Below are 57,671 nucleotides of genomic sequence, written 5' to 3' on the forward strand. Positions count from 1 at the left end.
ATCGCGACGCCCAGCACGCCGAGAGCACGCACCGAACGCCGCTCCTTCTTCCGCGCTGATCCGTCAGAAGCCCCCTAGGACCCGGTCTGGCCGGCTTGCTCCGGACGCGGCGCCTTGAGGCCGTGCACGCGCGCGTACTCCTCGGCGAGCCACGGGCCGAGGTCGTCGACGTAGGAGCGGAGCACGGCCGGGTCGCCCGTCGGCTCGTGGCCGAGGACGGCCGCCTCGCGCAGCTGTACGGCCCGCTGCGGGTAGTACGTGCCGAACGCCTCGGCCATCTCCCCCAGGTCGCTCGTCCAGCCGTTCCAGCGGGGCATGACGAGGGTGAAGCCGGTGCGGACGAGATGGCGGGACATGAAGCGCACCAGCGGGCGGCGGGCCTCGGGCGTGTCGTCCGCCGCGGCGATCCGCTCGCGCCAGCGCGGCAGGAACAGCGCCAGGTCGCCGTTCGTCTCGCGGGCGAGGAGGGAGTCGGGGCGGTAGCGGGGCAGGAACTCGGCCAGATCCTCGCCGAGGAGGGGCGTACAGAGGCACGCGACGAACCAGCCGAGGTCGTACGTCTCCAGGTCGCTCAGCAGCCGCGTACGGCTGAACAAGAGCGTCCCGACCCCGTCGATCTCCGGGAACTCCTTGTCGAGCGCCTCACCGAGCCGCACGGCGTCGGCGCGGTCGCTCTCGGTCGGCTCCTCGTGCAGGACGAGCAGCAGATCGAGGTCGGAGCGGCCCACGCGCGCGGTGCCGCGCGGAATCGACCCGTAGAGGTAGGCGCCCGTCATCCCCGCCCCGAAGACCTCCAGCACCTGATCGCGCGCCGCGGCGACCACGGGCCGGAACGCGGGCGGGATCCGCCCGAGGGACCCTTCGCGCTCGATGTATCCCTGGGCGTCGAGCCCGATCCGCTGCCCTCTTGGGTGCTCCGTTTCGGCCATGCGCCCACTGTGCCTCGGCAGCGGCGCCGGGGCAGTTCGTTTTCCGCGTGCCCGGCCTCGGCGCACGGCTACGGGGCCCCGCCTCATGGAGAGGCGGGACCCCGTAGTCGTACGACAAAAGAAGCGGGCGGCTAGCGCGACCGCTTCGCGAGGCGCTCCACGTCCAGCAGGATCACGGCGCGGGCCTCCAGGCGCAGCCAGCCGCGGCCCGCGAAGTCGGCGAGCGCCTTGTTGACCGTCTCGCGGGAGGCGCCGACCAGCTGGGCCAGCTCTTCCTGCGTGAGGTCGTGCACGACGTGGATGCCCTCTTCGGACTGCACGCCGAAGCGGCGGGAGAGGTCCAGGAGCGCGCGGGCGACGCGGCCCGGGACGTCCGAGAAGACCAGGTCGGACATCTGGTCGTTGGTCTTGCGCAGGCGTCGGGCGACAGCGCGCAGCAGGGCGGCGGCCACCTCGGGGCGTGCGTTCAGCCAGGGCTGGAGGTCGCCGTGGCCGAGGCCGAGCAGCTTGACCTCGGTCAGCGCGGTGGCGGTCGCCGTGCGCGGGCCCGGGTCGAAGAGCGACAGCTCGCCGATCAGCTCGCCGGGGCCGAGGACGGCGAGCATGTTCTCGCGGCCGTCGGGGGAGGTGCGGTGGAGCTTCACCTTGCCCTCGGTGACCACGTAAAGGCGGTCCCCGGGGTCGCCCTCGTGGAACAGGGCGTCGCCGCGCGCGAGGGTCACCTCACTCATGGAGGCGCGGAGCTCCGCGGCCTGCTCGTCATCGAGCGCCGCGAAGAGCGGGGCGCGCCGCAGAACGTCGTCCACGAGTTCTCTCCTTGTCGACCTGCTCAGGGGATCTCTCCCTGGTGTACCAGGGGACCGTGCTCCCCATCTTGCCGGACGGTCCAAACAGTGTGATCAGTCACAAGTCTGCCGTACTGGCGTGCCGGGCAGTGCGGCAGGGGGCCAATTGGGCGCCGATCTTCAGGGTCCAGGGCGGATGTCGGTGCCGGGCTTTAGGCTGGCCGGGTGTCCAAATCGCCGGTGAGAGCACAGGCCAAGGGGGCTGGGCGGGTGGTTGTACGTCGTGATTCCGCTGTGGGCGAACAGGACCCGAGCGGACCGAAGAAAACGACAAAAGAGACAAAATCGATGTCTGAAAAACAGCCGGAGCACCAGCCCGGGAAGCAGCCCGCGAAAGCAACGGTGAAGAAGACCGCCGCGACGAAGGCGAAGAAGACCACGGCGGCCAAGAAGACCGCGGCGGTCAAGAAGGCCACAGGGGTCAAGAAAGCCACCGTCGCCCCGAAAAAGGCCACCGCCGCCGTGAAGCAGCCCGCGCCCGTCAAAACCGTCGCCAAGAAGTCACTCCCGGGCGAGTCGCCCACCGCGCTCGTGCGCCGCGCCCGCCGCATCAACCGCGAGCTCGGCGAGGTGTACCCGTACGCGCACCCCGAACTGGACTTCGAGAACCCCTTCCAGCTCGTGATCGCCACCGTGCTGTCGGCGCAGACGACCGACCTGCGGGTGAACCAGACGACCCCGGCGCTCTTCGCCAAGTACCCCACGCCCGAGGACCTCGCCGCCGCCAACCCGGAGGAGGTCGAGGAGATCCTCCGCCCGACCGGGTTCTTCCGGGCCAAGACCAGGTCGGTGATGGGGCTGTCCAAGGCCCTGGTGGCGGACTTCGGGGGCGAGGTCCCCGGGCGCCTCGAAGACCTCGTCAAGCTCCCCGGCGTGGGCCGCAAGACCGCCTTCGTGGTCCTGGGCAACGCCTTCGGGCGGCCGGGGATCACCGTGGACACCCATTTCGGGCGGCTGGTACGGCGCTGGCAGTGGACCGACGAGACCGACCCGGACAAGGTCGAGGCGATCGTCGGCGCGCTGTTCCCCAAGGGCGACTGGACGATGCTCTCGCACCACGTGATCTTCCACGGCCGCCGTATCTGCCACGCCCGCAAGCCCGCCTGCGGCGCCTGCCCCATCGCCCCGCTGTGCCCGGCGTACGGCGAGGGCGAGACCGACCCGGAGAAGGCGAAGAAGCTCCTGAAGTACGAGAAGGGCGGCTTCCCCGGCCAGCGGCTCAGGCCCCCGCAGGCCTACCTGGACGCGGGCGGCATCCCCGCGCCGCCGCTGGGGGCCGGATGACGGGCCGGACAGCCGGGCGCAGGCGGGGCCGGACGACGGAACGAAAGACCGACCCGCAGGCGTTGAAGGCAGTACGGGGGTGGCGATGACGCACGCGAGCGAAACGCAGGGCGGCAGGGTGGAGCTGAGCAAGGACGGCCTGCCCGGCTGGCTGGACCCGGTGGTGCACGCCGTCGAGACGGTGGAGCCGCTCCAGCTGAGCCGCTTCCTGCCCCCGAAGGACGGCGCGGGCCGGCAGTCCGCCGTGCTGGTCCTGTTCGGCGAGGGCGCCCGCGGCCCGGAGCTGCTGCTCATGGAGCGGGCGAGCTCGCTGAGATCGCACGCCGGGCAGCCGTCCTTCCCCGGCGGCGCCCTCGACCCCGAGGACGGCGATCCGCAGGGCGACGGGCCGCTGCGGGCCGCGCTGCGGGAGGCCGAGGAGGAGACCGGGCTCGACCCGGACGGCGTCCAGCTCTTCGGCATGCTGCCGCGGCTGTACATCCCGGTGAGCGGCTTCGTCGTCGCGCCCGTGCTGGGCTGGTGGCGCCGCCCGACGCCGGTCGGCGTGGTCGATCCGAACGAGACGGCCCGCGTCTTCACGGTCCCCGTGGCGGATCTCACGGACCCCGCCAACCGCGTGACCACCGCCCACCCCAGCGGCCACAAAGGTCCGGCATTCCTGGTCGAATCCGCCCTTGTCTGGGGTTTCACGGCGGGAATCATCGACCGGCTGCTGCACTACGCGGGCTGGGAGCTGCCCTGGGACCGGGACAAGCAGGTCCCGCTCGACTGGCGCGCATGACAGGGTGGCCTCCGTGCTGTGTCCTCCCGGAGGGCGCAGCGTCCTATTGCCGCCTGCGCGGCGGGCCGGACCCCCGGCCGGGACGAGCGACCGCAGAGTGATGAGGCGAGGCTTGAAGCAGTGAACGTGCTGGACATCCTTCTGCTGGTCGCCGCCGTGTGGTTCGCGATCGTGGGCTATCGCCAGGGCTTCGTCGTCGGCATCCTGTCGGTGATCGGCTTCCTGGGCGGCGGCCTCGTCGCGGTCTATCTGCTCCCCGTCATCTGGGGTGCCGCGACGGACGACTCCGAGGTGAGTACGACGGCCGCCGTCGTCGCCGTGGTCGTCGTGATCGTCTGTGCCTCCGTGGGGCAGGCTCTGACCACCCACCTCGGCAACAAGCTGCGCCGGTACATCACCTGGTCCCCGGCCCGCGCCCTGGACGCCACGGGCGGCGCCCTCGTCAACGTCGTCGCGATGCTTCTGGTCGCCTGGCTGATCGGCTCTGCCCTCGCCGGTACGACACTGCCGACGCTCGGCAAGGAAGTCCGCAACTCCAAGGTGCTGCTGGGCGTTTCACGGGCCCTGCCCGACCAGGCCAACACGTGGTTCGCGGACTTCTCCTCGGTCCTCGCGCAGAACGGTTTCCCGCAGGTCTTCAGCCCGTTCGCCAACGAGCCCATCACGGACGTAAAGCCGCCGGACCCGGCCCTCGCGAAGAGCGCGGTCGCCGTCCGCGCCCAGAACTCCATCGTCAAGGTCATGGGCACCGCCCAGAGTTGCGGCAAGGTCCTCGAAGGCTCCGGTTTCGTCTTCGGCGACCGCCGTGTGATGACCAACGCGCACGTGGTCGGCGGAGTCGACGAGCCCACCGTCCAGATAGGCGGAGAGGGCCGCAAGTACGACGCAACGGTGGTCCTGTACGACTGGGAGCGCGACATCGCCGTACTCGACGTACCGAACCTGAACGCGCCCGCGCTGCAGTTCGCTTCGACGGACGCGACCAGCGGTGACAACGCGATCGTGGCCGGCTTCCCGGAGAACGGCTCGTACAACGTGCAGCCCGCGCGCGTGCGCGGCCGCATCACGGCCAACGGCCCGGACATCTACCACCGCGGCACCGTACGCCGCGATGTGTACTCGCTGTACGCGACGGTGCGTCAGGGCAACTCCGGCGGCCCGCTGCTCACGCCCGACGGCAAGGTGTACGGCGTGGTCTTCGCGAAGTCCCTCGACAACGACGACACCGGGTACGCGCTCACGGCGGACGAGGTGCAGGAGGACATCGCCAAGGGTCGCACCGCCAACGAGCAGGTGGACAGCGACAGCTGCGCGCTCTGAGGAAGGGCCGGCTGCTCAGCCCCGGGGATGGCGCAGCCGTACCGAGACCCAGCGGGCCCGGCGGCGCAGAATGTGCGGGATCCCCACGCGGGGGTCCGCGCCCGGCATGTACGGGGCGCCCCTCTGATGGGAGCTCAGACCCGAGGCCGAGCGTCGGTTGCGTGCCGCGTCACTGTAGTCGTGCGTCCAGCCCATACCCCGACGTGTGCCCGTGCCTCAAGGTCGGTAATCGCCCCCACGGCCCCCAATCGGCCTATGCGCCGGGCAATTGGCCGTTCGTAGGACAAGCGTTCCCCTGTGGGGGCGGCCGGACCGCAGAGTGAGGGAAACTCCCTGCTCAGAGCGTTATTCGCCGTATTCGTGGAGTTACCGGTCGGGCTCGGGGTCCTTCAGCCAGTTGACCAGTTCCGTCGAGAACGTCACCGGGTCCTCCTCGTGCGGGAAGTGCCCGAGGCCGTCGAACAGCCGCCAGCGGTACGGCGCCTCGACGTACTGCCCGGAGCCCGCGGCGCTCCGCGTCCGCATCACCGGGTCCAGCGAGCCGTGCAGATGCAGCGTCGGGACGCGCACCGGCCGCTTCATCCGGCGGTTGAACTGGATACCGTCCGGGCGGGCCATCGAGCGGACCATCCAGCGGTACGGCTCGATCGAGCAGTGCGCCGTCGAGGGGATGCACATGGCGCGCTGGTACGTCTCCACGGCCTCGTCGTCCGGTTGCAGCGGCCCGGACCAGTCCCGGACCAGTCGGCCCACCAGAGCGCCGTCGTCCGCGACGAGTTGGCGCTCCGGGATCCAGGGCCGCTGGAACCCCCAGATGTATGAACCCGCGGCCGTCTGCTTGACGTCCGAGAGCATCGCCGAGCGCCAGCGGCGGGGGTGCGGCATCGAGGACACCGCGAGCCGGCGCACCAGCTTGGGGCGCATCACGGCCGCCGTCCAGGCCAGGTATCCGCCCAGGTCGTGCCCGACCAGCGCGGCGTCCGGCTCGCCGAGCGACCGTACGACGCCCGTGATGTCGAGCGCGAGGTTGGCGGGGTCGTAACCGCGCGGGGTGCGGTCGCTGCCGCCGACGCCGCGCAGGTCCATGGCCACGGCGCGGAACCCCGCGTCGGCGAGCGCACCCAGCTGGTAGCGCCAGGTCCACCAGAACTGCGGGAAGCCGTGCAGCAGCAGGACCAGCGGCCCGTCACCCGTTTCGGCGATGTGGAAGCGCGCGCCGTTGGCCGCGACATCCCGGTGGATCACCTCTCGTCCACCGGGAACGTCGAGCCGTACGAGCGAAGTGGGTTGCGCCGAAGGTGGTTGCCCCGCAGGGATGGAGGAGCCCGTCATGAGGACGAGCGTGCCACAGCCTCGATGGCCTCGGGCACCCGGTCCTCGGACGTCACCTCACGGGTGTGCGGCTTGGCGTTCTGCAGCACACCCGCCGACTCCTTCATGGAGGCCGCCGTCTTCTGCGCGCCCTTGCCGTTCTTCGCCTTCTTCGCGAAGACCACGCCGATCAGCGCGAGCACCCCTGCGACCAGCACGTTCGCAGCGAAGGAGAGCAGGAAGCAGACCGCCAGGTTCCAGTCGCTCCAGGTGCGGATGCCGTAGGCCAGGGCGAAGCTCAGCATCGGCAGGGAGAAGATCAGCACCGCCCCCGCGACCGAGAACGCGCCGCCGCTGACCGCACCGCGCTTGACGTCCTGCTTGAGCTGCGCCTTCGCCAGGGCGATCTCGTCGTGCACCAGCGCGGACATCTCGGTCGTCGCCGAGGCGAACAGCTGGCCGATGCTGCGTTCGGTGCCGACCGGGCTGCCGTCGGGTGCGCTCATCGCGGACTCCCTCTTCTGCATGTCTTCTGCATGTGTGTGGACCGTCTGGCTTCTGCTTCTGTCGGTACTGCTTCTGTTTGTACCGTCGCGTCAGATCATGCCGGACCGCGGTCCTCGACGCCTGCCCCGCCCGTCACTTCGGCAAGCCTGCGGTGTTCGGCGGCCTTCCGCTCGTAGATCTCGGCCATCCGCAGGTGGTACGCCGGGTTCTCCTGCTCGTAGATGTCGGGGATGCCGTCGAGGTCCTCGTCGCGCTCCTCCGCCTCGCACAGGGCGCGGTACTTGGCGTTGCGGATCTTCAGCAGGGTGCCCGCGACGACGGCGGCGATCAGGGAGCCGACCAGGACCGCCGCCTTGACCTCGGCGGTGAGCGTCGGATCGTCCGCGAAGGCGAGTTCGCCGATCAGCAGCGAGACGGTGAAGCCGATGCCCGCGAGGGAGGAGACGGCGAGGACGTCCGGCCAGGCGAGGTCCTCGCTCAGGGAGGCCCTGGTGAAGCGGGCCGTCAGCCAGGTGCCGCCGAAGACGCCGATGGCCTTGCCGAGGACCAGTCCGAGGACGACACCGAGGGTCTCGGGCCGCGTGAACACCTCTCCCAGCGCCCCGCCGGAGACGGCGACTCCCGCGCTGAACAGCGCGAACACGGGTACGGCGAGCCCTGCCGACAGCGGGCGCACGAGGTGCTCGATGTGTTCGCCGGGGGAGTGCGCCTCGCCTTCGTGGCGGTGGCAGCGCAGCATCAGTCCCATCGCGACGCCGGCGATGGTGGCGTGGACGCCGCTGTTGTACATCAGGCCCCAGATGACGAGGGCCAGCGGCACGTAGACGTACCAGCCGCGTACGCCCTTGCGCAGCAGCACCCAGAAGACGGCGAGGCCGGCCACCGCGCCGCCGAGGGCCGCGAAGTTCAGCTGGTCGGTGAAGAAGACCGCGATGATCAGGATCGCGAAGAGGTCGTCGACGACGGCGAGCGTGAGCAGGAAGGCGCGCAGCGCGGACGGCAGCGATGTGCCGAGCACCGCGAGCACGGCGAGCGCGAAGGCGATGTCGGTCGCGGTGGGTACCGCCCAGCCGCCGAGGGAGCCTTGGCCGAGGACGTTGGTGAGGGTGTAGACGAGCGCGGGCGCGGCCATCCCGCAGAGCGCTGCGGCGACCGGCAGCAGCGCGGCCTTCGGGTCCCGCAGCTCGCCGGCCACCAGTTCGCGCTTGAGTTCGATACCGGCGACGAAGAAGAAGACGGCGAGGAGGCCGTCGGCGGCCCAGTGCTGCACGGAGAGGTTCAGGCCGAGGAACTCGGGCCCGACGTGGAAGTGGGAGACGCTCTCGTAGCTGTCCCGGAGCGGGCTGTTCGCCCAGATCAGCGCGGCGATCGCGGCGAACAGCAGGAAGATTCCGCCGACGGTCTCGGTGCGCAGCGCGTCCGCCACGAAGTTCCGCTCGGGCAGCGACAGACGGCCGAGGAACTTGCGGTTGCTGGGGCTGGGGGGCGCGGCCACGGGGGAGACCTCCGGTCGGGTGGGCAGGACAGAGCACTTGCCGACCAGACTTCCCGGCACACCTCAAAACCTTCTTGTCACGCTGTTGACGCGTTCCTTAGCTTACCTAAGGTTGGCGCGGGGGCGCCTGCCCGGCCGGAGGGCGCCCGCCCGGCACCGCGCACAAAGGTGCCCGGGGTCTGTTGCTCACCCCGGGCACCTCTGTGTGCGTGAGCCCTCAGTCCTCGCTGGGCGCCGCGGGCAGCTTCGCCTGGATGAGGTCCATCACCGTGGAGTCCGTGAGCGTCGTGACGTCCCCGAGCTCCCGGTTCTCGGCGACGTCGCGCAGCAGCCGCCGCATGATCTTCCCGGACCGGGTCTTGGGCAGCTCCGCCACCGGCAGCACCCGCTTGGGCTTGGCGATCGGCCCCAGTGTCGTACCGACGTGGTTGCGCAGGTCGGCGACCAGCCCCTCGTCGTCGGCGGAAGCCGTCCCGCGCAGGATGACGAAGGCGACGATGGCCTGCCCGGTCGTCTCGTCGGCGGCCCCGACCACGGCGGCCTCGGCGACCGACGGATGCGAGACGAGCGCCGACTCGACCTCGGTCGTCGAGATGTTGTGCCCGGACACCAGCATCACGTCGTCGACGCGCCCGAGGAGCCAGATGTCACCGTCCTCGTCCTTCTTGGCCCCGTCCCCGGCGAAGTACTTGCCTTCGAACCGCGACCAGTACGTGTCGAGGAACCGCTGGTCGTCGCCCCAGATCGTGCGCAGCATCGACGGCCACGGCTCGGTCAGCACGAGGTAACCGCCACCGCCGTCGGGCACTTCGCGTGCCTCGTCGTCGACGACGGTCGCGGAGATGCCCGGCAGCGCCCGCTGCGCGGAGCCCGGCTTGGTCTCCGTCACGCCCGGCAGCGGCGAGATCATCATCGCGCCGGTCTCGGTCTGCCACCACGTGTCGACGATCGGCGTACGGTCCGCGCCGATGTGCTTGCGGTACCAGATCCACGCCTCGGGGTTGATCGGCTCGCCCACGGACCCGAGCACCCTGAGGCTGCTGAGGTCGAACTTCGCGGGGATGTCGTCGCCCCACTTCATGAACGTACGGATCGCGGTCGGCGCCGTGTACAGGATGGTGACCCCGTACTTCTGCACGATCTCCCAGAACCGCCCCTGGTGCGGGGTGTCCGGTGTGCCCTCGTACATGACCTGCGTGGCGCCGTTCGCGAGCGGCCCGTACGTGATGTACGAGTGCCCGGTCACCCAGCCGATGTCGGCCGTGCACCAGTAGACGTCGGTCTCCGGCTTGAGGTCGAAGACGGCGTGGTGGGTGTACGCGGCCTGTGTCAGGTAGCCGCCCGAGGTGTGCAGGATGCCCTTCGGCTTGCCCGTCGTCCCGGACGTGTAGAGGATGAACAGCGGCTGCTCGGCGTCGAACGCCTGCGGCGTGTGCTCGGCCGGCTGCCGCTCGGTGATCTCGTGCCACCACACGTCGCGGCCGTCGGTCCAGGCGACCTCCTGCCCGGTCCGGCGTACGACGAGGACGTGCTCGACCCGGTCGACCCGGTTCAGCGCGTCGTCGACGGCGGGCTTGAGCGCGGCGGGCTTGCCGCGCCGGTAGCCGCCGTCCGCGGTGATGACGACCTTGGCGTCGGCGTCCTCGATGCGGGTCGCGATCGCGTCCGCGGAGAACCCGCCGAAGACGACGGAGTGCGCGGCGCCGATACGGGCGCACGCGAGCATCGCGACGACCGCCTCGGGGATCATCGGCAGGTATACGGCGACGCGGTCGCCCTGCTGCACGCCCAGCTCGGTCAGGGCGTTGGCTGCCCTGGAGACCTCGTCCTTGAGCTCGGCGTAGGTGATGGCCCGGCTGTCGCCCGGCTCACCCTCGAAGTGGATCGCGACCCGGTCGCCGTTGCCGGCTTCCACATGGCGGTCCACGCAGTTGTACGCGACGTTCAGCTTCCCGTCGGCGAACCACTTGGCGAACGGCGGGTTCGACCAGTCCAGCGTCTCGGTCGGCTCGGTGGCCCAGGTCAGCCGGCGGGCCTGCTCGGCCCAGAAGCCGAGCCTGTCAGCCTTGGCCTGCTCATACGCCTCCGCGGTGACATTGGCGTCTGCGGCCACGTCGGCGGGCGGCGCGAACCTGCGCTCTTCCTTCAGCAGGTTGGCCAGGCTTTCGTTGCTCACGACATCTCCCTTTCCCAGGGTGTCCGTTGTGTCCCAGGCCACAGCTCATCAGACCGGAGGGTCCGGTGACAAGGGCCGACCTGAAATTGGTTTAGACCTATGAGACTCGATGATGACTCCACAAGTCTCCACGGGGCCGTGGTGCCCCTCCGAGACAACTGCAGAGGTACGTACACAGCCACGTGCCGTCGGTCCGCCGGGTTCACCCGGTAACGCTTCCCGGGTCCCGGCCCAAGTACTGGCGAAGTACCCCTGAAGCGAAGGAGACACCGAGGGGAACGGATACGGGCGGGCCCGCCGCCGCGGCACGTGATCCACAGCTCTTCGAACAGTTCTACCGGCGCCATGTCGACGCCGTGACACGTTTAGTCGCCCGGCGTGTCGACGACCCGCACACCGCCGCCGACCTGACCGCCGAGATCTTCCTCGCGGTCCTGGACTCCGGCGACACCAACGGCCGGCCGCCGCGCATGCGCGGCCCTCGTCCGCCTCCCGGACGGCGAACGAGCCCTGCTGGAACTGATCACGGTCGACCAGCTCACGCTCACGGAGGCGGCCCCCGCGCTCGGCATCCGCCAGGTCACCGCCCGGGTCCGACTGCACCGGGCCCGCAAGGCACTGTGCGCGGACGCCGACTCGTCGACCGCGCACACGCCGGACGCACCACTGTCGTACGCCACCGGGGAGAGGCATGAACACGAAGACCACGTTCGAGGACCGACTGCCGGCCGAGCTTCAGGACGAGATCGAGCTGCGCGAGACCAGCCGGGCCGAGGGGGCCGAACCTGCGGCGCAGCCCGCTGCGAGGCGCCGCCTGGTCACGCCGCCCAGGGCACGCGCCGGCCGCGGGGGCCTGCGCCGAGGTCGCGCTCGCTGTGGTGCTCGTGCCGGGTTCACCGGCCGACTCAAGTGACCCGGAACGTAGCCCGTCCGGGCCCCCTGCGGTGGGGCCCCGTACCTAGGGGCCGCACACCCGACACCGCGATCACGCGGACAGGTCCGCCGCCCCCACGTGGTCGAACACACCGTCTCCGCCCGTCTCGGCCAGCAGATACGCCTGCGCCTCACCCACGTGGAAGTACATCCCGTGCAGCTCCAGCGCCCCCTCCCGCAGGGCCCGCGCCACGGACTGGTGTGCCCGCAGATGCTCCAACTGCTGCACCACGTTGGTCAGACAGAGCTGCTCCACCGCGTCGGCGGGCGCCCGTCCGGCCAGCCGTGCCCAGGGCCGGTCCTCGGCGGCCATCCGCTCCAGGCTCGGCAGCCCGTGCCGCAGCCACCGCTTGAGCGGCGTCTGCGCCCCGCCGGGTTCCGTGTTCAGCAGGGCCTGCATCGCCCCGCACCCGGAGTGCCCGCACACCGTGATGGACCGCACCTGCAGCACGTCCACCGCGTACTCGATCGCCGCCGCCACCGAGTCGTCCCCGCTCTCCTCGCCGGGCTGGGGGCAGCACGTCCCGGCGTTGGTCGGGGGAGGGACGAGATTGCCCACATTGCGTACGACGAAGAGGTCGCCCGGACCACTGGAGGTGATCATCGAGGTGACGAGCCGGGAGTCGGCGCAGGTCAGGAAGAGCTGCGACGGCCGCTGTCCCTCCCGCGCGAGCCGGGCCAGCTCACCGCGGACCAGGGGAGCGGTGTTGCGCTGGAACGCGCTGATGCCGCGCGCCAGTTGATGCCCACTCGGCCCACTCGGCCCGCTCAGCCCACTCGGTCCGGAGGAGGAGGCGGCGGGCGTCCGGCCGGGCTCGTCCGAAGAGTCGCCGAAGCCGGTCGGCGCGGACTGCGGGCCCTCGCAGTGGTGGTTGCGCCAGGGTGTCCATGGCCGGCAGCGGCAGTGGGACGAACCCGCCGGTTCGGCGATCCGCGATCCGGCACGCCCGGCCACCTCGACCGCGCCACCCTGCGCGAGGTGGGCGCTCTGCCAGTCCTGCAGCGATTCGTACGCGGCGTGATCCATGAACGAGCCGTCCAACTCCACGACAGCGTCGACCCCTTGGGGCACCTGGTGCAGTACACGGCTGAGCCGTGGCACCGCGAGGAACGTCAACTGCCCTCGTACACGTACGTAATGGACTCCATCTCTCTCCTCGTGCGTGATGCGCGTATGGGCCAGGCGGTTCAGGGCGACGCCGACGGCCACGGCGACTCCCAGTGCCACACCCTCGAGAACTCCGAGGAACACGACGCCGAGTGTGGTGACGGCGTAGACCAGGACCTCGCGGTGGCGGGTGACCGTGCGGATGTGGTGCAGGGACACCATCTGGATACCGACGGCCATCACCAGGGCGGCGAGCGAGGCGAGCGGGATCAGCTCCAGGGCGGGGACCATCAGCAGCGCGGCAACTACTACCCAAACGCCGTGCAGCATCGTGGAGTTCCGGCTCACCGCACCGGCCCGCACATTCGCGGAACTCCGTACGGCGACCCCGGCGACCGGCAGCCCGCCCAGCGCCCCGGAGACGATGTTGGCGGCGCCCTGGCCGAGCAGCTCCCGGTCGAGGTTCGAACGGCTGACCCGGCCCTGCAGTTCCGGCCGCTTGGCCGCCAGCTTGTCCACGGCGACGGCGCCGAGCAGCGACTGCACGCTGCACACCAGGGTGATGGTCAGGACGGCGGCGGCGATCCCGAGCACGGGTCCCTCGGGCATACCGGCCAGGGCGTGACTGCTCCAGGACGGCAGGTCGACCCTGGGCAGAGTCAGCCCGGCGAGCGAGGCGGTCGCCGTGGCCCCGGCGACGGCGACGAGCGCGGCCGGCACCTTGCGCAGCACCCGCCCCACGCGTCCGGGGATCCGCGGCCAGACGAGCAGCAGAGTCAGGGTCAGCGCGCTCATCGCCGCCGCGGCGGGATGCAGGTGAGCCAACTGGGCGGGCAGCGCGCGGAGGTTGTCGAGAACGGAACTCTGCGGGGTGCCGCCCAGCACGATGTGCAGCTGGGCGACGGCGATGGTCACACCGATGCCGGCGAGCATGCCGTGCACGATCGCGGGACTGACGGCGAGCGCCGTACGGGCCACGCGCAGGCAGCCCAGACCCAGCTGGGCGAACCCGGCGAGGACGGTGATGGCGCACGTCGCACGCCATCCGTAGTGGTGGATGAGCTCGGCGGTGACGACCGTGAGGCCAGCGGCAGGGCCGCTCACCTGGAGCGGTGAGCCGCCGAGCCGTCCGGCGACGAGTCCGCCGACGGCGGCGGCGACGAGCCCCGCCTGGAGCGGTGCGCCGGTGGCGAGGGCGATGCCGAGGGACAGCGGCAGGGCGATCAGGAAGACCGCGATCGAGGCCGACAGATCTGCGCCCGCGACACGGAATCGGCGGGGCGGAGCCGGCGGGGGGCTGTGGGGCTGGTGGATGCGCTCCTGCCGACTCGGGTCGGTGGCGCGGGTGGGGACGCAGGCGGACATGGTTCCCGTCTCCTCCGGGGCAGCGCGGTCGCGGAACAGGGGCTCCCCGTCGATGGCGGGGGGTCGGGTCGCGGCCGTGGGTCACGGCGTGCAGCGGCGGGATATCTCAACGCTCGGTAAACGGATCGTAATGCAGAGTAAAGGCCCTGTGTGGAGATTTGTGGCAAATGGGGCAGTAAATCACTCTCCGGGGTGAAGTGAGCTTTTGATCGGCTTGTCGTATTTGTTCCTTCTCGGTCCCGTGTCACCTTGGCGGCGCTGTCGACACATCGCTGCACATCACCCCAGAACGCCCTCATCAGCGTTGCCCGGACCGAAGGAAGAAGGTGGGCGGAAGATGGCCGCCACCCAGAGGATCGCCGCGGGCGTAGCACTCGCCGCGGCCTGTGCCACGGCGCTCGCCGGTTGCGCGTCGGGAACCACTGGCTCCCATGAGTCCAGTGGTTCCACCGGTACCAAGCAAGGTGCGCACGGCGCGAAGAAGGCGCCGGGGGCCGCGGCGCCCAAGAGCGCGGTCCGCCTGATCGGCGACGGCTCCACCTCGTACACCGGGGCGCAGCCGCACCTGCCCAGGCCCGTACGGCTGAAGCCCGGCCAAAAGCCCCCGCAGTTCGTGGTCTTCTCCTGGGACGGCGCCGGCGAGGACAGCCAGAAGCTCTTCTCGCACTTCCGGGAGGTCGCCAAGGCCAACCGGGCGACCATGACGTACTTCCTGAGCGGCGTGTACATGCTGCCGGAGGAGAAGCGCGATCTGTACCGGCCGCCGGAGCACTCGCCCGGCCGCTCCGACATCGGCTTCAACGACGAGCAGGGCATCGGCGACACCGTGAAGCAGCTGCGCGGCGCGTGGCTGGAGGGCAACGAGGTCGGCACGCACTTCAACGGTCACTTCTGCGGCAGCGGAGGCGGCGTCGGTGAGTGGTCGGTCGCGGAGTGGAAGAGCGAGATCGCCCAGGCGAAGGGGTTCGTGAAGTCCTGGAAGACGAACGCGGCCATGAAGAAGGCCTCCCCGCTGCCCTTCGACTACGAGAAGGAACTCATCGGCGCCCGCACGCCCTGTCTGGAGGGCCAGAAGAACTTCATGAAGGCGGCCCGCCAACTGGGCTTCCGCTACGACTCCAGCGGCGTCAACAACCAGATCTGGCCCAACAAGAAGGAGGGCCTGTGGGATCTGTCGATGCAGCTCGTACCGGTCCCCGGCCGCGCCTTCGAGACGCTCACCATGGACTACAACTTCATGGTGAACCAGTCCGGCACCGCGACCCAGGGCGACCCCGGCAAGCAGGAGTACTGGGGCGACCAGATGCGTGACGGCCTGCTCAAGGGCTTCCAGCGCGCCTACGACGGCAACCGCGCGCCCCTGATCATCGGCAACCACTTCGAGTCCTGGAACGGCGGCAACTACATGCGCGCCGTCCAGGAGGTCATCGAGCGCGTCTGCACCAAGTCCGAGGTGCGCTGCGTCTCCTTCCACCAGCTCGCCGACTGGCTGGACGCCCAGGACCCGGCGACCCTGGAGAAGCTGCGCACGTTGAACGTCGGTGAGGCCCCGAAGACGGGCTGGGCGTCGTTCCTCTCGGGCCGTCCCGCCCCGGCGCCGAAGGGCGTCCCGGGAGCTCCGGCCGCAAAGCCGTAACCGGGACGCACACCGCGACCGGGCACCGCCGTCGCTCACGCGGCGGCGGTCACCCGCTCGCCGAGGACGGGGTCAGGCAGGCAGCGGCAGCTGCTCGCCGAGGACGAAACCGGGGTCGACCTGCGCGGCCAGGTCGGCACCGGTCTTCTCGTTGCCCCAACTGCTCGCGTTCTTCAGGTGGAAGTGCACCATCTGGCGCGTGTAGCGCTCCCAGTCGCGCAGCTCGTACGTCGCGTCGGCGGCCGTTCGCAGCAGACGCAGGGCGCGGCGGTTGGTGTCCTCCAGGAGCTCGAACCGGGGCGGCCGGCCCTTCTCCATGGCGCGCACCCAGTCCGAGTGCCCGACCGTCACGAGCAGGTCGTCCCCGACTTCGGCGCGGAGGAAGTCGAGGTCGTCCTGGCCCTGCACCTTGTTGCCGACGACCTTCAGGACGACGCCGAAGTCGCGGGCGTACTCCTTGTACTGGCGATAGACGGAGACCCCCTTCCGGGTCGGCTCGGCGACGAGGAACGTGATGTCGAAGCGGGTGAACATGCCGGAGGCGAAGGAGTCGGAGCCCGCCGTCATGTCGACCACCACGTACTCACCGGGGCCGTCGACCAGGTGGTTCAGGCACAGCTCCACCGCTCCCGTCTTGGAGTGGTAGCAGGCGACCCCGAGGTCCGCGTCGGTGAAAGGGCCGGTGACCATCAAACGGACGGCGCCGCCGTCGAGTTCCACCGGCCGCGCGCAGGCGTCGTACACCGGATTGGACTCGGACACCCGCAGCAGCCGTGAACCCTCGCCGGGCGGGGTGGTCTTGATCATCGTCTCGGCGGAGGCGATACGCGGGTTGGAGCCGCGCAGGTAGTCCTTGATCAGCGGCAGCCGTGCGCCCATGGCGGGCAGTGCGGCGGCCTCCGTCTCGTCGAGGCCGAGCGCGGCCCCCAAGTGCTGGTTGATGTCGGCGTCCACCGCGACGACCGGCGATCCGGTGGCCGCCAGATGGCGGACGAAGAGCGAGGACAGGGTGGTCTTGCCGCTGCCGCCCTTCCCAACGAAAGCAATTTTCATGTTCAGTAAGATAGTGCGCGAGGGGCGCCCACGCGCGCGTGGACGTGAAGAACACCACTCCTTCGGGGAGGGCGGCGCCGGTGTGCGTAATGTCGTACTCATGAGTACGACAGGTGCGTCCGCCGATCCGCTCGCGGCCCTGGGCTCGCTGCCCGGGGTGGCCGATTCCGTGGAGTCCGTGCGCAAGGCCGTGGACCGCGTCTACGGGCACCGGATCATGCGGCGCCGCAGCAACGAGATCACCTCCGAGGCGGCGCTGCGCGGTGCCCGCGGCTCCGCGGCGTTGTCCGGTGCCGACTGGGCCCTGGAAGAGGTGCGCCGACGCACCGACTTCAGCGGTGACGACGAGTCCCGCGTCGTCGGCGCCTCCCTCAGGCTGGCCGCCGAGGCGGGCCAACTGCTCTCGATCTGGCGGCAGTCGCCCCTGCGTGTGCTGGCCCGGCTGCATCTGGTGGCCGCCGCGGACAACGGGGACACGGTCGGCCGCCCGCGCCGGCACGGCGAGCCGGTCGACGAGCCGCTCGTGGAGCTGCCGCTGCCCGACGCGACCGAGGTCGCCGGGCGCCTCGAAGGCCTCTCCCAGCTGATCATCGCCGGAGGGTCGGCGCCCGCTCTGGTGACGGCGGCCGTGGTCCACGGCGAGCTGCTCGCGCTGCGTCCCTTCGGCGCGCACAACGGCCTGGTCGCCCGTGCGGCCGAGCGAATCGTCCTGGTCGGCAGCGGCCTCGACCCGAAGTCGGTGTGCCCGGCGGAGGTCGGCCACGCGGAACTCGGTCGCGCCGCCTATGCGGCCGCACTGGAGGGCTATGCCTCCGGCACTCCGGAGGGAATGGCCGCCTGGATCGCCCACTGCGGCAGGGCGGTTGAACTGGGTGCCCGAGAATCCACGGCCGTGTGCGAGGCGCTTCAGCGCGGGGCGGCGTAAAATCGCCTGCCAGTGAATCAAGGGCCGGAAAAGGGTTGCGGCGGTACGAATTCTCGTACCGCCGCTGGCATGTTCACCGGGTTACCAAGCGTCCTCGAAATATTGCCCATCAGGTCGGGAACTGCTGCCCGTTACCTGGTGCGGCTGGCCCGTAATCGACGGGTCGACGTCGCGTGGGTGCCTGGTGTTCATGCTCGGTCCGTGGGGCCTTGGTTGCGTTTAAAGGTGATCCTCTCGGATGTCCTTGGTCTCGCGGGCCGTTAACCCCTTTGTACTCCAGCTTCGGAGGAAGTGGAACCCCTGGCCGCAGTTCTTTACTTTTAGGTTCAAATGGGCTTGATTCGGGCGTATCTGCGGTGTGGCCAGTTCACAGGGCAGATCAAGTAACGATTGCCCGACGCCGACTCGCGTACCAGACGAGCCCCGCGGTGGCCGCCGCCGCTCCGACGGCCGCCGCCGCGACGAGCGCCGGACGGGGCGGCACGGACAGCGTGGGAATCCGTTGCTTCAGCCGGACCGGACGGTGGAAGTCCAGAATCGGCCATGAGCGGGCGATGGCCTCGCGCCGCAGCGCCCGGTCCGGATTGACCGCGTGGGGATGGCCGACGGACGCCAGCATCGGGATGTCGGTCGCGGAGTCGCTGTAGGCATAGCAGCGCGAGAGGTCGTATCCCTCCGACGCCGCCAGCTCCTTGACCGCCTCGGCCTTCGTCGGTCCGTACGCGTAGTACTCCACCTCCCCGGTGAAGCAGCCGTCGTCGCCCACGATCATCCGCGTCGCCACCACGCGGTCCGCGCCGAGCAGTTCACCGATCGGCTCGACGACCTCGGCCCCGGACGTGGACACGATCACGACGTCCCGTCCGGCGATGTGGTGCTCCTCGATGAGGGACGCCGCCTCGTCGTAGATGATCGGGTCGATCAGGTCGTGCAGCGTCTCGGCGACGATCTCCTTGACCTGCTGGACGTTCCAGCCGCGGCACAGTGCGGACAGGTACTTGCGCATCCGCTCCATCTGGTCGTGGTCGGCGCCGCCCGCGAGGAACACGAACTGGGCATATGCGGTACGCAAGGCCGCCCTGCGGTTGATCAGCCCGCCTTGGTAGAACGACTTGCTGAACGTGAGCGTGCTCGACTTCGCAATGACCGTCTTGTCCAGGTCAAAGAAGGCTGCTGTGCGAGGCAAGGAGTGGTTTTCCACGAGCCGAGCATAGGCGCCCACCATTCGGCGTAGTGTGTGGCGCGTGGGTTTGCCTGAGAGGGCTCTCGGGTACACCATGGAAGTCACGGATCGTTCGCGACCGTGCTAACCCGGTCTGGCTCCTCCCCCCCGAGTCGGACCGTGGGGACGACCCCCGCTCTCCCCCCCGGCGGGGGTCGTCGCATGTCCGGATGGGTTTTTCCCCTCTTCTGCGCGGCCCCGGAGCCGCATCGCCAGCGCCTCGACCTGGTCCTCCCCTGCACATGACTCGTCACTGTGGGTAGCCATCCCGCCGCTCTGCGGAAGTCGCACAGAGGTCACCGGTATGAGTGAGGGCGATATTCACAGCCGCTGAGTTGTCCACAGTTATCGACCAAGATCCACACGATTTCCGCGATCGCTGCACCGTGATTCCAGCGCGTCCGGCTCACGGCGACTTCATGACCGGTTCCGTTTGTCGGCGCGTATGGCCGGTTCGTATCGGCCGTTCATATGGAGGCCGGTTGCCGGTTCTTCACACGAGCGGGAATCGCGGGGTCCCAGGGGGCTTCGCGCAAGAAGCAGCGAAGGGGGCTGGAGATCATGGCGGGAGCCATCACACACGGCCGGCCGACCGCCGCCGAAGGGCGGCAGGGCGGACCGTTGATCGTCACGGAGGACGCCGAACTCCTCGATGACCTGCTCCGCCTGTGCGCGGCGGCGGGCGCCAGGCCGGAGGTCCACCACGGGATTCCGGAACGCAGAGGGAGCTGGGAGTCGGCGCCCCTCGTCCTGGTCGGTGACGACGCCGCCCGACGTGTGCGCGGTGCGACGCGCCGCCGCGGGGTGGTGCTGGTCGGGCGGGATCAGGACGATTCCGGTGTCTGGCGGCGGGCCGTCGAGATCGGCGCGGACCATGTCCTGATGCTTCCGGACGGCGAGCAGTGGCTGGTCGACCGGATCGCGGACGTGGCCGAAGGCGTCGGCAGGCCCGCGCTCACCGTCGGAGTGATCGGCGGCCGCGGCGGCGCCGGAGCCTCCACGCTCGCCTGCGCGCTCGCCGTCACCTCCGCGCGCGAGGGACGTCGCACCCTGCTCGTGGACGCGGATCCGCTGGGCGGCGGACTCGACGTACTGCTGGGCGGAGAGGCCGCCGAAGGTCTGCGCTGGCCGGCCTTCGCCGCCTCACGAGGGCGGGTCGGCGGCGGAGCCCTGGAGGAGTCCCTGCCCGAGTTGCACGCGCTGCGGGTGCTGAGCTGGGACCGCGGCGACAGCGTGACCGTCCCGCCCCAGGCCGTACGCGCGGTCCTGGCCGCCGCCAGACGACGCGGCGGAGCCGTGGTCGTCGACCTGCCGCGCCGGATCGACGAAGGCGTCGCTGAGGCCCTCGCCCAACTGGACGTCGGTTTGTTGGTGGTCCCCGCCGAGCTGCGCGCGGTCGCGGCGGCCAAACGGGTGGCGTCCGCGGTCGGCATGGTCCTGCGCGACCTGCGGGTCGTGGTGCGCGGCCCCGGCACGCCGGGTCTGGACGACCGAGAGGTGGGACGGCTGCTCGGGCTGCCGCTGGTCGGCGAAGTGCCCGTCGAACCACCGATGCCGGACGGCGGCGTGCCACCCGGGGGAGCGGCGCGGGGACCGCTCGGACGGTTCTGCGCGGCCTTCTGGGAGCGGGCGCTGACCGAGGCGGGTGGCGTATGACCGGGCGGTGGGACACCGCGGCGGGCATGGACTGCGGCGCGGGCCTGCTCGACGGCGTACGGCAGTGGCTCGCCGAGAGCGGCTGCGAGCCGACACCCGCGCGCGTGGCGCAGGCACTGCGCGAGCAGGGAAGAGTGCTCGGGGACGCCGAAGTCCTCGGCGAGGCCGAGCGATTGCGCTCGGAACTCGTCGGCAGCGGCCCCTTGGAACCGCTGCTCGCCGACCCGTCGGTGACCGACGTGCTGGTCTCCGCACCGGACCGGGTGTGGGTGGACCGGGGCGGGGGCCTGGAGCTGACGGCCGTCTCCTTCGCGGACGCGGCAGCGGTACGACGGCTCGCGCAGCGCCTCGCGGCCGTGGCCGGGCGCCGGCTCGACGACGCCCGGCCCTGGGTGGACGCACGGCTGCCGGACGGGACGCGCCTGCACGCGGTGCTGCCACCGGTCGCCGTCGGCTCCACCTGTCTGTCGCTGCGAGTCGTACGGCCGCGGGCGTTCACCCTGGACGAGCTGGTGGCGGCGGGCACGGTTCCGCCCGGCGGGGACCGGGTGCTCAGAGCCCTGTTGGACGCACGGCTGTCGTTCCTGATCAGCGGAGGGACCGGGAGCGGCAAGACGACCCTGCTCAGCGCGTTGCTGGGGCTCGTCGGACCGGGCGAGCGGATCGTGCTGGCCGAGGACTCCGCGGAGCTGCGCCCGGACCACCCCCACGTGGTGCGTCTGGAAGGGCGGCCCGCCAATCAGGAGGGCGCCGGGCTCGTCGCCCTGCAGGACCTGGTGCGTCAGGCCCTGCGCATGAGACCGGACCGGCTGGTCGTCGGCGAGGTGCGCGGGCCCGAGGTCGTCTCCCTGCTGGCCGCGCTCAATACGGGCCACGAGGGCGGCTCGGGCACGGTTCACGCGAACGCGGCGGCGCAGGTGCCGGCCCGGCTGGAAGCGCTGGGCACGGCCGCCGGGCTCGACCGGGCCGCCCTGCACAGCCAGTTGGCGGCCGCTCTGTCGGTGGTCCTGCATCTCGTACGGGACCGGGCCGGGCGGCGGCGGATCGCCGAGGTGCACGTACTGGAACGGGATCCTTCCGGGTTGGTGGTGACGGTGCCCGCGTTGCGGTGGGGTGCGCAGGCCTTCGCCCGCGAGCGGGGGTGGGAGCGGCTGCAGGGGCTGCTCCGGAACGGAAGCGAAGGGAGCGGGGAACGGTGACGGGGGTTGAGGGCCGGGACGCGGACGGGGGACGTGATGGCGATCGGTGACATGTCGGTGGGGGCGGCGATGGCGTGCGCCGGGGCTGCGGCCTGTCTGATGGGCGGGCGGGGGTCGGGGGTGCGCAGGGCGCGGCTGGTGCTCGCCGGCAGCGGGGTGGTGGCCACCGGGCCGCCCGGGGAACGTGCGCTCGCCGGATGGCGGCGACTGCGCGGGCGGCTGCGGGCCGAAGGCTGGAGCCTGGCCGTCGGAGCGGTGATCGCACTGCTGGGCGCGTCCGTGCTGCCGCTGCTTGCCGGCGCTGCCGGGGTGCCGCTGCTGAGGCGGGTGCGCCTGGCCGGGGAGGCGCGACGTGAGCGTGAGCGACGCTCGGACGCCGTCATCGCCCTGTGCGGGGCGCTCGCCGGAGAGGTCCGGGCCGGGCGGCAGCCGGGCGAGGCACTGCTCCGGGCCGCGCGTGACTCGGGCGGGCTCGGCGAGGCGCAGGCGGTGGTGCTGGCGGCGGCACGGTTCGGCGGGGATGTGCCGGGTGCGCTCATCGATGCGGCACGGCAGCCGGGGGCCGACGGGCTGGTGGGGCTCGCGGCGTGCTGGCGCGTGGCCGTCGACCGGGGCGCGGGCCTGGCGGCGGGACTCGACCGGCTGGAGGGGGCGTTGCGCGCCGAGCGGGATCAGCACGCCGACCTGCGTGCCCAGTTGGCCGGATCCAGGTCGACGACGGTGATGCTCGCCGGGCTGCCGGTGCTGGGGCTCCTGCTGGGCACCGCGCTGGGCGCCGACCCGCTGCACGTGCTGCTGCACACCGGGGCCGGACTCGGCTGTCTGCTGGTCGGCGGAGTGCTGGAGGCCGTCGGGCTGTGGTGGGCGCTGCGCATCGTGCGAGGAGCGGAGGCGGCATGAGCGCGGAAGTTGTCCACAGGCTGGGGGCGGTGGTGTGCGGGGCGTCGGCGCTCGGGTGGCTGGTGCGGTCGCTTCTGGCGGCCCGGCGTGAGCGGAGGGTACGCAGGCGACTGGCCGAGCTGCTGGCCTCGGAGATCGCGGCGCCCGCGGGACGGCACTTCGAGGCGCGGGGCCTGGCACGGCGGTGGCTGCCGCTGACGGGTGCGGTGTGTGCCGGCTGGGTGCTGCTCGGGGGCTTCGCCGGGGTTCTGGTGGGCCTGGCGGCCGGGCTCGGCATCAGGTGGTGGCAGCGTCGGCGGCCCGCCCCTGTGGAGGAGTACGACGCGGCGCAGGCCGCCCGTCAACTTCCCCTTGCCGCAGACCTGGTTGCCGCCTGCATCGCGGCCGGCGCGGGTCCCGTCGTGGCCGCCCAGGCCGTCGGCGAGGCCTTGGGAGGGCCGGTCGGGGAGCGGCTTGCACGGGGCGCGGCGGAGGTACGGCTCGGGGGCGAACCGGCCGAGGCGTGGCGGAGGCTCGCGTCGATACCGGGTGCCGGACCGCTGGCGCGATTGCTGGAACGGGCGGGCGAGTCGGGCGTACCGGCCGCGGGGCCCGTCGCTCGGCAGGCCGCGGACGCCCGCGCCGCATGGGGGCGCACGGCCACGGAGCGGGCCCGCCGGGCGGCCGTCCTGGTCACCGCCCCGGTGGGGCTGTGCTTCCTGCCCGCGTTCCTCGCCATCGGCGTACTGCCCGTGGTGATCGGGCTGGCGAACGGAGTGTTGGGCGGAGGCGGGCGGTGAGCGACACCGACAGCTGAGCGATCAGGGGACCGAGCGAAACACGATCAAAAGTGCTGAACCTTACGGGGGTTGAGATGAACAAGGCGGTACGAGTACGGGCGTGGGTGTGGGCGTGGATGTGCGGCCTGGCACGGAGGGATGCGGGCATGGTCACCTCCGAGTACGCGGTGGGGATCATCGCGGCGGTCGGGTTCGCGGCGGTGCTCTACAAGGTGCTGACGAGCGGGCAGGTCAGTGACCAGTTGCAGGGCATCGTGGAGCGGGCGCTCAGTGTCCAGATGTGAGGGGCCCGGACGCGGGCGGAGGGCGGTCGGTCGCGGCCGGAACCTGTACGGGGACGGCGGGTTCGTGACCGCCGAGGCCGCAGTGGTGCTGCCCGCCCTGGTCGCTGTGGCGATGGCGTTGATCTGGGCCCTTCTCGCCGCGTCCGCGCAGATTCAGTGCGTGGACGCGGCCAGAGCGGGCGCCCGCGCGGCCGCCCGCCAGGACCCGCCCGACGCGGTCCTGGCCACGGCCCGCCGAGCCGCACCGCGCGGCGCGCACGTCGTGGTGAGCCGGGAGGGCGACCTGGTCCGGGTCCGCGTCATGGCCCATGCGCCGGGCCCCGACGCGCTCACCCTGGAACTGAGCGACGAAGCCGTGGCCTTGGCGGAGGAGACGGTGGGGGTGAGCGGGGGATGACGGGAGGTGGGGAACCGGGCTGCAGCAGGCCGGAGTTCAGGGCACGTGGGGAGGAACCCGGCGTCGACAGGGGGAAGTTCGGCTCGGACAGAGGCTCGGCGACCGTCTGGGTCGTGGGCGCGATCGCGGTGCTGTGCGTGGTCTTCGGGGCCGTGCTGGCCATGGGGCAGGCCGTGGTGGTCCGGCACCGTGCCGCGGGGGCGGCCGACCTGGCGGCGCTCGCGGCGGCGGACCACTGGGCGGACGGAGAAGCGGTGGCCTGTGCCCGGTCGGGGAGGGTGGCACGGGCGCAGGGGGCCCGGCTCGTTCGGTGCGCGATCGAGGGCGAGACCTCGGACGTGAGAGCGGCGTCGGGCCGGGGCCCGTTCGCCACCGAGGTCCGATCGAGAGCGGGACCCGCCGGGCCGGCAGTCCCGGACCCGGGAGTGACGGCCCCGGAGGCCGAGGCGGCTCCGCAAGCTCGGTCGGTCAGCCCTCCGGTGCCTCCCGCAGGAGTTCCGTGAGGAGGCGTACGGCGCCTCGTTTGTGGAGGGGATCGTTGCCGTTGCCGCATTTGGGGGACTGGATGCAGGACGGGCAGCCGGCGTCGCACTCGCAGGAGGCGATGGCCTGGCGGGTGGCGGTGAGCCAGGAGCGGGCGGTGTGGAAGGCGCGTTCTGCGAAGCCCGCACCGCCCGGGTGGCCGTCGTAGACGAAGACCGTGGGCAGGAGGGTGTCCGGGTGCAGCGGAATGGAGACGCCGCCGATGTCCCAGCGGTCGCAGGTGGCGAACAGCGGGAGCATGCCGATGGACGCGTGCTCGGCGGCGTGCAGGGCGCCGCCGAGGATCTCCGGGTTGATCCGGGCCGCTTCCAGCTGGTCCTCGGTGACGGTCCACCACACGGCGCGGGTGCGCAGCGTACGAGGAGGGAGATCGAGTTTCGATTCGCCGAGCACTTCGCCGGTGATGAGCTTGCGGCGCAGGAAGGAGACGACCTGGTTGGTGACCTCGACGGAGCCGTAGCACAACCGGCCCTGGCCCCAGGGGACTTCGACGTCCGTCTCCAGGACGGAGATGGCGGTCGTGTCGCGGGCGACCGTCGAATACGGCGGGTTGGCCTCCTCGACCAGCGCGACGGAGTCCTCCAGATCCAGCGTTCGCACCAGGTACGTGCGGCCCTGGTGGAGATGGACCGCGCCCTCGTGGACGCTGGTGTGCGAGGAACCCGCGTCGACCGTGCCGAGCAGCCGCCCGGTACCGGCCTCGACGACCTGGACGGGACGGCCGCCCTCACCGCGGATGTCCGTCAGGTCCGCGGCCCGCTCCCGGCGTGTCCAGTGCCAGGCCTTGGTGCGTCGGCGCAGCAGCTTCGCGGCCTCCAGCTGCGGAAGCAACTCCTCGGTGGACGGGCCGAACAGGGCCAGGTCCTCGTCGACCAGAGGCATTTCCGCGGCCGCCGCACACAGGTGCGGGGCGAGGACGTACGGGTTGTCGGGGTCGAGGACGGTGGATTCCACGGGCTGGTCGAAGAGGGCCTCAGGGTGGTGGACGAGGAAGGTGTCCAGCGGGTCGTCGCGGGCGACCAGGACGGCGAGAGCCCCTTGGCCCGAGCGTCCGGCCCGGCCCGCCTGCTGCCACAGCGAGGCGCGCGTGCCCGGATAGCCGGCGATGACGACGGCGTCCAACCCGGAGACGTCGACGCCGAGTTCGAGGGCGGTGGTGGCGGCGAGGCCGAGGAGTTCGCCGGAGTGCAGGGCGCGTTCGAGGGCGCGGCGTTCCTCGGGGAGGTAGCCGCCGCGATAGGCGGCGACACGCCGGGCCAGTGAGCGGTCGACCTCGGCGAGCCGTTCCTGGGCGATCACCGCGATCAGCTCGGCCCCGCGCCGGGACCGTACGAAGGCCACCGAGCGCACGCCCTGGAGGGCGAGGTCCGTCAGCAGGTCGGCGGTCTCGGCGGTTGCCGTGCGTCGCACCGGCGCGCCCTTCTCGCCGTGCAGTTCGGTGAGCGGGGGCTCCCAGAGGGCGAACACCAGTTCACCGCGCGGGGAGGCGTCGTCCGCGACCTCCACCACCGGGAGGCCGGTGAGGCGGCCGGCGGCCACCGACGGCTCGGCGGCGGTCGCGGAGGCCAGCAGGAAGACCGGGGAAGCGCCGTAACGGGCACAGAGGCGCCGCAGTCGGCGCAGGACCTGGGCGACGTGGGAGCCGAAGACGCCTCGGTAGGTGTGGCACTCGTCGATGACGACGTAGCGCAGGGAGCGCAGGAAGGAGGACCAGCGGGGGTGGGCGGGCAATATGCCGCGGTGCAGCATGTCGGGGTTGGTCAGCACGTAATTGGCGTACTGACGTACCCATTCACGCTCCTCGACGGGGGTGTCGCCGTCGTAGACCGCGGCGCGCACGGCATGGCCGAGAGGTTGTGAAAGTTCCTTCACCGATCGGCACTGGTCCGCCGCGAGAGCCTTGGTCGGCGCCAGGTACAGCGCGGTGGCCCCGCGGCCGTTGGGCGCCTCGGACCCGTCCAGCAGAGACGACAGCACCGGTACGAGATAGGCCAGGGACTTGCCGGAGGCGGTGCCCGTGGCGACGACCACCGAGTCGCCGTCCAGGGCGTGCTCGGCGGCCAGGGCCTGGTGGGCCCATGGATGCTCGATGCCCGCGCTCTGCACGGCCGCGATCACCTCTGGACGGATCCGGTCCGGCCAGACGGCATGGCGGCCCTCTCGCGGGGGCAAGTGCTCCGTATGAGTGATGCGCGAAGCCCGGCTCGGTCCCGAGGCGAGCCGGTCCAGGACCGTGCCCGGCGAGGGGCGGGAAGCGGTGTCCGTCGAGGGTCGATCGGATCGGTGATTCTTGGCCATCGGCATCGAGTCTGTCACTGGCGTGACGGACAATGGAGCCAAGGCGTCGTGCACGCCTGCCGGTAAGTGATTGAATGCCATCGCGGCTGGCGAACGTCCCAAGGGCTCCGCCGAGGTGTCCTGAGGGGCGACCGCTCGATAGCAAGGTGCTGGAGGATCCGTGGACCTGTCCCTGTCGACCCGTACCGTCGGCGATCGTACGGTCGTCGAGGTCGGTGGCGAAATCGACGTATATACCGCGCCCAAGCTGCGTGAGCAGCTGGTCGAGCTGGTCAACGACGGGAGTTTCCACCTCGTCGTCGACATGGAGGGCGTCGACTTCCTCGACTCCACCGGGCTCGGCGTGCTGGTCGGCGGCCTGAAGCGTGTGCGTGCCCATGAGGGCTCGTTGCGCCTGGTCTGCAACCAGGAGCGCATTCTGAAGATCTTCCGCATCACCGGTCTCACCAAGGTGTTCCCGATCCACACCTCGGTCGAGGAAGCGGTGGCGGCCACCGACTGACCCGTCACCGGGCCGCGAGCCGAAGATCGGCAGAAGTCGCGCGCCCATGACGGCCGAACCAACGTGGGGGGACCGGGCCTCGGCGGCCCGGCCCTCCGACAGCACGCCCGAAGTTCTGAGGGGGATGCATGGCCACCGTTGAACTCCGCTTCAGCGCGCTGCCCGAGCACGTCAGGACCGCCCGACTGGTGGCGGCAGCGGTGGCGCGCAGGGCCGGAGTGGACGAGGCCGTACTCGACGAGGTCAGACTCGCCGTGGGCGAGGCCTGTACCCGCGCCGTCGGACTGCACCAGAACAGCGGTACGTCGGCGCCGGTGCGGGTGACGCTGATCGAGGAGGAGAAGCAGTTCTCCATCGAGGTCGGCGACGAAGCACCGCGCGCGGCCCCCGGGCACAACGCTCCGGGAGCCCGTGACGGCGGCGACGCGGACGTGGAGAGCGACGAGGACGAGATGGGCCTCGCCGTCATCAGCGGCCTCGTCGACGACGTGGAGGTCACCGCCGGTGAGAACGGCGGGCTGATCAGGATGAGCTGGCCCACCACGCCGCCGGCCACGGTTCTTCCCTGACAGCAGCCTCGCGTCTCCCCCGACAGCGGCCTTGTGCCGCGACATGTCTCACCCGAAGGGCCCTACTCGGTAGGGCCCTTCGGCATGTCCCGGCGGCCTCTGCTCCGCCGGTCCCCGCTGTCAGTGCCGGGCCGTACTGTGGTCACACAGAGTAAACAGAGCAATTCGTGAATGAATTCACGATCAATCACGCGATAATTGGATCAAGCGTCAACGCCTTTGAGGCATTAGCTCTTTCGAGCCCCATCGTTGCCCGTGGATCATTTGCTGAAGAGCATGTGAAGGCTAATTCCGTTTACCGCGCACTGTTTTGATCAGGTTCCGGTACCTACAATCCGTCCACATCTTGAGCTCAGCACAGGCGTCAAGGAGGACGAATGGCGGGGCTTTCTACCCCTCAGCAGTTTGACCATCCCACAACCTTCGCAGCCGCAGTACTGACCGACGACAACCGGGTCATCGTGATGATCATCGGTGTCGTGGCCCTCGCGGCCCTCGCGGTCGCCGGGGTCCTCGTACGGCAGGTACTCGCGGCCGGCGAGGGCACCGACAGCATGAAGGAGATCGCGGGGGCGGTTCAGGAAGGCGCCAACGCCTATCTGATGCGCCAGCTGCGCACCCTCGGCGTATTCGCCGTCGTGGTGTTCTTCCTGCTCATGCTGCTGCCGGCGGACGACTGGAATCAGCGGGCCGGCCGATCGATCTTCTTCTTGATCGGCGCGGTGTTCTCCGCGACCACCGGCTATATCGGTATGTGGCTCGCCGTACGGACCAATGTCCGCGTGGCCGCCGCGGCAAGGGAAGCGACTCCGGCGGAGGGTGAGCCCGAAAAGGATCTCACCACCGTCTCGCACAAAGCCATGAAGATCGCTTTCCGCACGGGCGGCGTCGTCGGCATGTTCACGGTGGGGCTCGGTCTGCTGGGCGCCTCGTGTGTGGTGCTGGTGTACGCGGCCGACGCGCCGAAGGTGCTCGAAGGATTCGGCCTCGGTGCCGCGCTGATCGCCATGTTCATGCGTGTCGGCGGCGGCATCTTCACCAAGGCGGCCGACGTCGGCGCCGACCTGGTCGGCAAGGTCGAGCAGGGCATCCCGGAGGACGACCCGCGCAACGCCGCGACCATCGCCGACAACGTGGGCGACAACGTCGGTGACTGCGCCGGCATGGCGGCCGACCTCTTCGAGTCGTACGCCGTGACGCTCGTCGCCGCGCTGATCCTCGGCAAGGCGGCGTTCGGCGACTCCGGGCTCGCGTTCCCGCTGATCGTTCCCGCGATCGGCGTACTCACCGCGATGATCGGCATCTTCGCGGTCGCTCCGCGCCGGACCGACCGCAGCGGGATGAGCGCCATCAACCGCGGCTTCTTCATCTCCGCGGTGATCTCGCTCGGCCTGGTGGCCGTGGCGGTCTACAGCTACCTGCCGTCCACCTACGCCGAACTGGACGGGGTCACGGACGCGGCGATCAAGGCCAGGGACGGCGACCCGCGGATCCTCGCACTCGTCGCCGTCGCGATCGGCATCGTCCTGGCCGCGCTGATCCAGCAGCTCACCGGCTACTTCACCGAGACCAGCCGTCGTCCCGTACGGGACATCGGCAAGAGTTCGCTCACCGGCGCGGCCACCGTCGTCCTCGCCGGTATCTCGATCGGACTCGAATCGGCCGTCTACACCGCCCTGTTGATCGGCCTCGGCGTGTACGGGGCGTTCCTGCTCGGCGGCACGTCCATCATGCTGGCGCTGTTCGCGGTGGCCCTGGCCGGTACCGGCCTGCTCACCACGGTCGGTGTCATCGTCGCCATGGACACCTTCGGTCCGGTCTCCGACAACGCGCAGGGCATCGCCGAGATGTCCGGCGACGTCGAGGGCGCGGGCGCGCAGGTGCTCACCGACCTGGACGCCGTGGGCAACACCACGAAGGCCATCACCAAGGGCATCGCCATCGCCACGGCCGTCCTCGCGGCCTCGGCGCTCTTCGGCTCCTACCGGGACGCGATCACCACGGCCGCGCACGACGTGGGCGAGAAGGTCTCCGGACCGGGTGCGCCGATGAACCTGATGATGGACATCTCCCAGCCCAACAACCTGGTCGGTCTCATCGCGGGCGCGGCGGTCGTCTTCCTCTTCTCGGGGCTGGCGATCAACGCGGTCTCGCGGTCCGCCGGGGCCGTGGTCTACGAGGTGCGGCGGCAGTTCCGCGAGCACCCCGGGATCATGGACTACACGGAGAAGCCCGAGTACGGGCGGGTCGTGGACATCTGCACCAAGGACGCCCTGCGGGAGCTGGCCACCCCAGGTCTGCTCGCCGTCATGGCGCCCATCGCCATCGGCTTCAGCCTCGGTGTCGGCGCGCTCGGCTCGTATCTGGCGGGCGCGATCGGCACCGGCACGCTGATGGCGGTCTTCCTCGCCAACTCCGGCGGTGCGTGGGACAACGCGAAGAAGCTCGTCGAGGACGGTCACCACGGCGGCAAGGGCAGTGAGGCCCACGCCGCGACGGTGATCGGTGACACCGTCGGCGACCCCTTCAAGGACACCGCCGGACCCGCGATCAACCCGTTGCTGAAGGTGATGAACCTGGTGGCGCTGCTGATCGCACCCGCGGTCGTCAAGTTCTCGTACGGCGACGACAAGAACGTGGGGCTGCGGATTCTGATCGCGGTGGTCTCGATCGGCGTGATCGTGGTCGCGGTGTACGTGTCCAAGCGGCGCGGGATCGCCGTGGGTGACGAAGGCAACTCCGAGCGGGTGGCCAAGTCGGCGGATCCTGCGGTGGTTTCGTAGCACCAGGACTCACACCTGGGCAGGTTCCGCTCAACGGGCGGGCGGACGGCGCGCATTGACGCGTCGTCCGCCCGTTCTTGTGTTTTCACACCCCTGTCGTGAGCCTTCTCTCGCTTGGTGCAAATGGCTTCAATGCGGGTTGAAATGGACGTTCGACATACGGTTGTCGCCCACATGGCGTGTATGTTCCGGGGCCGAGAGCCATGGAAGGGACCAATCCGGTGAACAAGAAGCTCACGGCCGCACTGTCCGGCGGTGCGGTACTGGTACTGGCGCTGTCGGGATGCAGCAGCAGCGACGACGACAACAGCGACAAGCTGAACTCCTGGGCCAAGCAGGTCTGTGACGCGGTGCAGCCGCAGGCGAAGAAGATCGAGGCCGCCAACACCGCCATCCAGAAGGAGACCTCGGACAACAGCACCCCGGCAGAGGTCCAGAAGACGGATGCCCAGGCCTTCCAGGACATGTCCGACGCCTACAAGGCGATCGGTGCCGCCGTCGAGAAGGCCGGACCCCCGGACGTCGAGGACGGCAAGACGAAGAAGACGAACGCCGTCAAGGAGCTCAACGGCATCTCCGCGAAGTACGCGGACCTCAAGACGCAGGTCGACAAGCTCGACACCAAGGACCAGTCGAAGTTCGCGGACGGACTGAAGGGTATCGCCACCCAGCTCGACGCGCTGAGCCAGAGCGGGAACGACGCCCTGAAGAAGCTTGAGGAAGGCGACGTGGGCAAGGCGATGGCGAAGCAGGAGAGCTGCAAGTCGGCGTCCTCGGCGCCCTCGGCGACCAAGAGCTGACCACCCCGGGCGGCCGATCGTTCGGTCAACCGAAAGAGGGCCCGGTACGCGCGCGTACCGGGCCCTTCCGCATGTTGTCCACAGCGGTACGCACATCGTCGGCGGCAAGCGACACAATGGACGGGTGAGCGATACCAGCCTGTCACCACTGCCCTCCTCCGACCGCGCCGACGTCACCTCCCGGCTGCGGGACGCCCTGCTCGGGGCCTCCTTCACCGCCGACGGACTCCTCGACCTGCTCGGCGCCCCCGCGTACGCGGCGCTGGCGCGCAGCGAGACCGTGCCCGCGCTCCGGGCCACGCGCGGGGACACGCCGCTGGAGGCGCTCGTACGGCTCCTGCTGCTGCAGCAGCCCGTGCCCCGCGCGCGCCTCGCGGACGTGCTGCCCGTGGCCGAGTGCGTGGAGAGCGGATGGCTCACCGCCGTCGGCGAGGACGAGGTGGCCGCCGCGGTGGACATCCGGCCCTACGGCGGCCCCGAGGGCGAGGACTGGTTCATCGTCTCGGACCTGGGCTGTGCGGTCGGCGGCGCCGGCGGTATCGGCAGCCGCGAGGAAGGCGTCGTGCTGGGCGTGGGCGGCGCCTCCACGACCCTCGCCGGCATCACGGTGCGCGGGCCGGTCGCCGGCGCGCTCGACCTCGGCACCGGCTCCGGGATCCAGGCCCTGCACGCCGCGCAGCACGCCACGCGCGTGACCGCGACCGACCTCAACCCCCGGGCACTGCACATCACCGCGCTGACCCTGGCGCTCTCCGGGGCTCCGGCCGCGGACCTGCGCGAGGGCTCCCTGTTCGAACCGGTCGGCGACGAGACGTACGACCTGATCGTGTCGAACCCGCCCTTCGTGATCTCTCCCGGTGCCCGGCTCACCTACCGCGACGGCGGAATGGGCGGGGACGATCTGTGCCGCACGCTCGTTCAGCAGGCGGGGGACCGGCTGAACGAAGGAGGGTTCGCGCAGTTCCTGGCCAACTGGCAGCACGTGGAGGGCGAGGACTGGCAGGACCGGCTGCGCTCGTGGGTGCCGCGCGGCTGCGATGCCTGGGTCGTGCAGCGCGAGGTCCAGGACGTCACGCAGTACGCCGAGTTGTGGCTGCGCGACGCCGGGGACCACCGGGAGGACCAGGCCGCGTACCAGGCGCGGTACGACGCATGGCTCGACGAGTTCGAGGCACGCAAGGTGAAGGCCGTCGGCTTCGGCTGGATCACCCTGCGCAAGTCGGCCGCGGTCGAGCCGTCGGTCACCGTGGAGGAGTGGCCGCACTCCGTCGAGCAGCCCCTCGGCGAAGCCGTGCGCGCCCACTTCGAGCGCGTCGACTACCTGCGGGCGCACGATGACGCGGCCCTGCTCGCCGGGCACTTCACACTGGCGGCCGAGGTCGTCCAGGAGCAAGTCGGGCTGCCCGGCGCCGAGGACCCCGAGCACGTGGTGCTGCGCCAGCACCGCGGGATGCGCCGTGCCACGAAGGTGGACACGGTCGGCGCGGGCTTCGCGGGCGTGTGCGACGGCTCGCTGAGCGCCGGCCGGATCCTGGACGCCATCGCCCAACTCGTCGGCGAGGATCCGGTGTTGCTGCGCGACCGGACGCCCGCGCAGATCAGGCTTCTGGTCGAGCAGGGGTTCCTCGAACCGGCCGGATGAAATCGTTCCGGGCGGCGGCTCGGCCGCCCGCAACGGCCCTCGACCTGAAAGGGATGGGGCAGTTCCGCTCCACTGGGACGCAAGGTGCCCGATCTGCCAGGATTGGTCCGCAAAAGGGCTCCTGTCAGTGGTGGGTGCGAAGCTACCTTCTAGGGACAAGCTCCACGCGTTCTCGGGGGAGGCGCGCTGTCTCGGGGGAGGCGTGATGTCGGGGGAGACGCCGGATCAGGGTCAGGGCAGGATCATCAGCGGCAGGTACCGGCTGCTGCGGACACTCGGCGCGGGCGGCATGGGCCGCGTCTGGCTCGCGTACGACAGGGAGTTGGCCTGCGAGGTCTCCATGAAGGAGATCGCGTTGCCGGACGTGCCGATGGACGCGAGCGAGCCCGCGCAGCGGATCGCGCGAGCCCGCAGCGAGGCCCGGCACGCGGCGCGGCTGCGCGGCCACCCCCATGTCGCCACCGTGCACGACGTGGTGGTGCACGAGGGACTGCCGTGGATCGTCATGGAGTACGTGCCGGACGCGGTCGATCTCCAGGCGGTCGTACGGCAGTCGGGGCCGCTGCCGCCCGCGCAGACCGCGCGGGTCGGGCTCGCGGTCCTCGACGCGCTGACGGCGGGACACCGGATCGGAATCCTCCACAGGGATGTGAAACCGGCCAACATCCTTCTGGCGCCGGATGCTTCGGGCGACCCCTACGCGCGCGTGCTGCTCACCGACTACGGCATCGCGCTGCAGCCCGAGTCGCACGAGCCCCGGCTCACCTCCACCGCCGGCATCCTCGGAACGCCCGGCTATCTCGCCCCCGAGCGCGCCCGCGGCGAACCGCCGACACCGGCCGCCGACCTCTTCTCCCTGGGCGCCACGCTGTACGCGGCGGTGGAGGGCCGAGGCCCCTTCGACCGCCACGGCGACTACGCGACGCTGACGGCCCTGCTCGGCGAGGAGCCCACCCCACCGGTGCGCGCGGGTGAACTGGCTCCCGTACTGCACGGGTTGCTGGTCAAGGACCCGGTGCGCAGGCTGACCCCGGAGGCGGTGGCCCGCGGACTGGAGCGGGCGGCGCAAGGGGCCGCCGGCGGCTTCGCACCGCCCCAGGGATGGACGGCGGCACCGGGCGTTTCGGCGGCGGGCGGCTTCGGTCAGGCCCAGGCCGGCGGCTCGACCGGAGCCCCGCCACCGGGATACGCCGCGAGCGGTCCACCCGGGTACGTGATGGGCGGGCCGTACGGAGCGCATACGCCGGCGCCCCCCGCGGACCAGCCGGCGGCCACGCCGCAGGGCCCCGGGCTGTACATGGACCAGCCACTGATCACCTCCGGTCCCCCCACCCCGGGCACCTTCGGGGGGCCGGCACCGGGCGCCCCGCACACCCCTGGCTCGCCTCCGGCGCCGCACACGCCGCTGGGCGCTCCGGCCACGCCGGGACAGCAGCCGGGTTCCGGTGGTCCCTACGGCTCGTGGAATCCGTACGCGAACAGCCCGACGGTGTCCTCCTACGACGGGCCCGGCGGCCCCGGAGCGTACGCGGGCGGTCCGGGGGGACCTGGTGGCCAGGGCGGCCCGTCCGGCAGGGGACCCCTGCGCGGAAAGCCCGTCGGCGTGGTCGTCGCCATCGTGGCGGCCGTCGCCCTGCTTGTCGGCGGCGGCGTATGGGCGGCCGTGACACTGACCGGCGGCGACGGTGATTCCAGCGCGCATCCCACTTCTTCGGCGCCGAAGCCGAAGTCCAAGGCTCCGGGGTCCGCGCTGCCGTACGGCCAGGAAGTGGGTCTCAAGAAGGCGCTGCGGCCCGGCGACTGCGTGCACGCGGTCTGGTCGTCTCCGGCGAAGGCGTTCCAGTCCAAGCCCAACCTGGGTGTCGTGAACTGCGCGCACGACTATCCGGACGGCCAGGTGGTGTCCGTGGCGAAGGCGAGCGACTACGCCGACGCCAGCGCCAACGGCGCCGCGCAGTGTGCGAGCGGGGCCCAGGAGACGGCGGACTCGCTGGCCGACGCTGCCGTCTACGCCGTCACACCGACGAAGGAGGGGTTCGACGCGGCCGGCGGAGGTACGGCATGTCTCGTACTCGGCCGTCATGTTCCGATCGGCGGGGAGATCGGGCAGTTCCGGGAGACCGAGGCGACCGTGTGGACCACCGAGATGAGCCTCGGTGACTGCTGGATCTACATCGACCACAAGGACAGCTTCACCTCGTCGCTGACCGACTGTGCCGATGGGCACACCGACCAGGTGATCGGCTTCACCGAGGTCTCGGAGAGCATGGGCTTCGACGAGGCGCTGCAGCAGGGGAACAAGCTGTGCGGCAACAAGTTCGAGTCGACTTGGGCGCCGGGATCCGATCTGGTCATATACGGCTATCTGTCCGACGAGAGCCTCTGGGACAAGGGATTCACCTTTGTCGTGTGCACTGTGGCACAACCGGATCACACCCAGTCGAGCGGTGCGATATCGGCGGGCGGCAGCGTCTGAGCCACGCGGGGCGGACGTATGAGGGGCTGTCCGCTCTGCGTTCACCCGGGGTTGGTCTCCCTGTCGCGCGCAGGTGCCAGCCTCCCGGTCCGGGGCAACCCGGAACGGGAGGGAAGGCACATGGAGAGCGGACCGGCGATCTTCGCGGGGATGGTGTTCGCCCTGTTCGGAGGCGCGCTGCTGACCTGGACGGTGGTCCGGGTGCGGCACCGCGAGCCCGTTGCCCACGGTGTGAGCCCCGTCGCATCCGCCGCCCTCGCGACCCTCGCCTCCGCGGCGGCGCTCGCTGCCGGCGCATGGTGCTTCACGCGCCTGTGAGCGCCTGGTCCGCGGCGGCCCGCGGGGGGCCTCCGGGTAACTGATAGATCACCCTCCGGATGGGCCGGGAAAGGCTCCCGGTCACTCCGGGCGGCAGGAATGGCGGTAGTCGGGTTACCGTTCGAGTGGCCGTTGCGGGCTTTTCCCGTTTGACACGGGGGCGGGATGTACCGTCACACTCCGCAGCGTCAGCACGATTCGACCCCCGGGCCCCAGGCTTGGGGAGACCCCCCTGCGTCGACCGGAGAGAAGAGCGAAGTTGTCCCCGACCAGCGACACCGCACACGGCGGCCGCCGACTCGTCATCGTCGAGTCGCCTGCCAAGGCGAAGACGATCAAGGGCTATCTCGGCCCCGGCTATGTCGTCGAAGCGAGCGTCGGGCACATCCGCGACCTCCCCAACGGCGCCGCGGAGGTGCCCGAGAAGTACACCGGCGAGGTCCGCCGCCTCGGTGTGGACGTCGAACATGACTTCCAGCCGATCTATGTGGTCAACGCCGATAAGAAGGCTCAGGTCAAGAAGCTCAAGGACCTGCTGAAGGACTCCGACGAACTCTTCCTCGCCACCGATGAGGACCGCGAGGGCGAGGCCATCGCGTGGCACCTCCTGGAGGTCCTGAAGCCCAAGGTTCCCGTCAAGCGGATGGTCTTCCACGAGATCACCAAGGACGCGATCCGGGCCGCCGTCGCCAACCCGCGCGACCTCAACCAGCGCATGGTCGACGCCCAGGAGACCCGCCGCATCCTCGACCGCCTCTACGGCTACGAGGTCTCGCCGGTCCTGTGGAAGAAGGTCATGCCGCGGCTGTCGGCGGGCCGTGTGCAGTCCGTGGCGACCCGCCTCGTCGTCGAGCGGGAACGCGAGCGCATCGCCTTCCGCTCCGCCGAGTACTGGGACCTGACCGGCACCTTCGGCACCGGCCGCGCCGGTGACCCCTCCGACCCGTCCCAGCTGATCGCCCGCCTGACCACGGTCGACGGCCGGCGTGTCGCCCAGGGCCGCGACTTCGACTCGCTCGGCCAGATCAAGAGCGCCAACACGCTCCACCTGGACGAGGCGAACGCCCGCGCGCTCGCCGCCGCCCTGGAGAACACGGACTTCTCCGTCCGCTCGGTCGAGTCCAAGCCGTACCGCCGCTCGCCGTACGCGCCGTTCCGCACGACGACGCTCCAGCAGGAGGCCTCGCGCAAGCTCGGCTTCGGCGCGAAGGCCACGATGCAGGTGGCACAGAAGCTGTACGAAAACGGCTTCATCACCTACATGCGTACGGACTCCACGACCCTCTCGGACACGGCCGTCACCGCCGCCCGCACCCAGGTCACGCAGCTGTACGGCGCCGACTACCTGCCGTCCAGCCCGCGCACGTACGCAGGGAAGGTCAAGAACGCGCAGGAGGCGCACGAGGCGATCCGCCCCTCCGGCGACCGCTTCCGCACCCCGGCCGAGACAGGCCTGACCGGCGACCAGTTCCGGCTCTACGAGCTGATCTGGAAGCGGACCGTCGCCTCCCAGATGAAGGACGCGACCGGTAACTCGGTCACGGTCAAGATCGGTGGCCGTTCGAGCGACGGCCGCGACGCCGAGTTCAGCGCGTCCGGCAAGACCATCACCTTCCACGGCTTCCTGAAGGCGTACGTCGAAGGCGCCGACGACCCCAACGCGGAGCTCGACGACCGCGAGCGCCGGCTGCCGCAGGTCGGCGAGGGCGACCCGCTGTCCGCCGAGGAGATCTCGGTCGACGGCCACGCCACCAAGCCCCCGGCCCGCTACACCGAGGCCAGCCTCGTCAAGGAGCTCGAAGAGCGCGAGATCGGCCGCCCGTCGACGTACGCGTCGATCATCGGCACGATCCTCGACCGCGGCTATGTCTTCAAGAAGGGCACGGCCCTGGTGCCGTCCTTCCTGTCCTTCGCCGTGGTCAACCTCCTGGAGAAGCACTTCGGGCGGCTCGTCGACTACGACTTCACGGCCCGGATGGAGGACGACCTCGACCGCATCGCGCGGGGCGAGGCGCGTGCGGTGCCGTGGCTGAGGCGGTTCTACTTCGGTGAAGGTGCCGAGGGCGGCGCCGCCGACGCGGGCAACGGCGACGGGGACCACCTCGGCGGCCTCAAGGAGCTCGTCACCGACCTGGGCGCCATCGACGCCCGCGAGGTGTCGTCCTTCCCCGTCGGCAACGACATCGTGCTCCGCGTCGGCCGCTACGGCCCGTACATCGAGCGCGGCGAGAAGGACTCCGAGAACCACCAGCGCGCGGACGTACCGGAGGACCTGGCGCCGGACGAGCTGACGGTCGAGCTCGCGGAGGAGCTGCTCGCCAAGCCGAGCGGTGACTTCGAGCTGGGTGCCGACCCGGAGTCGGGCCACCAGATCATCGCCAAGGACGGCCGTTACGGCCCGTACGTCACCGAGGTGCTCCCCGAGGGCACCCCGAAGACGGGCAAGAACGCCGTCAAGCCGCGTACCGCCTCGCTCTTCAAATCCATGTCTCTCGACACGGTGACCCTTGCGGACGCCCTCAAGCTGATGTCGCTGCCGCGCGTCGTCGGCAAGGACGCCGAGGGCGTGGAGATCACGGCGCAGAACGGCCGCTACGGCCCGTACCTGAAGAAGGGCACGGACTCCCGGTCGCTCACCGCCGAGGACCAGCTCTTCACGATCACCCTCGAAGAGGCGCTGGCGATCTACGCCCAGCCCAAGCAGCGCGGCCGCGCCGCCGCCAAGCCGCCGCTGAAGGAACTCGGCGCGGACCCGGTCAGCGGACAGCCCGTCGTCGTCAAGGACGGCCGCTTCGGCCCGTACGTCACCGACGGCGAGACCAACGCGACCCTGCGCTCCGGCGACAGCGTCGAGGAGATCACCCCGGAGCGCGGCTTCGAGCTGCTCGCCGAGAAGCGCGCCAAGGCACCGGCCAAGAAGACCGCCAAGAAGGCACCCGCCAAGAAGACGGCCACCAAGAAGGCCCCTGCCAAGAAAACGGCCGCAAAGAAGACGACGACTTCGAAGACGGCCGCCAAGAAGGCACCCGCCAAGAAGGCCGTCGCCAAGAAGACGGCCGCTTCCGAGAGCTGAGCCCGCTGAGCCCTGTGCGTCTTCCGCACGCGTGCGCCCCTACACCTTCCGGTGTGGGGGCGTCCGTATGTTCGGCCACCCCTTCGGGGAGTCAGTGGGTCCGGATAGGCTGGCGGGATGACGCGAGCCGAGCAGCCAACGGCCAATGAACCGGCCCCCGACGACGCCCTGGTCGCGGATTCCCGCGAACGCGCCGTCCGCGCTCTGCTGCGCCGGCCGCAGCTGAGGCGGCTCTGGAGCGCACAGCTCGTGGGAGGTGTCGGCGACGCCCTCGCCCTGTTTGTGCTGGTCGTCCTCACCTTCCAGGCGGCCATCGCCGAGGGCTCCTTCGGCGGCGGCTACCGAGGAGTGGCCCTCGCCGTGGCGACCGTCTTCGGGGCGCGCGTGCTCGCCACGCTCCTCTTCGGCGCCGTCCTCCTCGGCCCGCTCACCTCACTGACCTCCCCGGACGGCCCGCTCGACCGGCGCTGGACCATGGTCGGCGCGGACGGCGTACGCGCCGCGCTCCTGATCGTCGCGCCCCTGTGGATCGACTGGACCCCGGACGACGCCCTCGCCGTCCTCCTCGTCATCGCCTTCGTGACCGGAGTCGCCGAGCGCTTCTGGACGGTGTGCCGCGAGAGCGCGGCGCCCGCCCTGCTGCCCGCGCCGCCGCTGGAGGGCGCCACGGTGCGCCCGCTGCCGGACCACATGGACGCCCTGCGGCGCCTGTCGCTGCGTACGGGATTCATGGCGGTGCCGATCGCGGCCGCCGCGCTCGTCGCCGTGTCCCTCGTCAACAACCTGCTGGGTGCCGGGATCGCCTGGTTCGAGCAGCATCAGGCGGCGCTCGCCTCGTACGTCGCCGCCGGGCTGTTCGCCGCCTCGCTCTCGGTGGTCACGTTCCTCGAACTGCCCGACTCCCGCACCCCGCGCGCCCGCTCGCCCCTGGAGGGCCTGCGCAGGCCCAGGACGGGCACCGGCGTCGACAAGGGCCGCACGGGCGCGATCCCGCTGCTGGTCCTCGCCTGCGCCGCCGTCGCCGGGGCGGTCTCGGCCTCCGTCGCCGTCTCCGTGCTGCACGCCAAGGACCTGGGCGGCGGCCCGGTGACGTACGGACTGCTGGTCCTCGCGCTGACCGGAGGCGTCGCCGTCGGCATCCGCACCGCCCCGAACGTGTTGCCGGCGCTGTCGCGGCGCAGGCTGCTCGCGCTGGCGATCGCCTTCTGCGGCGTCGCGCTGCTCGCCGCCGGGCTCGTCCCGGACGTCACCACCGTGCTGCTGATCGTCGCCCTCGCGGGCATCGGCGCCGGCATTGCCGCCAACACCGGGCACACCCTCCTCGACCAGGAGGTCGAGGAGTACCGGCGGGCGCGTACGACCGAACACCTGCACGCGGTCGTACGGGTCCTCGTCGCCCTGGGGGCGCTCCTTGCGCCCGTGGTGGCCGCGGCGATCGGGCCGCACCGCCTGGAGAACGGCAAGTTCGTCTTCGCGCACGGCGGCGCCGCCTTCACGCTCATGCTCGTCGGCGCGCTGCTGCTGCCGGTCGCCGCGCTGGTCCTCGCCAAGGTCGACGACCGCTCCGGCGTACCGCTGCGGCAGGATCTGCGGGACGCGCTGCGCGGCGGCGACGACCCGGACCAGCTGGCCGCCGCGACCGGGTTCTTCATCGCCCTGGAGGGCGGTGACGGCGCCGGGAAGTCGACCCAGGCCGAGGCGCTGGCCGAGTGGATCCGGGCCAAGGGCCACGAGGTCGTGGTGACGCGCGAGCCGGGCGCCACACCGGTCGGCAAGCGGCTGCGGTCGATCCTCCTCGACGTGTCGTCCGCCGGGCTGTCGCACCGGGCCGAGGCGCTGCTGTACGCCGCCGACCGTGCCGAGCACGTCGACACGGTGGTGCGGCCGGCGCTGGAGCGGGGTGCTGTCGTCATCTCGGACCGCTACATCGACTCGTCGGTGGCCTACCAGGGCGCGGGCCGTGACCTCTCGCCCACCGAGATCGCCCGTATCAACCGCTGGGCGACGGACGGGCTGGTGCCCCATCTGACCGTCCTGCTCGACGTCTCGCCGGAGACGGCACGCGAGCGGTTCACGGAGGCGCCGGACCGGCTGGAGTCGGAGCCGCTCGAGTTCCACACGCGCGTGCGGTCCGGGTTCCTGACCCTGGCGGCGGCCGACCCCGGGCGCTACCTGATCGTCGACGCAGGTCAGGAGCCCGAGTCGGTCACCACCGTCATACGGCACCGGCTCGACGTGATGCTGCCGCTCTCCGAGGCCGAGGTGAAGGCCCAGGAGGAGGCGCGCAAGGCGGCCGAGGAGGAGGCCCGGCGCAAGGCCGAGGAAGAGGCCGCCCGCAAGGCCGAGGAGGAGCGCCTGGAGCGTGAGCGCCAGGAGCAGCTGGCCCGGCTGCGCGCCGAGGAGGAGGAGCGCAAGCAGCGCGAGCTGGAGGAGGCCCAGCGGCGCGAGGCCGAGCGCCAGGCCGAGGAGGCCCGGCAGCGTGCGGAGGAAGCCCGTCGTCGCGCCGAGGAGGAGCGCGTCAGGCAGCTTGCCGAGGAGCAGGCCCGGGCCGCCGAGGAGGAGCGCCGGCGCAGGCAGGCCGAGGAGGAGGCCCGGCTGCGGGCCGAGGCGGAGGAACGCCGCCTGGAGAAGCAGCGCAAGGCCGAGGAGGCCCTGCTGCGTGCCGAGGAGGCGCGCCGGGCAGCGGAGGCCGCGGCGGCCGCAGCGGCGGCGGCTTCGGCTGCGGCTTCGACCCCGGCTCCGGGTGCGTCCGGTTCCGCGGCGTCCTCGCGACGGGCTTCGGCCCCGGCCGACAACGAGACGACGGTGCCCACGCCGATCGTGACGCCGTCGAACGCCTCGGGCGGTCCCATGGAGGAGACGGCCAAGCTGCCGAAGCCGCCGGTGCCTCCGGGGGCGGCCGACGAGACGGCGGTACTTCCTCCCGTACGGGAGGACCGGGCCGCCGACGAGACGGCAGTGCTCCCGCCCGTACGAGACGATCGCGCCGCCGACGAGACCGCGGTGCTGCCACCGGTCCAGGACCGCGGGGACGCCGGGGGCACCGGGAGTGCCAGGGACGCCGGCGCGGGTGGTCCCGCGGATCGCGTGCCGCCGGGCTTCTTCCGTGACGAGCGGCCGGCGCCCCGGTCCGACGGTCCCGAGGACCGCACCCGGGAGCTGCCCCAGGTCGACGACCGGGGCACCCCGCGTCGCCGCCCGCGCTCCGACTGGGCGGAGGAGACCCCGCTGGACGACCTCCCGACGCTGGCGGACGAACTGCTGGGCCCGCGCGACGACGAGCAGGACGAGGGGCGGGGCGGGCGCCGGCGCTGAGCCGGTCCCGGTCCCGGACCCGGCCGCACAGTCCGTGGCGGTCCGTTGTCAGTGGCGACCCGCACAATGGACGCGGCAAGGCAAAGTGCGACGAAAGGGCGGTGCCCCGTGCCCGTATGGGACGACCTGGTGGGCCAGGAGAAGGTGAGCGAGCAGCTCGCCGCCGCCGCGCGTGACGCCGACGCGCTCGTCACCGCCATCGCCACGGCCGCGCCGCCGCCCGAGGCGTCGAAGATGACGCACGCCTGGCTGTTCACGGGCCCGCCCGGCTCGGGACGCTCCACGGCGGCGCGCGCCTTCGCGGCGGCGCTCCAGTGCGTGAGCCCCGACCGCGCGCTCGGCGGCGTCCCCGGCTGCGGCTTCTGCGACGGCTGTCATACGAGCCTGGTGGGCACCCACGCCGACGTGCAGATCGTCCGCACGGACCTCCTCTCCATCGGCGTGAAGGAGACCCGGGACCTGGTCCGCCGCGCCCAGATGTCGCCCGCCGGCGGCCGCTGGCAGGTGATCGTCCTGGAGGACGCCGACCGCCTCACGGAGGGCGCGGGCAACGTCCTGCTGAAAGCAGTGGAGGAGCCCGCTCCGCGCACGGTCTGGCTGTTGTGCGCCCCCTCCATCGAGGACGTCCTGCCGACCATCCGTTCGCGCTGCCGCCTGCTCACACTGCGCACCCCGCCGGTGGACGCGGTCGCCGACATCCTCGTACGGCGGGACGGCATCGAACCCGACGTCGCGGCCGTCGCCGCCCGCGCGACGCAGGGCCACATCGGGCGCGCGCGCCGTCTCGCCACGGACCGCAGCGCCCGCGAGCGGCGGGCTGCCGTCCTGAAACTCCCGCTGCGCATCGACGATGTCGGCGGCTGCCTCAAGGCCGCCCAGGAGTTGATCGACACGGCGGCGGAGGACGCCAAGCAGCTCGCCGAGGAAGTCGACGTGAAGGAGACCGAGGACCTGAAGACGGCGCTCGGCGCGGAGAAGGGCGGCCGCATGCCGCGCGGCACCGCGGGCGTCATGAAGGAGCTGGAGGACCGGCAGAAGCGCCGAAGAACGCGTACGCAGCGCGACAGCCTGGACCTGGCCCTGATCGACCTCACCGGGTTCTACCGCGACGTCCTCGCCCTCCAGCTCGGCTCACGCATCGCCCTCGCCAACACCGAGGCCGAGGACGTCCTGGAGCGCCTGGCCCGTGGCAGCACACCGGAGGCGACCCTGCGCCGTATCGACGCGATCGCCGCCTGCCGCGAGGCCCTCGACCGCAACGTGGCACCGCTGCTGGCGGTGGAGGCGATGACGATGGCACTGCGGGCGGGGTGAGCCGTCGGGCTCCCTGTGGGTAACTCGTCGGGTTCCCGGCGAGGCAACTCGTCACGCCTACCGGCAGGGTGACTCGCGGGTTCACTCTCTCGGTGGCTCGGAGTGTCCGGCCGGTTGACCGGGTCACTCGTAAGAGGATCATCCGCCACCGATGGTGAGCAATTCATCGCGCAGGGTTACGCTCGCGAGATGTACACCAGGCGTTCTGTCAGGTCTTCAGCCGGATCCGTCCGTTCCGCCGTCACGAGCCGCACCCTCCGCGCCGGCGGCACGCTGCTCGCCGTGGCGGCACTGCTCGTCTCGGCCTGCTCCTCGGGCAGTTCGAGTACGGCCAGGTCGACTCCGGACACGGCGCTGGGCGCGCTGCCCCGGGCCACGCCGTCGACGCTGTCCCCTTACTACGGGCAGAAGCTGACCTGGCGCACCTGCGGTGTCCCCGGCTTCGAGTGCGCCACGATGAAGGCGCCGCTGGACTACGCCGAGCCGACCTCGGGCGACATCCGGCTGGCCGTCGCGCGGAAGAAGGCCACAGGCCCGGGCAAGCGGCTCGGCTCGCTGCTGGTGAACCCGGGAGGCCCGGGCGGCTCGGCGGTCGGCTACCTGCAGGGGTACGCCGGCATCGGCTACCCGGCGGAGGTCCGCGCCCGCTACGACATGGTCGCCGTCGATCCCCGCGGCGTGGCCCGCAGCGAGCCGGTCGAGTGCCTGACCGGCCGCGAGATGGACGCGTACACGCAGACGGACTTCACTCCCGACGACAAGAAGGAGAAAGGCGAACTGGTCGACGCCTACAAGAAGTTCGCCGAGGGCTGCGGACGGCGGTCGGCCGATCTGCTGCGGCATGTCTCCACGGTCGAGGCGGCCCGCGACATGGACATCCTGCGCGCGGTGCTGGGCGACAAGAAGCTGACCTATGTCGGGGCGTCGTACGGGACGTTCCTCGGGGCGACGTACGCGGGGCTCTATCCCGACCGGGTGGGCCGGCTCGTCCTCGACGGCGCGATGGACCCCTCGCTCACCGCCCGGAAGCTGAACGAGGATCAGACGGCGGGCTTCGAGACCGCCTTCCGGTCCTTCGCGAAGGACTGCGTGCGCCAGAGCGACTGCCCGCTCGGCGGCGCGGGCACGAGCCCGGACCAGGTCGGCAAGAACCTCAGCGCGTTCTTCACCCGGCTCGACGCGGCTCCCCTCCCGGCGGGCGACGCGGACGGCCGCAAGGTCGGCGAATCCCTCGCGACGACGGGCGTGATCGCGGCGATGTACGACGAGGCGGCCTGGCCTCAGTTGCGCGAGGCCCTCACCTCGGCGATGAAGCAGGGGGACGCGGCGGGCCTGCTTGCCCTCTCCGACAGCTACTACGAGCGCGACGCCGACGGCCGGTACGCGAACCTGATGTTCGCCAACTCGGCCGTGAACTGCCTCGACCTCCCGGCGGCCTTCTCCACCCCCGACCAGGTCGAGGCCGCCCTCCCCGCCTTCGAAAAGGCGTCCCCCGTCTTCGGTGAAGGCCTCGCCTGGGCCTCCCTGAACTGCGCCTACTGGCCGGTCAAGCCCACCGGTGAACCCCACCGCATCGAGGCGAAGGGCGCGGCCCCGATCGTCGTGGTCGGCACCACCCGCGACCCGGCGACCCCCTACCCCTGGGCCCAGTCCCTCGCCGCCCAGCTCTCCTCCGCCACCCTCCTCACCTACGTCGGCGACGGCCACACCGCCTACGGCCGAGGCAGCGACTGCATCGACTCCACGATCGACCGCTACCTCCTCCGCGGCACCCCTCCCACCAAGGGAAAGCGCTGCTCATAGCCCCTGCGACGGTCCCCGCCTCCGGGCTCCTCAGGGCGTGTGCGGAGCACCCCGGGAAACTGTGTAGACTTACCGACGTTGCTGATCGCACCATAGTGCTGACAGCGCGCCGCCTTAGCTCAGATGGCCAGAGCAACGCACTCGTAATGCGTAGGTCTCGGGTTCGAATCCCGAAGGCGGCTCCGGCAAAGGCCAGGTCACATAGCCCGTGACCTGGCCTTTTGTGTTGCTCCGGGCATGACGCGTCACGCGGACGGGGTGCCGCGAGATGGCTTGCGTGAGCGATGCGTGAGCGGTGCGGTCCGGTGGCCTACTTCTTGGGCTTCTTCCGCTTGGCCTTCTTCTTGGCCCTGGCCTCGGCTTTCGCCTTGGCCGCCGCCTTCTTGGCGGCCTTACGGGCCTCCTCCGCCTCGGTCTTCCGCTGAAGCGGGACCAGCTTGGCGGTGGCTTCGGCCGCGTTCTTGCCGACCTGCGGCAGGACGCTCTGGTAAATGTCCCGCGTGATACGGGTGTCGCTGTGCCCGAGCGTGTCCGACACGATCTTCACGTCGATGCCGGCGGCGAGCATGAGCGTGGCCGCGCCGTGCCGGAGGTCGTGCAGCCGGATCGGCGGGAGGCCGGAGGCGGCGACGAGGCGCTCGAAGAGGTCGGTCACTTTCCCGGGATGGAGCCAGGAGCCGTCTTCCTGGGTGAAGACCATGCCGGTCTCGACCCAGGCTGATTCCCACTCCTCGCGGTCCGCGTCCTGCTGTTCGCGGTGCCGCTTCAGGACGTTGACGGTGTCGTCGTCGAGGGCGACCACGCGGAAGCCACTGTCCGTCTTGGGCTCGGAGGTCTCGACCTCCCACCCGTCCTGGACGAGCTGGGCGGAGACGGTCAGGGAGTGGTCATCGAGGTTGGTCTCCGACCAGGGCTGCGCGCATGCCTCGCCCCGCCGCAGGCCGCGGAAGGCGATCAGGTGCCACATTGCGTACAGCCGGTCTTCCGCGAGGAAGTCGAGGAACGCGCCTGTCTGTTCGGGCGTCCAGACCATGACGGGGGAGGGCTTCTCACCCGTCTGCTCCCACCTGGCGACCCGCGCGTCCGTCCACACCAGGGCCTTCGGCTTGCGCACCGGATCGAGCTCGACGTGCGCCGCCGGGTTGAAGGTGAGGATCTGCTGGCCTATCGCGTCGTTCAACGCAGACCGCAGCGTCGCCTTGATGCGCAGCCGTGTCGCCGGACCGGTCACACGCCGGAACGGCGGCATGGCGTCGATCGCCGTCCTCATCACCTTGCGGCGGGCGCGGTTGCCCGCGCCCTTCCACGGCACGGTGGCCAACTCCTCCACCGCGGCCCGGCGCTGGGCGTTCTGCTCCAGGATCTCGGCATTACCGTCGGCTATGGCCGTGAACATCTCGCTGAGATGGCTCACGCGCAGGCGGTCGAGACGGTGGTGGCCGATCCGGGGCTTCAAATGGAACCGGATATCGGTTTCGTAGCGGGTGAGCCCCGACTTGCGGATGCGCTTGCCGTCGAGCCACCGGTCGAGCCACTCGCTGACGGTCAGACGGCCGATCAGGTCCTGACCGGACTTCAGGCGCCGCCGGGTCTCCTCGACATCGGGCAGCGGCGACTTCTCGTCGCCGACCTCCTCCAGCATGGCGGCGATCAGTGCCATGCCCTCGGGGTCGTCGGTGTCGGCGAGGCCGAGCAGTGCGCGTATGTGATCGAGATCGGCCTGGGCCGCCTTCAGGGAGTCGTAGCCGGCGCGGCTGAAGGAGCGGCGGGTGCCGTCGGCGCGGGGCGGGAGCTCCTGGCGTATGGAGTACGAGCCGTGCTTGCGGCTGGAGAGCTTCGGGCACTGCTTACCGAGCGGCTTGCCGGTGTGGGGGTCTCGGCAGTAGCAGCGGCGGTGGGTGGAACCCTTCAAAGATCGTTCTCCTCTGTGGTGTCGCCGTCGGGTGGGTCGACGTCGGCGAGTTCTGGTGGCAGGTACGGCGGTGTGCCGCCGTCTTCGCTGATGAAGGCGCGGGCGCTGCGGAGGCGGTACTTGGCTTCCAACGCCCTTTCGGCGTAGTCGGCTTGGGCACGTACGGCTTCCTCGCGCTCGGCCTGGTTGGGTGCCGTCTCGGCCTTCCAGCGCTCGTGCTTCTCGCCCTTCAGGGCGGCCAGGGCGGCGCGCTGGTAGTGAATGTGGGCGCGGAAGGAGCGGAGCATGTCGTCTTCTTTGCCGAAGTCCTCGCTGTCGCCGGTGAACCAGCGCATGGCATCCCACGTCGGTTCGGAGTGCTGTAGGGGCAGGCGTTGGGCTCGGTCGACGTAGCCGACGGGGTAGAGCAGGCAGATCGGGTAGGTCCGCAGGGCTTCGGCCAGGACGAGGACGTCGACTAGGGGCAGGCTGGCGCGGCGGCCGGATTCCATGTTGGCGATCACGTTGCGCGGGATCGGATGGCCGATCTCCTCGCAGCGGTCGGCCAGGTCCTGGGCGCTCATGCGTAGCTCCTTCCTGCGTCTGCGGACCTCGGCGGCCACCGTGGCCATCACCTGATCCACCCACTCCGGGACGTCGTCCTCGTCATCTCTATCTCTAGGATCAAAACGGCGTTGTGTCATGTAGACACATTAGCTTCCCGATGATGGTTAGTGATCGCCTGGAGCCGGACGTGATGCCGCGTTCGCCGAGGGCTCACTCATGAACGGAGCGCTGGATGCGCGAAAACGAGGCCACCGAGCAGCCCAAGGGCATGACGCGGGCGGAGCTATTGGCCCTGCCCGCCGCCATTGACCTGGACACTGGCAACCGGGCGCTCGGGCTGGGGCGGAGCAAGGGCTACGAGCTGGCCAAGCGCGGCCAATACCCGTGCAAGGTCCTGCGCCTGGGCAAGGCGTACCGCGTCGTGACCGCCGACCTGTTGAACCTGCTCGGCTTGGCCGCGTGAGCAGCCCTGCCCATAGCAGACGCTTCTGCGCTGAGCTGACACAGAAACGCTGGACTGTGGCCAGGCGTGGACGTACTGTCCGTGTTCCCTCGCCCGGCCAAGGAAGCGAGAAAGCCCCCGGCGCGCCAACGCCGGAGGCTCCGCACACTCCACTGCCCGCATTCCAACGAACGACCTGCGTGAGTCGGGCCTGCATGCCCGACGTCACCGGATAAGGAGCTGCCCTGTGCAACCTACGACACCCGAGCCGCATTCCGCACCCGGCAAAGCGGCATGGCCGACGGTGGCGGTGCCCGGCCGGGCCGGCCACGCGTCCGAAGCCGCCCCGGCGGCCGATGAACGGGCACCGGATACGGTTCCGGTGGATCAGCCCGCTGAAGAAGCGGTGCCGGATCCAGAGCCGACGTACGGCTCCGAGCTGCTGAACGAACTGCGTGCCCAGATAGCCCAGTTCGTGATCCTGCCCTCCCAGCAGGCGCTGGACGCGGTCACACTGTGGGTGGCTGCGACGCACCTGCAGCCCGCATGGCAGCACGCCCCGCGCCTGGCAGTGGTCGGACCGGCGAAGCGGTGCGGCAAGTCACGGCTCCTGGACGTGCTCACAGAGACGGTCCATGAGCCGATGCTCACCATCAACACCACGCCGGCGGCAATCTTCCGCTCCATCACCGACGAGCCGCCCACGCTCCTGGTGGACGAGGCGGACACCATCTTCGGCACGCCGAAGCAGGCGGAGAAGAACGAGGAGATGCGCGGCCTGCTCAACGCCGGCCACCAGCGCAACCGCTACGTGACCCGCGTCGTCGGCAACGACCACACCCCGCACCGGTTCGCCACCTTCGCCATGGCGGCCCTCGCGGGGATCGGTGACCTGCCCGACACGATCATGGACCGGTCGGTCGTCATCCGCATGCGCCGCCGGGCGGAGGGCGAGAGCGTCAAGCCCTTCCGCTCCCGCCGCGACATCCCGGCCCTTCACGATCTGCGGGACCGTATCGCCGGCTGGGCCAGGCCGCTGCTGGACGAGGCGGCGGATCTGGAACCGACGATGCCGGTGGAGGACCGCGCCGCAGACACCTGGGAGCCCCTGGTGATCGTCGCCGACCTTGCTGCCGGGTCCTGGCCCCGCCGTGCCCGCGACGCGTGTGCCCGGATGGTGGCTGCGGAGATCGAGGCCGAGGAGGACCAGCCCGGCGAGGCCCGGATCCTCGCCGACATCCGCAGGGTCTTCGTCGCCCAGCGCGAGGCCGACAGCCTCTCCACGGACGAGCTGCTGCACCACCTGCGGCAGAACGCCGAGAGCCCGTGGGCGGAATGGGGGCGCCACGGGCTGAGCTCCCGCGAACTGGCGGCGATGCTGCGCCGGTACGACATCAAGCCCGGCAACGTCCGCCTCGCCGACGGAACCCAGCGCAAGGGCTACATGCGCCACAAGTTCCTCGACGCATGGCGGCGCTACTGCCCCACCGTTCACTCAGTGAACGCCGAGCCCACCGCCCCTGCCTCGGGCTGAGCCCCGCATCCCCCGGTACCCGTCCCTGCCGTCCCTGCCGTGATCTCGCAGGTCACACGGCATGCGGCCGGGACGGAAACCGGGGCCAAGACGGAAACGCGATCATGATGACCGCGCTGCCTCCGCCAGGACGCTGCCCGGATCCGTCTTGTGCCGTCCCGCGCGTCCCCGCCGTATCAACGCAGGTCAAGACCCTGACGGCTGGGACGGCACGACGCAACTGCGCCGTCCCGACCGGTCGCCACACCGCGGAAGACACCGTCAACGCCTCCGGTACGGCAGATCGAGGCTCTGCCGTACCGGCCCTGACCTGCGCTTGCAACGGCCAAGACGGCAAAGACGGATCACCCCGCCCAGCCCCAGGAGAACCCCGCTTGACCCACCTCTCCACACTCACCCCCCGGGACCACCGGCCCGATGAAGGACAACCGATGATGACCAAGGAGGATGCCGAGCGATACGCCCTCATCGCAGCAGGCGTTGTCATCGTGACCCTCACCGCAGGCGGGTTCTGGCTCTCGTACGCCCACCTCGCCGAGGTCGCCGGACAGCACGGGCTCCGTAGCTCCCCGGTCCGCCAGTGGGCCTGGCCCGCCACCCTGGACGCCTTCATCATCGCGGGCGAACTGCTCATGCTCCGCGCGGGCCTGCGCCAGGTGACCGACTGGTGGGCCATCGGCCTTACCGCCGCCGGATCGGTCGGTTCCATCGCGCTCAACGTAGCCGGGGTCAACGGCACAGGCAGTGCTGGCACCGTGCCACGGCTCGACTATGTGGTCGCCGCCGTTCCCCCGACCGCCGCACTGCTGGCCTTCGGTGTCCTGATGCGGCAGATCCACCAACTCATGGACCAACCCGCAGCCCATCCGGACACCGCTTCCGTCCAGGCGCCGGAACCACGAGTCACCGCGTCCGCGAAGCCCGCCGAGCCAGTCCAGCCCGCTGAGGTTCCGGCTGCCGTATCCGTCCAGCTGCCGGAACCCCCTCCCGGGGTTGCGGAGAGCAGGCCGCGCGGCGGCCGTCCACCGAAAGCCACGGTCGAGGAACTCGTGGAGATCGGCCGGACCGCCCTTGCTGAGCACGGCACGCTCAGCCGAGACCTGCTCCGGAAGGCCATCAAGGACAGGGACTTGACGATCGGCAGTGAGCGGCAGACCGAGGTGATGAAGATCCTCCGACCCGAAATCGAAGCCGCTGCTGGGACCGGTCTCGACGGCAGCTGACCGGAATCCCTACGGGGTGACCGGAACCCTTCCGGTCACCCCGGCCAGCCCAGCACGCCACACTCGCCGCCCGCTCATCCACACCTGTGGATGACGCGTCGGCCGCCATCACTCCGCCAGCCATTCCCGCCCCTTTCGGAGAACTGCCCGTGACGCACGACCCGCACCGCTCCGACCACACTCCCGACGAGCCGCTGCCGCTGACGAAATCCCCTACGCTGATGGGGCGTTTGCGGCAGGCGTTCGGACGGGCTGCCCCTGGCGGAGCCAGTAGTACCCCGAGTCCGACTCACGGCCGGTCTTCGGGGGTCTCCGCCCCGGGGGTGGCGGAGGAGGCCCGGCGCCAGGGGGCGCCAGGCCAGGACGTCGGGGCCGAGGGCGGCCCCGACGAGGACACGCTCCACACCGTCCAGTGCGAGATCCTGCGCCCCGTACGTGCCACCGACACCGCCGAGAGCGTCGGCGGTGAGCCCGTCGTGAAGAGCGTCCAGCCCACGATCCGCCGCTTCACCGGAGACAAACGCAAGGAGCGTGTCGGCCCCCTGCGCTTCACGACCGATCAGCTCGCCCTCCTCCAGGAGGCCACTGCCGAGCACGGCTACAAGGGCGAGGGCGGCTTCGCCGCCGACGTCGTCGTCGCCTTCATCACCGGCCGGTTCACCGCCAACCTGCCCCTGTCCGAGGACCGCCGCCGCACCCACCACTTCCGCGCCCAGGTCCTGCGCCAGCTCAACCGGATCGGCGTCAACGTCAACCAGATCGCCCGCGCCCTCAACAGCGACCACACCCCAACCGACATCCGCCAGCATCTGACCGAACTCCGCCAACTCCTGGAGCTGATCGCCGAGGCCCTGCGCCAGCCCACCGACCCGGACACGGAGGCAGCCGCGTGATCGCCGCCATCAAACCGGCCGGATCCAACACCCGCGGCCTACTCGCCTACCTCTACGGCCCCGGCGACCACGACGAGCACCTCGACCCGCACATCGTCGCCGGATTCGCCATGCTCGGCATGCCCGACCCCGGCCGCGACGAGAACGCCACCCTCACCGAACTCGCCCGCTACCTCGACCAGCCCGTACGGCTGCGCAACAGCGAGTTCGGACTCAAGGTCACCGACCACGTCTGGCACTGCCCCGTCCGCGCCGCACCCGAGGACCGCTACCTCTCCGACACCGAGTGGGGCGAGATCGCCCAGCGCATCGTCCAGGCCGCCGGCATCGCCCCCGCCGGTGACGACCTGGCCTGCCGCTGGATCGCCGTACGCCACGCCGACGACCACATCCACATCCTCGCCACCACCGTCCGCGAAGACGGCCGCCGCCCCAAACTCCACGACAGCGGCATCCGCGTCGGCGACACTTGCCGCGAGATCGAAAAGGACTACGGACTCCGGCAGCTGAAGAAGGGCGACCGCACCGGCACCCGCCGCCCCACCCAGGCCGAGATGCACAAGGCCGAACGCCTCGGCTGGGAACAGCCCAGCCCTGCATGGCTCCAGGACCGTATCCGCGCCGCCATCCCCCACGTGACCAACGCCGAGGAATTCATCGCCTACCTCGAAGCCAGCGGCGTCGAGGTCCAGGTCCGGCGCGGCCCGTCAGGCGACCTCCTCGGCTACGCCGCTGGACGCCCCGGCGACGTCAACGAGGCCGGCGAGCAGATCTACCACCCCGGAAGCAAGATCTCCCCCGACCTTTCCCTGCCCAAGATCACAGCCCGCCTCGAATCCAGCCGGCCCGAAGAGCACCCCACCGCCCGCCGCAACCACCCCAGCACCCCCTGGCACCAAGCCGCCGACGCCCTCGACACCCTCCACAGCGACCTCGCCGACGACACTCACGCCCAGGCCCACATCACCGCCCTCGGCGAACTATTGGAAGCCACCGCACAGAAGGCACCCGCCAACCTGCGTGCCGAACTCCAGGCCGCCGCCAAGGCATTCGCCCGAGCCCAGCGCTCCCAGATCCGGGCCGAAGACCGCGCCGCCCACGCGCTGCGCAGCGCGGCCCGCGACATCGTCCACACCGCCACCGGACCCGACGGCAGCGCACTGGCCGCCCTGGTCGCAGCTCTCGTCTGGGCCGCCATCGTCGCTGGTCGCTGGCACGAAGCGAAGAACCACGCCCACCAGGCCGACGCCGCCCGCCAAGCCGTCCAGCACCTCCACACAGCCGCCGACCGCGCCCTCGCGCCGACACTCGCCAACCTCACAGCCCGACCGCCCAGGGATCAAGCCCGCCTCGTTCTGGCCAGCGACGTACGAGCGGCCCTCCCCGACCACGCCGAGCGAATCCTCGCCGACCCCGCCTGGCCCGCGCTCGCCACCGTCCTCGCCGACGCCGAAGCCCGCGGCCATCAACCCCACCAACTCCTCAAGGAAGCCGCCGCCCAGCGCGAGCTGACCACCGCCCGCCAACCCGCCCGTGTCCTCATCACTCGCATTCAGCACACCGGCCGAAACCCGGCGCCAAACCGCCGTGCCGAAGCTGCCCGCCTGCAGTCGACCATGGCAGGCTCGATCCCCACTCACCGGAGGGGTAACGCCCAGCCCGCAACGGCGGCGTCGACACCTGCCGAACAGCAGCGCCGACAGCGCCGGTAGACACCCAGCGCAGGGTGCCCATCCGGCATGGCCGAACAAGACCGATGGCCTCGCCGTTCGCGGCGAGGCCACCAGGTCCTACGGTTTGTCCCCGCTACGCAGCTTCGGCTTCGCGCGGAACGGCTACGGGCGTGCCGGGCGGTTCGAAGGCTTACGTGGCTGCTCGCCTCAAAGGGCCGGCCGAACACCTGCAGCGCTCTCCCTGGGCGTACTTCACGAATGCCGCCCAGGCGGTTCGCTGGACGGCCAGGATTCCCCCGTTGCGGGCCTTCGTGTCCCGAACCATCACGTGCTGCGGGTCGTTGTCGGCCACTTCAACGCAGTTCTCCGTCCCTGTGTAGGAGCTGGTACGCCAGTTCGGGGCCACAGGCTGCATCTTGGTCTCCTAGTCGCTCGGCATCTGATCGAAGTGGTGGATTGCTGTGAGGATGAGGTCTCGGACGGCGCTTCCGTAGACCGCTGACTGCTGCAAGAGGGCGAACGCCTTGGTGTACAGCTCGATTTCTCGGGGCTGGGTGACGGAGAACTCCGCCGAGTAGGTCTCTACGAGGACGAGCTTGTCGTCGAACATAGAGAAGGAGTTGCCGGGCCAGATGCCGATGGGTGCGGAGCGGGGGATGATGCCCAGGCTCAGCCGGGAAAGGCCCATGACCGCAAGCAGGCGGTCGAGCTGCCCCTTCATCACCTCCGGGCCACCGAAGTTGGTGTAGAGGGCCTGTTCGCCGAGGACCACGTTGAAGATCCGGTTGCCCCGATACAGGTACTGCTGCCGTTCGAGTCGCTTGGCGGTGGCGGCTTCCGCGTCGTCGGGGATCTCGTAGTAGTCGACGACTTGTCTGAACGTCTCGGCCGCGTAGTCCGCCGTCTGGAGCGTTCCCCACACGAGCGTCGGGTGCCAGATGCGGAAGACCTTGGTCTTGGCGTAGACCGGCAGAGCCTTGCGCTGCCGTCGTTCCGCCCCTGTCTGCAGCTGCCGGCGCCACTCAAGCCACAGCTCGTCGATGTGGCGCACTGTGGCTATCAAGTCATCAAGGTGCTCTTGTCTGTTGGTCTTGGTGCACCAGACATGGATGTCGTCTTCGCTGGGGTTCTGCTTGCCGTTCTCCAGCCGAGAGACTTTGGACTCGGCCCAACCCGTGGCCACGGCGAATGCCCGGCCGCTCGCGAATCCGGCGTCCTTCCGGAATCCGCGCAGCCGGGCACCCAGTGCCTCTCGTGCTTCTTGAGCTTGGTTATTCACTGATGGGTCAGGGCTTGTACTCGGCGTGGGGGATGGCGGCGGACCAGAGCAGGTCACGCACGCGGACGCACTCGGCCACGGTGTCGGGGTCTTCGACGATTTCCGACCCCAGCACTCGCCCCTCGGGGTCGAAGTGGCCGACGGCGAGGAGACGGTCGTCGTACAGCCACCAGTCGTAGCCGCCGACGGGGAAGTCGATGCCTTCGGGTAGCTGGTGCCGCGGAAGCCATCGGATGTCTTCGCCGGCCTCCTGGTTGAGGTGGGTCAACGAGTGCTCCCAGCCGACGTACTGAGATTGCGGCTCGGTGATGACTCGGACGCGCCTGACGGTCTTCCCTTCGCTCGTGACGCGCTTCATGAGCCTCATCCAGGGGTCGAGCCACGCGTAGTCGTCGGGCTCACCCCTCTGCCACCGTGCGTAGGGCGTGTCCTCGATGGGAGACCCGTAGTCGTCCCTCAGCTCCAGGTGGAAGGCATCGCGTTCGAAGCTGCTGAACAGCTCGTCACGCTGGGCTGGGGTGATCAGGTCCACTGTTCTCCTCCAGTAGGGCCGTGATCGAGGACTTGGGGACCTCGATGCAGGTCTCATAGTCGGGCATCCGCATCTGACTCAACGCCTCGGGATCGGTCATCTCCGGGCCTTGCAGGATGCACGTGTCCTGTTCCGTGACGAGCATGATCGGGGCGGTGAAGCTCTTGATCTCGCCGGCCGCGTGTCCGTCCATCGTCAGGTGCTCGAACAGCTCCGCCGGAACCTCGATCACTGTCTGACCTTCAGGCACGTCGAGCTGCATGAGCAAGTCGTTCGCGAACACCTTCCAGCCTTGGATGACGTAGCTGTCCTGGTCACTGGCGTACAGGGTGGGGCTGTCTCCGGGGGTGGAGTTCTTACCAAGGAACCGTAGCTTCACGGCTGCTCTCCCGTCCGCTGCCTTGCGCCGGTTTGCGCGACACGACGATGGTCCGCGAGGTTCTCTGCCCCGTCAATCGACATGCTGCAAACTCGCGCAATCTCCTTGGAGGTTGAGAGACAGCCGTCCTACGGTCGTCTCCAAACCTGAGCAACCAAGGGAAGCCGGCGGACGCGCCTGAGGTGCAGCGCGCCGGAAGCAACCTTCCTGCCCGTGACGTGCGGAGGACAGCGATGGCTCTTGCCTTGCGGAGTGCAACCGCTCTCGAGGCGACACGCGGCAGATTACGGAGCGCTTCCGGCGGCTTAGCCAGTGCTGTTCCGCCGCAGGGAAGGGTTCCGCAGGTACACGGTCCGGGGAGAGACATGGACCAGCCAGTTCGCTTCGTCGTCTCCTGCACGCGCGCACCGCAGCGAGTAGGGCAACTGCGCCGGATCAGTGCCGCTCATCTCCGGCTGTGGGGGATCGGCTCCTGCATCGACACAGCCAGCCTGCTCATCAGCGAGTTGGTCACCAACGCCGTCCGGTACGGCGAGGCGGAGGACGTCAGCTTCTCCGTCTCGTACTGGCGGGGCGAGGTCCGCATCGAGGTGGCTGACGGAACTCCGAGCCGGCCGCGGGTGAAGAGACCGGCGGCCGACGAGGAGAGCGGTCGCGGCATGCTGATCGTCGAGGCGCTCGCCGAGGACTGGGGGACCAGTGAGGACGGCACACTCACGTGGTGCGCTCTCGCCGTACCGGAACCGGTGGTGCCCAAGTCGGGGTTCTGGTGCGAGTGGCGCCAGGAGGACGGTCAGCAGCTCGCGCTCGCGGCCATGTCCACGCCGGACCGCGCGATCCGCTGGGCTCGCATCCAGATGCGTGTCATCGCCTCGGCCATCGACGCGTCGGTGGTTGGCTACGTCTGGGACTGGCTCTCCGACGGATGGCGCGAGCCTGCCGAAGCCCTGAAGAACGGCGAGGAGTTCACGCTGCCCCTCTCGGCCGGACGCTACACGTTCATCTGGCATGCCCGTCCGGTGCGCTTCGTGCCCCTAGTCGGCGGAACGCCCCTGCCCCACCTCGCGGAGGAGGAGCCGGAATGGGACTGTAGCCCGAAGAGCTGTGGAGCCGGTTCGACTGGCAAGGCGGGAGCTGCTTCAGGTGCGAGCGGACCGGACTGCCCGTGACGGAGATCGGCGATATCACCGTGGCAGGCGAGACCTTCCCCCTCCAAGCCTGCCAGTGGTGCGTCTTCAGGCTTGAACAGCTCCACTACACGAGGAGTGAGCGAGCCGTCCGCCGATCGCGCCCCCGGAGGCCCGATCCCGCACCGCCTCGCCCCATCACCCAGTGGCCCACCAGCGCGCCACTCGACAGACCGCCCGCCCAGGTCGCGTAGCTGGACAGCCGAGCCATGGGCGCGCCCCTCGCCCCCCGCCCTGCCGTTCGAACCGGAGGCTCCTCCAAGACCACAGAAGGACAGGTCGCGGCAGGGGCGGGGCCGCCCCGACCACGAGAAGAAGAGAGGTGCCTTGGCGACCGAGGAACAGAAACCACAGGACCTGGACGACGACGAGTTGTTCGACCTCATCGGTGCGGTAGGCGCTGGGATCGGCGTCGCCAAGGACGAAGGGCTCCCCCCAGCCGCCCGTCAGGTCGGCACCGACGCTGCGGAGGATGCCGCAGCCAAGCTCGCGGACCTCAAGCGCCTGGGGCAGACGAAGAGCCGCGCGCC

General features: G+C 70.6%; 48 protein-coding genes, 1 tRNA gene and 1 pseudogene (1 of these 50 running past the window's edge). 33 read left to right on the top strand and 17 right to left on the bottom strand.

The genetic code is table 11. The features are described 5' to 3' along the window. Positions 1 to 74: 74 nt before the first annotated feature. Positions 75 to 929, bottom strand: a complete 855-nt coding sequence (locus tag ACN6LB_RS28720; protein WP_445028415.1) for a nucleotidyltransferase domain-containing protein — start codon at positions 927 to 929, stop codon at positions 75 to 77. 131 nt (positions 930 to 1,060) lie between these two features. After that, positions 1,061 to 1,735, bottom strand: coding sequence for a Crp/Fnr family transcriptional regulator (locus ACN6LB_RS28725; protein ID WP_006382668.1), 675 nt, complete (start codon positions 1,733 to 1,735; stop codon positions 1,061 to 1,063). A 327-nt stretch (positions 1,736 to 2,062) separates the two neighbouring features. Here ACN6LB_RS28725 and nth point away from each other — a divergent pair, with 327 nt between their 5' ends. The 3 genes from nth to ACN6LB_RS28740 all read left to right on the top strand — a co-directional run bounded on the left by nth (position 2,063) and on the right by ACN6LB_RS28740 (position 5,159). Then, complete coding sequence (gene nth, locus ACN6LB_RS28730; protein WP_445028416.1) at positions 2,063 to 3,058, top strand: endonuclease III; 996 nt, start codon at positions 2,063 to 2,065, stop codon at positions 3,056 to 3,058. A gap of 85 nt (positions 3,059 to 3,143) precedes the next feature. Continuing rightward, positions 3,144 to 3,839 carry an NUDIX hydrolase gene (locus ACN6LB_RS28735; protein WP_356135108.1) on the top strand — a complete coding sequence of 232 codons (696 nt, stop codon included), beginning with the start codon at positions 3,144 to 3,146 and terminating at the stop codon, positions 3,837 to 3,839. 120 nt (positions 3,840 to 3,959) lie between these two features. Further along, positions 3,960 to 5,159, top strand: coding sequence for a MarP family serine protease (locus tag ACN6LB_RS28740; protein WP_445028417.1), 1,200 nt, complete (start codon positions 3,960 to 3,962; stop codon positions 5,157 to 5,159). A gap of 15 nt (positions 5,160 to 5,174) precedes the next feature. Here ACN6LB_RS28740 and ACN6LB_RS28745 read toward each other — a convergent pair whose 3' ends face one another. From ACN6LB_RS28745 to acs, 5 genes are all read right to left on the bottom strand, one after another. Further along, positions 5,175 to 5,354, bottom strand: a complete 180-nt coding sequence (locus ACN6LB_RS28745) for a hypothetical protein (protein WP_356135104.1) — start codon at positions 5,352 to 5,354, stop codon at positions 5,175 to 5,177. A 171-nt stretch (positions 5,355 to 5,525) separates the two neighbouring features. Continuing rightward, positions 5,526 to 6,491, bottom strand: coding sequence for an alpha/beta fold hydrolase (locus ACN6LB_RS28750; RefSeq protein ID WP_445028418.1), 966 nt, complete (start codon positions 6,489 to 6,491; stop codon positions 5,526 to 5,528). After that, positions 6,488 to 6,976, bottom strand: a complete 489-nt coding sequence (locus tag ACN6LB_RS28755) for a phage holin family protein (protein ID WP_356135100.1) — start codon at positions 6,974 to 6,976, stop codon at positions 6,488 to 6,490. Before ACN6LB_RS28755 ends, ACN6LB_RS28750 begins: the two co-directional genes overlap by 4 nt. A gap of 95 nt (positions 6,977 to 7,071) precedes the next feature. Continuing rightward, positions 7,072 to 8,472 carry a Na+/H+ antiporter NhaA gene (gene nhaA / locus ACN6LB_RS28760; protein WP_445028419.1) on the bottom strand — a complete coding sequence of 467 codons (1,401 nt, stop codon included), beginning with the start codon at positions 8,470 to 8,472 and terminating at the stop codon, positions 7,072 to 7,074. Between the two features lie 217 nt (positions 8,473 to 8,689). Next, positions 8,690 to 10,690 carry an acetate--CoA ligase gene (acs, locus tag ACN6LB_RS28765; protein WP_445028420.1) on the bottom strand — a complete coding sequence of 667 codons (2,001 nt, stop codon included), beginning with the start codon at positions 10,688 to 10,690 and terminating at the stop codon, positions 8,690 to 8,692. A 314-nt stretch (positions 10,691 to 11,004) separates the two neighbouring features. Between acs and ACN6LB_RS28770 the strand changes: the two are divergent. Both ACN6LB_RS28770 and ACN6LB_RS28775 read left to right on the top strand, forming a co-directional pair. After that, positions 11,005 to 11,335, top strand: a pseudogene (locus tag ACN6LB_RS28770) (RNA polymerase sigma factor); the annotation flags it as partial. A 4-nt stretch (positions 11,336 to 11,339) separates the two neighbouring features. Further along, positions 11,340 to 11,561, top strand: coding sequence for a hypothetical protein (locus ACN6LB_RS28775; RefSeq protein WP_445028421.1), 222 nt, complete (start codon positions 11,340 to 11,342; stop codon positions 11,559 to 11,561). A 72-nt stretch (positions 11,562 to 11,633) separates the two neighbouring features. Here the strand turns inward: ACN6LB_RS28775 and ACN6LB_RS28780 are convergent, their stop codons facing one another. Continuing rightward, on the bottom strand, positions 11,634 to 14,054 hold the full coding sequence (locus ACN6LB_RS28780) for a bifunctional SulP family inorganic anion transporter/carbonic anhydrase (RefSeq protein ID WP_445028422.1): 2,421 nt from the start codon (positions 14,052 to 14,054) through the stop codon (positions 11,634 to 11,636). Positions 14,055 to 14,391: 337 nt separating this feature from the next. Between ACN6LB_RS28780 and ACN6LB_RS28785 the strand changes: the two genes are divergently transcribed. After that, positions 14,392 to 15,690 carry a hypothetical protein gene (locus tag ACN6LB_RS28785; RefSeq protein ID WP_445028423.1) on the top strand — a complete coding sequence of 433 codons (1,299 nt, stop codon included), beginning with the start codon at positions 14,392 to 14,394 and terminating at the stop codon, positions 15,688 to 15,690. 72 nt (positions 15,691 to 15,762) lie between these two features. Here the strand turns inward: ACN6LB_RS28785 and ACN6LB_RS28790 are convergent, their stop codons facing one another. Beyond that, positions 15,763 to 16,743, bottom strand: coding sequence for an ATP-binding protein (locus ACN6LB_RS28790; protein ID WP_356135092.1), 981 nt, complete (start codon positions 16,741 to 16,743; stop codon positions 15,763 to 15,765). Positions 16,744 to 16,843: 100 nt separating this feature from the next. On the opposite strand from ACN6LB_RS28790, the gene ACN6LB_RS28795 reads away from it, so the two are divergent. Then, the gene (locus tag ACN6LB_RS28795; RefSeq protein WP_445028425.1) at positions 16,844 to 17,668 is read left to right on the top strand and encodes an oxidoreductase; all 825 of its coding nucleotides are present in this window, start codon (positions 16,844 to 16,846) and stop codon (positions 17,666 to 17,668) included. Between the two features lie 379 nt (positions 17,669 to 18,047). Here the strand turns inward: ACN6LB_RS28795 and ACN6LB_RS28800 are convergent, their stop codons facing one another. After that, a complete protein-coding gene (locus tag ACN6LB_RS28800) occupies positions 18,048 to 18,893 on the bottom strand; it encodes an HAD family hydrolase (protein ID WP_356135088.1) in 846 nt (281 codons plus the stop codon). Positions 18,894 to 19,451: 558 nt separating this feature from the next. Here ACN6LB_RS28800 and ssd point away from each other — a divergent pair. From ssd to ACN6LB_RS28835, 7 genes are all read left to right on the top strand, one after another. Then, a complete protein-coding gene (gene ssd / locus ACN6LB_RS28805; RefSeq protein ID WP_445028426.1) occupies positions 19,452 to 20,546 on the top strand; it encodes a septum site-determining protein Ssd in 1,095 nt (364 codons plus the stop codon). After that, a complete protein-coding gene (locus tag ACN6LB_RS28810) occupies positions 20,543 to 21,745 on the top strand; it encodes a TadA family conjugal transfer-associated ATPase (RefSeq protein ID WP_445028427.1) in 1,203 nt (400 codons plus the stop codon). The genes ssd and ACN6LB_RS28810 overlap by 4 nt, the downstream gene beginning before the upstream one ends. A gap of 36 nt (positions 21,746 to 21,781) precedes the next feature. After that, positions 21,782 to 22,645, top strand: a complete 864-nt coding sequence (locus ACN6LB_RS28815) for a type II secretion system F family protein (protein ID WP_356135082.1) — start codon at positions 21,782 to 21,784, stop codon at positions 22,643 to 22,645. Continuing rightward, positions 22,642 to 23,424, top strand: coding sequence for a type II secretion system F family protein (locus ACN6LB_RS28820; RefSeq protein ID WP_445028428.1), 783 nt, complete (start codon positions 22,642 to 22,644; stop codon positions 23,422 to 23,424). Before ACN6LB_RS28815 ends, ACN6LB_RS28820 begins: the two co-directional genes overlap by 4 nt. Positions 23,425 to 23,570: 146 nt before the next feature. Next, on the top strand, positions 23,571 to 23,708 hold the full coding sequence (locus ACN6LB_RS28825) for a DUF4244 domain-containing protein (protein ID WP_445028429.1): 138 nt from the start codon (positions 23,571 to 23,573) through the stop codon (positions 23,706 to 23,708). 43 nt (positions 23,709 to 23,751) lie between these two features. Then, on the top strand, positions 23,752 to 24,105 hold the full coding sequence (locus tag ACN6LB_RS28830; RefSeq protein WP_445028468.1) for a TadE family type IV pilus minor pilin: 354 nt from the start codon (positions 23,752 to 23,754) through the stop codon (positions 24,103 to 24,105). After that, positions 24,102 to 24,608 (top strand): Rv3654c family TadE-like protein, encoded by a 507-nt coding sequence (locus ACN6LB_RS28835; RefSeq protein WP_445028430.1) that lies wholly within the window; start codon positions 24,102 to 24,104, stop codon positions 24,606 to 24,608. Before ACN6LB_RS28830 ends, ACN6LB_RS28835 begins: the two co-directional genes overlap by 4 nt. Here ACN6LB_RS28835 and ACN6LB_RS28840 read toward each other — a convergent pair. After that, positions 24,574 to 27,027: a DEAD/DEAH box helicase gene (locus ACN6LB_RS28840; RefSeq protein WP_445028431.1), complete on the bottom strand. Its 2,454-nt coding sequence runs from the start codon at positions 27,025 to 27,027 to the stop codon at positions 24,574 to 24,576. The genes ACN6LB_RS28835 and ACN6LB_RS28840 overlap by 35 nt on opposite strands. 79 nt (positions 27,028 to 27,106) lie before the next feature. On the opposite strand from ACN6LB_RS28840, the gene bldG reads away from it, so the two are divergent. The 12 genes from bldG to ACN6LB_RS28900 all read left to right on the top strand — a co-directional run bounded on the left by bldG (position 27,107) and on the right by ACN6LB_RS28900 (position 45,723). Further along, on the top strand, positions 27,107 to 27,448 hold the full coding sequence (gene bldG / locus ACN6LB_RS28845) for an anti-sigma factor antagonist BldG (protein WP_003975386.1): 342 nt from the start codon (positions 27,107 to 27,109) through the stop codon (positions 27,446 to 27,448). 128 nt (positions 27,449 to 27,576) lie between these two features. Next, positions 27,577 to 28,017: an ATP-binding protein gene (locus ACN6LB_RS28850; RefSeq protein ID WP_356135074.1), complete on the top strand. Its 441-nt coding sequence runs from the start codon at positions 27,577 to 27,579 to the stop codon at positions 28,015 to 28,017. A gap of 377 nt (positions 28,018 to 28,394) precedes the next feature. Then, positions 28,395 to 30,800, top strand: coding sequence for a sodium-translocating pyrophosphatase (locus ACN6LB_RS28855; protein WP_445028432.1), 2,406 nt, complete (start codon positions 28,395 to 28,397; stop codon positions 30,798 to 30,800). 203 nt (positions 30,801 to 31,003) lie between these two features. Further along, the gene (locus tag ACN6LB_RS28860) at positions 31,004 to 31,600 is read left to right on the top strand and encodes a small secreted protein (RefSeq protein WP_445028433.1); all 597 of its coding nucleotides are present in this window, start codon (positions 31,004 to 31,006) and stop codon (positions 31,598 to 31,600) included. Positions 31,601 to 31,724: 124 nt separating this feature from the next. Then, positions 31,725 to 33,242, top strand: coding sequence for a DUF7059 domain-containing protein (locus ACN6LB_RS28865; RefSeq protein WP_445028434.1), 1,518 nt, complete (start codon positions 31,725 to 31,727; stop codon positions 33,240 to 33,242). Between the two features lie 205 nt (positions 33,243 to 33,447). Continuing rightward, a complete protein-coding gene (locus ACN6LB_RS28870; RefSeq protein ID WP_445028435.1) occupies positions 33,448 to 35,718 on the top strand; it encodes a protein kinase domain-containing protein in 2,271 nt (756 codons plus the stop codon). A 120-nt stretch (positions 35,719 to 35,838) separates the two neighbouring features. Beyond that, positions 35,839 to 36,036, top strand: a complete 198-nt coding sequence (locus ACN6LB_RS28875) for a hypothetical protein (protein ID WP_445028436.1) — start codon at positions 35,839 to 35,841, stop codon at positions 36,034 to 36,036. Between the two features lie 259 nt (positions 36,037 to 36,295). Continuing rightward, the gene (topA, locus tag ACN6LB_RS28880) at positions 36,296 to 39,109 is read left to right on the top strand and encodes a type I DNA topoisomerase (RefSeq protein ID WP_445028437.1); all 2,814 of its coding nucleotides are present in this window, start codon (positions 36,296 to 36,298) and stop codon (positions 39,107 to 39,109) included. Between the two features lie 117 nt (positions 39,110 to 39,226). Beyond that, positions 39,227 to 42,424: a dTMP kinase gene (tmk, locus tag ACN6LB_RS28885; protein WP_445028438.1), complete on the top strand. Its 3,198-nt coding sequence runs from the start codon at positions 39,227 to 39,229 to the stop codon at positions 42,422 to 42,424. A gap of 108 nt (positions 42,425 to 42,532) precedes the next feature. Next, on the top strand, positions 42,533 to 43,738 hold the full coding sequence (locus tag ACN6LB_RS28890) for a DNA polymerase III subunit delta' (protein ID WP_356135058.1): 1,206 nt from the start codon (positions 42,533 to 42,535) through the stop codon (positions 43,736 to 43,738). Between the two features lie 189 nt (positions 43,739 to 43,927). Then, entirely contained in the window at positions 43,928 to 45,541 is a 1,614-nt protein-coding gene (locus ACN6LB_RS28895) for an alpha/beta hydrolase (protein ID WP_445028439.1), read from the top strand. A gap of 108 nt (positions 45,542 to 45,649) precedes the next feature. Then, positions 45,650 to 45,723 (top strand) — tRNA-Thr (locus ACN6LB_RS28900). A 128-nt stretch (positions 45,724 to 45,851) separates the two neighbouring features. Here the strand turns inward: ACN6LB_RS28900 and ACN6LB_RS28905 are convergent. Then, a complete protein-coding gene (locus ACN6LB_RS28905; RefSeq protein ID WP_445028440.1) occupies positions 45,852 to 47,453 on the bottom strand; it encodes a tyrosine-type recombinase/integrase in 1,602 nt (533 codons plus the stop codon). Next, positions 47,450 to 48,136: a helix-turn-helix domain-containing protein gene (locus ACN6LB_RS28910; RefSeq protein ID WP_445028441.1), complete on the bottom strand. Its 687-nt coding sequence runs from the start codon at positions 48,134 to 48,136 to the stop codon at positions 47,450 to 47,452. Before ACN6LB_RS28910 ends, ACN6LB_RS28905 begins: the two co-directional genes overlap by 4 nt. Before the next feature lie 95 nt (positions 48,137 to 48,231). On the opposite strand from ACN6LB_RS28910, the gene ACN6LB_RS28915 reads away from it, so the two are divergent. The 5 genes from ACN6LB_RS28915 to ACN6LB_RS28935 all read left to right on the top strand — a co-directional run bounded on the left by ACN6LB_RS28915 (position 48,232) and on the right by ACN6LB_RS28935 (position 53,803). Continuing rightward, positions 48,232 to 48,462, top strand: coding sequence for a hypothetical protein (locus ACN6LB_RS28915; RefSeq protein ID WP_445028442.1), 231 nt, complete (start codon positions 48,232 to 48,234; stop codon positions 48,460 to 48,462). A 226-nt stretch (positions 48,463 to 48,688) separates the two neighbouring features. Further along, positions 48,689 to 49,975, top strand: a complete 1,287-nt coding sequence (locus ACN6LB_RS28920) for a DUF3631 domain-containing protein (RefSeq protein ID WP_445028443.1) — start codon at positions 48,689 to 48,691, stop codon at positions 49,973 to 49,975. A gap of 431 nt (positions 49,976 to 50,406) precedes the next feature. After that, positions 50,407 to 51,198 carry a DUF2637 domain-containing protein gene (locus ACN6LB_RS28925; RefSeq protein ID WP_445028444.1) on the top strand — a complete coding sequence of 264 codons (792 nt, stop codon included), beginning with the start codon at positions 50,407 to 50,409 and terminating at the stop codon, positions 51,196 to 51,198. Positions 51,199 to 51,521: 323 nt separating this feature from the next. Continuing rightward, on the top strand, positions 51,522 to 52,091 hold the full coding sequence (locus ACN6LB_RS28930; protein WP_445028445.1) for a MobC family plasmid mobilization relaxosome protein: 570 nt from the start codon (positions 51,522 to 51,524) through the stop codon (positions 52,089 to 52,091). Continuing rightward, positions 52,088 to 53,803, top strand: coding sequence for a relaxase/mobilization nuclease domain-containing protein (locus tag ACN6LB_RS28935; protein ID WP_445028446.1), 1,716 nt, complete (start codon positions 52,088 to 52,090; stop codon positions 53,801 to 53,803). The genes ACN6LB_RS28930 and ACN6LB_RS28935 overlap by 4 nt, the downstream gene beginning before the upstream one ends. Positions 53,804 to 53,954: 151 nt before the next feature. Here the strand turns inward: ACN6LB_RS28935 and ACN6LB_RS28940 are convergent, their stop codons facing one another. From ACN6LB_RS28940 to ACN6LB_RS28955, 4 genes are read right to left on the bottom strand one after another with little or no spacing between them, the layout of a single operon-like run. After that, complete coding sequence (locus ACN6LB_RS28940) at positions 53,955 to 54,179, bottom strand: DUF397 domain-containing protein (RefSeq protein ID WP_445028447.1); 225 nt, start codon at positions 54,177 to 54,179, stop codon at positions 53,955 to 53,957. A 9-nt stretch (positions 54,180 to 54,188) separates the two neighbouring features. Then, entirely contained in the window at positions 54,189 to 55,100 is a 912-nt protein-coding gene (locus tag ACN6LB_RS28945; RefSeq protein ID WP_445028448.1) for a helix-turn-helix domain-containing protein, read from the bottom strand. Beyond that, positions 55,051 to 55,575 (bottom strand): DUF6879 family protein, encoded by a 525-nt coding sequence (locus ACN6LB_RS28950; protein WP_445028449.1) that lies wholly within the window; start codon positions 55,573 to 55,575, stop codon positions 55,051 to 55,053. The genes ACN6LB_RS28945 and ACN6LB_RS28950 overlap by 50 nt, the downstream gene beginning before the upstream one ends. Then, positions 55,547 to 55,954, bottom strand: a complete 408-nt coding sequence (locus ACN6LB_RS28955) for a hypothetical protein (protein ID WP_445028450.1) — start codon at positions 55,952 to 55,954, stop codon at positions 55,547 to 55,549. Before ACN6LB_RS28955 ends, ACN6LB_RS28950 begins: the two co-directional genes overlap by 29 nt. Positions 55,955 to 56,319: 365 nt before the next feature. Here ACN6LB_RS28955 and ACN6LB_RS28960 point away from each other — a divergent pair, with 365 nt between their 5' ends. After that, positions 56,320 to 57,123 carry an ATP-binding protein gene (locus ACN6LB_RS28960; RefSeq protein WP_445028451.1) on the top strand — a complete coding sequence of 268 codons (804 nt, stop codon included), beginning with the start codon at positions 56,320 to 56,322 and terminating at the stop codon, positions 57,121 to 57,123. Between the two features lie 345 nt (positions 57,124 to 57,468). Continuing rightward, positions 57,469 to 57,671 carry the 5' portion of a hypothetical protein gene (locus tag ACN6LB_RS28965; protein WP_445028452.1) on the top strand. The gene runs 94 nt beyond the window's last position, so only the first 203 of its 297 coding nucleotides appear in the window; it begins with the start codon at positions 57,469 to 57,471; its stop codon lies off the right edge, out of view.

It is taken from the genome of Streptomyces sp. SAS_270, from assembly GCF_052543295.1.

Coding starts and splice junctions, on each gene's coding strand:
- ACN6LB_RS28720 (WP_445028415.1), bottom strand. CDS start 929: ATGGCCGAAACGGAGCACCCAAGAGGGCAGCGGATCGGGCTCGACGCC.
- nth (WP_445028416.1), top strand. CDS start 2,063: ATGTCTGAAAAACAGCCGGAGCACCAGCCCGGGAAGCAGCCCGCGAAA.
- ACN6LB_RS28735 (WP_356135108.1), top strand. CDS start 3,144: ATGACGCACGCGAGCGAAACGCAGGGCGGCAGGGTGGAGCTGAGCAAG.
- ACN6LB_RS28745 (WP_356135104.1), bottom strand. CDS start 5,354: ATGGGCTGGACGCACGACTACAGTGACGCGGCACGCAACCGACGCTCG.
- ACN6LB_RS28750 (WP_445028418.1), bottom strand. CDS start 6,491: ATGACGGGCTCCTCCATCCCTGCGGGGCAACCACCTTCGGCGCAACCC.
- ACN6LB_RS28755 (WP_356135100.1), bottom strand. CDS start 6,976: ATGAGCGCACCCGACGGCAGCCCGGTCGGCACCGAACGCAGCATCGGC.
- ACN6LB_RS28775 (WP_445028421.1), top strand. CDS start 11,340: ATGAACACGAAGACCACGTTCGAGGACCGACTGCCGGCCGAGCTTCAG.
- ACN6LB_RS28780 (WP_445028422.1), bottom strand. CDS start 14,054: ATGTCCGCCTGCGTCCCCACCCGCGCCACCGACCCGAGTCGGCAGGAG.
- ACN6LB_RS28785 (WP_445028423.1), top strand. CDS start 14,392: ATGGCCGCCACCCAGAGGATCGCCGCGGGCGTAGCACTCGCCGCGGCC.
- ACN6LB_RS28790 (WP_356135092.1), bottom strand. CDS start 16,743: ATGAAAATTGCTTTCGTTGGGAAGGGCGGCAGCGGCAAGACCACCCTG.
- ACN6LB_RS28795 (WP_445028425.1), top strand. CDS start 16,844: ATGAGTACGACAGGTGCGTCCGCCGATCCGCTCGCGGCCCTGGGCTCG.
- ACN6LB_RS28800 (WP_356135088.1), bottom strand. CDS start 18,893: ATGGTGGGCGCCTATGCTCGGCTCGTGGAAAACCACTCCTTGCCTCGC.
- ssd (WP_445028426.1), top strand. CDS start 19,452: ATGGCGGGAGCCATCACACACGGCCGGCCGACCGCCGCCGAAGGGCGG.
- ACN6LB_RS28810 (WP_445028427.1), top strand. CDS start 20,543: ATGACCGGGCGGTGGGACACCGCGGCGGGCATGGACTGCGGCGCGGGC.
- ACN6LB_RS28815 (WP_356135082.1), top strand. CDS start 21,782: ATGGCGATCGGTGACATGTCGGTGGGGGCGGCGATGGCGTGCGCCGGG.
- ACN6LB_RS28820 (WP_445028428.1), top strand. CDS start 22,642: ATGAGCGCGGAAGTTGTCCACAGGCTGGGGGCGGTGGTGTGCGGGGCG.
- ACN6LB_RS28825 (WP_445028429.1), top strand. CDS start 23,571: ATGGTCACCTCCGAGTACGCGGTGGGGATCATCGCGGCGGTCGGGTTC.
- ACN6LB_RS28835 (WP_445028430.1), top strand. CDS start 24,102: ATGACGGGAGGTGGGGAACCGGGCTGCAGCAGGCCGGAGTTCAGGGCA.
- ACN6LB_RS28840 (WP_445028431.1), bottom strand. CDS start 27,027: ATGGCATTCAATCACTTACCGGCAGGCGTGCACGACGCCTTGGCTCCA.
- ACN6LB_RS28850 (WP_356135074.1), top strand. CDS start 27,577: ATGGCCACCGTTGAACTCCGCTTCAGCGCGCTGCCCGAGCACGTCAGG.
- ACN6LB_RS28855 (WP_445028432.1), top strand. CDS start 28,395: ATGGCGGGGCTTTCTACCCCTCAGCAGTTTGACCATCCCACAACCTTC.
- ACN6LB_RS28860 (WP_445028433.1), top strand. CDS start 31,004: ATGGAAGGGACCAATCCGGTGAACAAGAAGCTCACGGCCGCACTGTCC.
- ACN6LB_RS28870 (WP_445028435.1), top strand. CDS start 33,448: ATGTCGGGGGAGACGCCGGATCAGGGTCAGGGCAGGATCATCAGCGGC.
- ACN6LB_RS28875 (WP_445028436.1), top strand. CDS start 35,839: ATGGAGAGCGGACCGGCGATCTTCGCGGGGATGGTGTTCGCCCTGTTC.
- tmk (WP_445028438.1), top strand. CDS start 39,227: ATGACGCGAGCCGAGCAGCCAACGGCCAATGAACCGGCCCCCGACGAC.
- ACN6LB_RS28895 (WP_445028439.1), top strand. CDS start 43,928: ATGTACACCAGGCGTTCTGTCAGGTCTTCAGCCGGATCCGTCCGTTCC.
- ACN6LB_RS28910 (WP_445028441.1), bottom strand. CDS start 48,136: ATGACACAACGCCGTTTTGATCCTAGAGATAGAGATGACGAGGACGAC.
- ACN6LB_RS28915 (WP_445028442.1), top strand. CDS start 48,232: ATGCGCGAAAACGAGGCCACCGAGCAGCCCAAGGGCATGACGCGGGCG.
- ACN6LB_RS28925 (WP_445028444.1), top strand. CDS start 50,407: ATGATGACCAAGGAGGATGCCGAGCGATACGCCCTCATCGCAGCAGGC.
- ACN6LB_RS28940 (WP_445028447.1), bottom strand. CDS start 54,179: ATGCAGCCTGTGGCCCCGAACTGGCGTACCAGCTCCTACACAGGGACG.
- ACN6LB_RS28960 (WP_445028451.1), top strand. CDS start 56,320: ATGGACCAGCCAGTTCGCTTCGTCGTCTCCTGCACGCGCGCACCGCAG.